The 56,118-nt window shown below is 65.0% G+C and carries 53 protein-coding genes (2 of these 53 only partly in view); 35 read left to right on the forward strand and 18 right to left on the reverse strand.

What is annotated here, in order from left to right; genetic code table 11:
* On the reverse strand, positions 1-975 hold the 5' portion of the coding sequence (locus AC1DMY_RS04975; protein WP_477163882.1) for a helicase HerA-like domain-containing protein. It extends 531 nt beyond the left edge of the window; only the first 975 of its 1,506 coding nucleotides appear in the window; it begins with the start codon at positions 973-975; its stop codon lies beyond the left edge, outside the window.
* A gap of 141 nt (positions 976-1,116) precedes the next feature.
* On the opposite strand from AC1DMY_RS04975, the gene AC1DMY_RS04980 reads away from it, so the two are divergent.
* Positions 1,117-2,634 carry a transglycosylase SLT domain-containing protein gene (locus AC1DMY_RS04980; protein WP_477163883.1) on the forward strand — a complete coding sequence of 506 codons (1,518 nt, stop codon included), beginning with the start codon at positions 1,117-1,119 and terminating at the stop codon, positions 2,632-2,634.
* Between the two features lie 264 nt (positions 2,635-2,898).
* Here the strand turns inward: AC1DMY_RS04980 and AC1DMY_RS04985 are convergent, their stop codons facing one another.
* From AC1DMY_RS04985 to AC1DMY_RS04995, 3 genes are all read right to left on the reverse strand, one after another.
* Positions 2,899-3,333 (reverse strand): hypothetical protein, encoded by a 435-nt coding sequence (locus tag AC1DMY_RS04985; RefSeq protein ID WP_477163884.1) that lies wholly within the window; start codon positions 3,331-3,333, stop codon positions 2,899-2,901.
* A 151-nt stretch (positions 3,334-3,484) separates the two neighbouring features.
* On the reverse strand, positions 3,485-4,330 hold the full coding sequence (gene asd / locus AC1DMY_RS04990) for an archaetidylserine decarboxylase (RefSeq protein ID WP_477163885.1): 846 nt from the start codon (positions 4,328-4,330) through the stop codon (positions 3,485-3,487).
* A gap of 91 nt (positions 4,331-4,421) precedes the next feature.
* Positions 4,422-5,552, reverse strand: coding sequence for an FG-GAP repeat domain-containing protein (locus tag AC1DMY_RS04995; protein WP_477163886.1), 1,131 nt, complete (start codon positions 5,550-5,552; stop codon positions 4,422-4,424).
* Positions 5,553-5,786: 234 nt separating this feature from the next.
* Between AC1DMY_RS04995 and prmB the strand changes: the two genes are divergently transcribed.
* The 10 genes from prmB (at position 5,787) to AC1DMY_RS05045 (ending at position 16,022) form a co-directional block, all read left to right on the forward strand.
* Positions 5,787-6,713: a 50S ribosomal protein L3 N(5)-glutamine methyltransferase gene (prmB, locus tag AC1DMY_RS05000; protein ID WP_477163887.1), complete on the forward strand. Its 927-nt coding sequence runs from the start codon at positions 5,787-5,789 to the stop codon at positions 6,711-6,713.
* A 6-nt stretch (positions 6,714-6,719) separates the two neighbouring features.
* Positions 6,720-7,283, forward strand: coding sequence for a GNAT family N-acetyltransferase (locus AC1DMY_RS05005; protein WP_477163888.1), 564 nt, complete (start codon positions 6,720-6,722; stop codon positions 7,281-7,283).
* A 34-nt stretch (positions 7,284-7,317) separates the two neighbouring features.
* Positions 7,318-8,406, forward strand: coding sequence for a chorismate synthase (gene aroC / locus AC1DMY_RS05010; RefSeq protein WP_477163889.1), 1,089 nt, complete (start codon positions 7,318-7,320; stop codon positions 8,404-8,406).
* Positions 8,407-8,455: 49 nt separating this feature from the next.
* Complete coding sequence (locus AC1DMY_RS05015) at positions 8,456-9,475, forward strand: 2-hydroxyacid dehydrogenase (RefSeq protein ID WP_477163890.1); 1,020 nt, start codon at positions 8,456-8,458, stop codon at positions 9,473-9,475.
* Between the two features lie 112 nt (positions 9,476-9,587).
* A complete protein-coding gene (locus tag AC1DMY_RS05020) occupies positions 9,588-10,616 on the forward strand; it encodes an aspartate-semialdehyde dehydrogenase (protein ID WP_477163891.1) in 1,029 nt (342 codons plus the stop codon).
* A complete protein-coding gene (locus AC1DMY_RS05025) occupies positions 10,616-10,906 on the forward strand; it encodes a hypothetical protein (protein ID WP_441603472.1) in 291 nt (96 codons plus the stop codon). Before AC1DMY_RS05020 ends, AC1DMY_RS05025 begins: the two co-directional genes overlap by 1 nt.
* A 181-nt stretch (positions 10,907-11,087) precedes the next feature.
* A complete protein-coding gene (locus AC1DMY_RS05030) occupies positions 11,088-13,457 on the forward strand; it encodes a motility hub landmark protein FimV (protein ID WP_477163892.1) in 2,370 nt (789 codons plus the stop codon).
* A gap of 116 nt (positions 13,458-13,573) precedes the next feature.
* Positions 13,574-14,341: a tRNA pseudouridine(38-40) synthase TruA gene (truA, locus tag AC1DMY_RS05035; protein WP_477163893.1), complete on the forward strand. Its 768-nt coding sequence runs from the start codon at positions 13,574-13,576 to the stop codon at positions 14,339-14,341.
* Complete coding sequence (locus AC1DMY_RS05040) at positions 14,338-14,967, forward strand: phosphoribosylanthranilate isomerase (protein ID WP_477163894.1); 630 nt, start codon at positions 14,338-14,340, stop codon at positions 14,965-14,967. Before truA ends, AC1DMY_RS05040 begins: the two co-directional genes overlap by 4 nt.
* Before the next feature lie 50 nt (positions 14,968-15,017).
* Positions 15,018-16,022 (forward strand): cupin-like domain-containing protein, encoded by a 1,005-nt coding sequence (locus AC1DMY_RS05045; RefSeq protein WP_477163895.1) that lies wholly within the window; start codon positions 15,018-15,020, stop codon positions 16,020-16,022.
* 333 nt (positions 16,023-16,355) lie between these two features.
* On the opposite strand, the gene AC1DMY_RS05050 is transcribed toward AC1DMY_RS05045, so the two are convergent.
* Complete coding sequence (locus AC1DMY_RS05050; RefSeq protein ID WP_477163896.1) at positions 16,356-17,252, reverse strand: LysR family transcriptional regulator; 897 nt, start codon at positions 17,250-17,252, stop codon at positions 16,356-16,358.
* A gap of 108 nt (positions 17,253-17,360) precedes the next feature.
* Between AC1DMY_RS05050 and trpB the strand changes: the two genes are divergently transcribed.
* Genes trpB through accD form a run of 3 tightly spaced genes read left to right on the forward strand, consistent with a single transcriptional unit; the run spans position 17,361 to position 20,293 of the window.
* The gene (trpB, locus tag AC1DMY_RS05055) at positions 17,361-18,569 is read left to right on the forward strand and encodes a tryptophan synthase subunit beta (RefSeq protein ID WP_477163897.1); all 1,209 of its coding nucleotides are present in this window, start codon (positions 17,361-17,363) and stop codon (positions 18,567-18,569) included.
* Positions 18,566-19,366: a tryptophan synthase subunit alpha gene (trpA, locus tag AC1DMY_RS05060; protein WP_477163898.1), complete on the forward strand. Its 801-nt coding sequence runs from the start codon at positions 18,566-18,568 to the stop codon at positions 19,364-19,366. The genes trpB and trpA overlap by 4 nt, the downstream gene beginning before the upstream one ends.
* Before the next feature lie 54 nt (positions 19,367-19,420).
* Positions 19,421-20,293 carry an acetyl-CoA carboxylase, carboxyltransferase subunit beta gene (gene accD, locus AC1DMY_RS05065; RefSeq protein WP_477163899.1) on the forward strand — a complete coding sequence of 291 codons (873 nt, stop codon included), beginning with the start codon at positions 19,421-19,423 and terminating at the stop codon, positions 20,291-20,293.
* Between the two features lie 614 nt (positions 20,294-20,907).
* Here the strand turns inward: accD and AC1DMY_RS05070 are convergent.
* Entirely contained in the window at positions 20,908-21,480 is a 573-nt protein-coding gene (locus AC1DMY_RS05070) for a phosphatase PAP2 family protein (protein WP_477163900.1), read from the reverse strand.
* The gene (locus AC1DMY_RS05075; RefSeq protein WP_477163901.1) at positions 21,449-22,609 is read right to left on the reverse strand and encodes a glycosyltransferase family 4 protein; all 1,161 of its coding nucleotides are present in this window, start codon (positions 22,607-22,609) and stop codon (positions 21,449-21,451) included. The genes AC1DMY_RS05070 and AC1DMY_RS05075 overlap by 32 nt, the downstream gene beginning before the upstream one ends.
* Positions 22,610-22,779: 170 nt before the next feature.
* Here AC1DMY_RS05075 and AC1DMY_RS05080 point away from each other — a divergent pair, with 170 nt between their 5' ends.
* Entirely contained in the window at positions 22,780-23,214 is a 435-nt protein-coding gene (locus tag AC1DMY_RS05080) for a DUF4399 domain-containing protein (RefSeq protein ID WP_477163902.1), read from the forward strand.
* On the opposite strand, the gene AC1DMY_RS05085 is transcribed toward AC1DMY_RS05080, so the two are convergent.
* Positions 23,201-23,986: a transporter gene (locus AC1DMY_RS05085; RefSeq protein WP_477163903.1), complete on the reverse strand. Its 786-nt coding sequence runs from the start codon at positions 23,984-23,986 to the stop codon at positions 23,201-23,203. The genes AC1DMY_RS05080 and AC1DMY_RS05085 overlap by 14 nt on opposite strands.
* 76 nt (positions 23,987-24,062) lie before the next feature.
* On the opposite strand from AC1DMY_RS05085, the gene gltX reads away from it, so the two are divergent.
* The 6 genes from gltX to AC1DMY_RS05115 all read left to right on the forward strand — a co-directional run bounded on the left by gltX (position 24,063) and on the right by AC1DMY_RS05115 (position 28,150).
* The gene (gene gltX, locus AC1DMY_RS05090) at positions 24,063-25,463 is read left to right on the forward strand and encodes a glutamate--tRNA ligase (protein WP_477163904.1); all 1,401 of its coding nucleotides are present in this window, start codon (positions 24,063-24,065) and stop codon (positions 25,461-25,463) included.
* A gap of 35 nt (positions 25,464-25,498) precedes the next feature.
* A complete protein-coding gene (locus AC1DMY_RS05095) occupies positions 25,499-25,783 on the forward strand; it encodes a hypothetical protein (RefSeq protein ID WP_477163905.1) in 285 nt (94 codons plus the stop codon).
* 46 nt (positions 25,784-25,829) lie between these two features.
* The gene (locus AC1DMY_RS05100) at positions 25,830-26,336 is read left to right on the forward strand and encodes a transcriptional repressor (protein ID WP_477163906.1); all 507 of its coding nucleotides are present in this window, start codon (positions 25,830-25,832) and stop codon (positions 26,334-26,336) included.
* Between the two features lie 114 nt (positions 26,337-26,450).
* On the forward strand, positions 26,451-26,876 hold the full coding sequence (locus tag AC1DMY_RS05105) for a MerC domain-containing protein (protein WP_477163907.1): 426 nt from the start codon (positions 26,451-26,453) through the stop codon (positions 26,874-26,876).
* Between the two features lie 60 nt (positions 26,877-26,936).
* Positions 26,937-27,917 carry a cation diffusion facilitator family transporter gene (locus tag AC1DMY_RS05110; RefSeq protein ID WP_477163908.1) on the forward strand — a complete coding sequence of 327 codons (981 nt, stop codon included), beginning with the start codon at positions 26,937-26,939 and terminating at the stop codon, positions 27,915-27,917.
* Positions 27,918-27,988: 71 nt separating this feature from the next.
* On the forward strand, positions 27,989-28,150 hold the full coding sequence (locus AC1DMY_RS05115) for a 30S ribosomal protein THX (RefSeq protein WP_121879330.1): 162 nt from the start codon (positions 27,989-27,991) through the stop codon (positions 28,148-28,150).
* Positions 28,151-28,210: 60 nt separating this feature from the next.
* On the opposite strand, the gene hutI is transcribed toward AC1DMY_RS05115, so the two are convergent.
* The 3 genes from hutI to AC1DMY_RS05130 are packed head-to-tail and all read right to left on the reverse strand — an operon-like array spanning position 28,211 to position 32,501.
* Entirely contained in the window at positions 28,211-29,443 is a 1,233-nt protein-coding gene (gene hutI, locus AC1DMY_RS05120; protein WP_477163909.1) for an imidazolonepropionase, read from the reverse strand.
* On the reverse strand, positions 29,440-30,930 hold the full coding sequence (locus AC1DMY_RS05125; RefSeq protein ID WP_477163910.1) for a chloride channel protein: 1,491 nt from the start codon (positions 30,928-30,930) through the stop codon (positions 29,440-29,442). The genes hutI and AC1DMY_RS05125 overlap by 4 nt, the downstream gene beginning before the upstream one ends.
* On the reverse strand, positions 30,927-32,501 hold the full coding sequence (locus AC1DMY_RS05130) for a GNAT family N-acetyltransferase (RefSeq protein WP_477163911.1): 1,575 nt from the start codon (positions 32,499-32,501) through the stop codon (positions 30,927-30,929). Before AC1DMY_RS05130 ends, AC1DMY_RS05125 begins: the two co-directional genes overlap by 4 nt.
* Before the next feature lie 81 nt (positions 32,502-32,582).
* Here AC1DMY_RS05130 and AC1DMY_RS05135 point away from each other — a divergent pair, with 81 nt between their 5' ends.
* On the forward strand, positions 32,583-33,953 hold the full coding sequence (locus AC1DMY_RS05135; protein WP_477163912.1) for a formimidoylglutamate deiminase: 1,371 nt from the start codon (positions 32,583-32,585) through the stop codon (positions 33,951-33,953).
* Positions 33,954-34,086: 133 nt separating this feature from the next.
* The gene (locus tag AC1DMY_RS05140; RefSeq protein ID WP_477163913.1) at positions 34,087-34,257 is read left to right on the forward strand and encodes a hypothetical protein; all 171 of its coding nucleotides are present in this window, start codon (positions 34,087-34,089) and stop codon (positions 34,255-34,257) included.
* Here AC1DMY_RS05140 and AC1DMY_RS05145 read toward each other — a convergent pair.
* A complete protein-coding gene (locus AC1DMY_RS05145; RefSeq protein ID WP_477163914.1) occupies positions 34,242-35,171 on the reverse strand; it encodes a LysR family transcriptional regulator in 930 nt (309 codons plus the stop codon). The genes AC1DMY_RS05140 and AC1DMY_RS05145 overlap by 16 nt on opposite strands.
* Before the next feature lie 106 nt (positions 35,172-35,277).
* Between AC1DMY_RS05145 and AC1DMY_RS05150 the strand changes: the two genes are divergently transcribed.
* Complete coding sequence (locus tag AC1DMY_RS05150; protein WP_477163915.1) at positions 35,278-36,384, forward strand: aldo/keto reductase; 1,107 nt, start codon at positions 35,278-35,280, stop codon at positions 36,382-36,384.
* Between the two features lie 193 nt (positions 36,385-36,577).
* Here AC1DMY_RS05150 and AC1DMY_RS05155 read toward each other — a convergent pair whose 3' ends face one another.
* A complete protein-coding gene (locus tag AC1DMY_RS05155) occupies positions 36,578-37,069 on the reverse strand; it encodes a Spy/CpxP family protein refolding chaperone (RefSeq protein WP_477163916.1) in 492 nt (163 codons plus the stop codon).
* A gap of 160 nt (positions 37,070-37,229) precedes the next feature.
* On the opposite strand from AC1DMY_RS05155, the gene AC1DMY_RS05160 reads away from it, so the two are divergent.
* The 4 genes from AC1DMY_RS05160 (at position 37,230) to AC1DMY_RS05175 (ending at position 41,356) form a co-directional block, all read left to right on the forward strand.
* Positions 37,230-37,916 (forward strand): response regulator, encoded by a 687-nt coding sequence (locus AC1DMY_RS05160; protein WP_477163917.1) that lies wholly within the window; start codon positions 37,230-37,232, stop codon positions 37,914-37,916.
* Positions 37,913-39,277 carry a sensor histidine kinase gene (locus AC1DMY_RS05165; RefSeq protein WP_477163918.1) on the forward strand — a complete coding sequence of 455 codons (1,365 nt, stop codon included), beginning with the start codon at positions 37,913-37,915 and terminating at the stop codon, positions 39,275-39,277. Before AC1DMY_RS05160 ends, AC1DMY_RS05165 begins: the two co-directional genes overlap by 4 nt.
* A 79-nt stretch (positions 39,278-39,356) precedes the next feature.
* Positions 39,357-40,343 carry a multidrug resistance efflux transporter family protein gene (locus AC1DMY_RS05170; protein WP_477163919.1) on the forward strand — a complete coding sequence of 329 codons (987 nt, stop codon included), beginning with the start codon at positions 39,357-39,359 and terminating at the stop codon, positions 40,341-40,343.
* Positions 40,340-41,356, forward strand: a complete 1,017-nt coding sequence (locus AC1DMY_RS05175) for an alpha/beta hydrolase (protein ID WP_477163920.1) — start codon at positions 40,340-40,342, stop codon at positions 41,354-41,356. The genes AC1DMY_RS05170 and AC1DMY_RS05175 overlap by 4 nt, the downstream gene beginning before the upstream one ends.
* 16 nt (positions 41,357-41,372) lie before the next feature.
* Here the strand turns inward: AC1DMY_RS05175 and AC1DMY_RS05180 are convergent, their stop codons facing one another.
* Positions 41,373-43,085: a sensor domain-containing diguanylate cyclase gene (locus AC1DMY_RS05180; RefSeq protein WP_477163921.1), complete on the reverse strand. Its 1,713-nt coding sequence runs from the start codon at positions 43,083-43,085 to the stop codon at positions 41,373-41,375.
* A gap of 223 nt (positions 43,086-43,308) precedes the next feature.
* Here AC1DMY_RS05180 and AC1DMY_RS05185 point away from each other — a divergent pair, with 223 nt between their 5' ends.
* Positions 43,309-44,607, forward strand: coding sequence for an MFS transporter (locus AC1DMY_RS05185; RefSeq protein ID WP_477163922.1), 1,299 nt, complete (start codon positions 43,309-43,311; stop codon positions 44,605-44,607).
* Positions 44,608-44,651: 44 nt separating this feature from the next.
* Here AC1DMY_RS05185 and AC1DMY_RS05190 read toward each other — a convergent pair whose 3' ends face one another.
* The 3 genes from AC1DMY_RS05190 to AC1DMY_RS05200 form a co-directional block, all read right to left on the reverse strand.
* The gene (locus AC1DMY_RS05190; protein ID WP_477163923.1) at positions 44,652-45,941 is read right to left on the reverse strand and encodes an alkaline phosphatase family protein; all 1,290 of its coding nucleotides are present in this window, start codon (positions 45,939-45,941) and stop codon (positions 44,652-44,654) included.
* Positions 45,942-46,342: 401 nt separating this feature from the next.
* On the reverse strand, positions 46,343-46,870 hold the full coding sequence (locus AC1DMY_RS05195) for a methylated-DNA--[protein]-cysteine S-methyltransferase (protein WP_477163924.1): 528 nt from the start codon (positions 46,868-46,870) through the stop codon (positions 46,343-46,345).
* Positions 46,870-48,360 (reverse strand): DNA-3-methyladenine glycosylase 2 family protein, encoded by a 1,491-nt coding sequence (locus AC1DMY_RS05200; RefSeq protein ID WP_477163925.1) that lies wholly within the window; start codon positions 48,358-48,360, stop codon positions 46,870-46,872. The genes AC1DMY_RS05195 and AC1DMY_RS05200 overlap by 1 nt, the downstream gene beginning before the upstream one ends.
* Positions 48,361-48,504: 144 nt before the next feature.
* On the opposite strand from AC1DMY_RS05200, the gene AC1DMY_RS05205 reads away from it, so the two are divergent.
* Complete coding sequence (locus AC1DMY_RS05205; RefSeq protein ID WP_477163926.1) at positions 48,505-50,166, forward strand: tetratricopeptide repeat protein; 1,662 nt, start codon at positions 48,505-48,507, stop codon at positions 50,164-50,166.
* Positions 50,167-50,176: 10 nt separating this feature from the next.
* On the opposite strand, the gene AC1DMY_RS05210 is transcribed toward AC1DMY_RS05205, so the two are convergent.
* On the reverse strand, positions 50,177-50,716 hold the full coding sequence (locus tag AC1DMY_RS05210) for a YybH family protein (RefSeq protein ID WP_477163927.1): 540 nt from the start codon (positions 50,714-50,716) through the stop codon (positions 50,177-50,179).
* 155 nt (positions 50,717-50,871) lie between these two features.
* Here AC1DMY_RS05210 and hutU point away from each other — a divergent pair, with 155 nt between their 5' ends.
* The 5 genes from hutU to AC1DMY_RS05235 all read left to right on the forward strand — a co-directional run.
* Positions 50,872-52,542 carry a urocanate hydratase gene (hutU, locus tag AC1DMY_RS05215; RefSeq protein WP_477163928.1) on the forward strand — a complete coding sequence of 557 codons (1,671 nt, stop codon included), beginning with the start codon at positions 50,872-50,874 and terminating at the stop codon, positions 52,540-52,542.
* A gap of 133 nt (positions 52,543-52,675) precedes the next feature.
* Positions 52,676-53,698 (forward strand): class A beta-lactamase, encoded by a 1,023-nt coding sequence (bla, locus tag AC1DMY_RS05220; protein ID WP_477163929.1) that lies wholly within the window; start codon positions 52,676-52,678, stop codon positions 53,696-53,698.
* Between the two features lie 64 nt (positions 53,699-53,762).
* Positions 53,763-54,158, forward strand: coding sequence for an MAPEG family protein (locus AC1DMY_RS05225; protein WP_477163930.1), 396 nt, complete (start codon positions 53,763-53,765; stop codon positions 54,156-54,158).
* Positions 54,159-54,514: 356 nt separating this feature from the next.
* Positions 54,515-55,288 carry a TenA family transcriptional regulator gene (locus tag AC1DMY_RS05230; RefSeq protein ID WP_477163931.1) on the forward strand — a complete coding sequence of 258 codons (774 nt, stop codon included), beginning with the start codon at positions 54,515-54,517 and terminating at the stop codon, positions 55,286-55,288.
* Positions 55,289-55,359: 71 nt separating this feature from the next.
* Positions 55,360-56,118: the 5' end (the start) of a putative bifunctional diguanylate cyclase/phosphodiesterase gene (locus AC1DMY_RS05235; RefSeq protein WP_477163932.1), read on the forward strand. The gene runs 1,992 nt beyond the window's last position; 759 of the gene's 2,751 nt are visible here — the first part of the coding sequence; it begins with the start codon at positions 55,360-55,362; its stop codon lies off the right edge, out of view.

Below are 56,118 nucleotides of genomic sequence, written 5' to 3' on the forward strand. Positions count from 1 at the left end.
CGCACGCAGCGCATGCTGCACGCGATTGCCGAGCTGACCGAGGATATTGCCGGGCACGTCATCGGGATTCTGCGAGCAGAAGTACACACCTACACCCTTGGAGCGGATCAGGCGCACCACCTGTTCCACACGCTGCATCAGCGCGGGCGGTGCGTCGTCGAACAGCAAGTGCGCCTCGTCGAAGAAGAACACCAGCTTGGGTTGATCCAGATCGCCCACCTCAGGCAGTTGTTCGAACAATTCCGACAGCAGCCACAGCAGAAACGTGGAATACAGACGCGGCTTGAGGATCAGTTGATCGGCGGCCAGCACATTGATCACGCCGCGGCCGCTCATGTCCTGGCGCATCAGATCGGCCAGTTCCAGCGCGGGCTCGCCGAAGAACTGGTCGGCGCCATCTTGTTCCAGCTTGAGCACGGCGCGCTGGATCGCGGCAATGCTCTGCGTGCTGATAAGACCGTAGTGGGTGGAGATGTCCTTGGCGTTTTCGCTGGCGAAGCCAAGCATGGCGCGCAGATCCGACAGGTCGAGCAGCAGCCAGCCCTGGTCGTCGGCCACCTTGAAAATCACTTCGAGCACGCCTTCCTGCGTGTCGTTGAGTTCCAGCACGCGACCAAGCAGGGTAGGGCCCATCTCGCTGATGGTGGCGCGCACCGGATGGCCGAGCTTGCCGTAGATGTCCCAAAAGATCACCGGATTGGCCTGCGGCTTCCAGTCGTTCAGATGGAGCTTGGCCAGCCGCGCCTTGAGCTTGTCGCCAGGTTCGCCCGCGGCCATCGACAGGCCGGCCAGGTCGCCCTTCGCATCGGCCAGAAAGCAGGGCACGCCGAGCTTGGAGAAACCCTCGGCCAGCACCATCAGCGAGACCGATTTGCCGGTGCCGGTGGCGCCCGCAATCATGCCGTGGCGATTGCCGTAGCGAGGGTCCAGGCTCACGTTGCCGCTGTCGTTGCTGCCGATCAAGATCTCAGTCATGGCGTTCCATCCATAGGGTGCACTTCGATTGTAGCCATGCATCAGCTTCTTGCGGTCGCCCGCTGAATCAGGACATTTCCGGTTGAGTCCCTGCTCCGTGCGCAGTAAGGTCGCCGCTTCGGCCTGGCAGTGAAGTCATACATGGTTTTCCCCGTCGTACACCGCTCCCTGCGCATGGCTTCTCTTGCCGTTGCCGCGACACTGATGGCCGCGTGCTCCAGTGGCGGCGGCAGCAAGCCAGTCGCGCCCACGCCACAGGCCAATCAGCTTTATGCGCAGTTGGACCAGGCCAGCAAGGGCTATGAAACGGCATTGACGCAGGCGCGCGCCGGTAACACACAGGCCTCGCAGCAGACGCTCACCGCGGCGCTCGATCAACTGCAGAGTGCGTCCGCGCATTGCCCGTCGACGCCAGGCTGCGATCCGCAGCGTTTCTTTTCCGCGTTCGATCGCCTGTTACGCCTGAAGGATGGCAACTTCGATCTGGGCGACGACATGGGCAGCATGGGCAGCATGGGCGCCGACCTGCCCGAAGGCAGCGAAGCCGGCAAGACCGGTGCGGCCAGCCTGCCCGAGGCGCAGCGCAGCGTGACCCTGCTGCGCGGCCAGCAGTTGTCCCAGTTGATCGCCATGAATGGTCCGGTCAAGGCGGCGCTGGAGATGTGGCTCACCCAGTGGCGCGGCAACCTGATGGATGCCTACGTCAACTACCAGTTCCTGCGCTACCAGATGTGGCCGGAATACCAGAAGCAGGATCTGCCCGAGGCGTTGCTGTTCGGCATCATGGCCAAGGAGTCGGGCGGCAAGGTGCATGCCGTGTCGCGCTCCGGCGCTGCCGGCCCGCTGCAGTTCATGTACGCCACCGGCCTGCGCTTTGGCCTCAATACGGAAGATGGTTTTGACTCGCGGTTCGATCCTGCCGAGTCCGCGCGTGCCAACGCGGAGTACATGGACGAGCAGCTCAAGGCGTTCAACAACAACCTCGAGCTGACGCTGGCCGCCTATAACGGCGGTGAGGGCCGCATGCGCCGCCTGGTCGGCGACAACACCACGGTGAGCCTGTACGACCCGACCATCTACAACCAGCTCTCGCAGGAGACGCGCGACTACGTGCCGTCCGTGCTGGCGGCCGCATGGCTGTTCCTGCATCCGGAGAGCTACAACCTGCGCTTTCCGCACGTGGATGGCGCGCAGGGCAGCGTCGTGCTGAAGCGTCCCGCCTCGCTGACCGAGCTCACCGTGTGCCTGGGTTCCGCTGCCGGCATGCAGGACGGCTGGTTCCGCACTTTGCGCAACCTCAATCCGCGACTGGACCCGCAGGTCAGCCAGCCCGCCGGCGTGCGCATCCTGCTGCCCAAGGTGCTGGAGAAGTCCTATGAGGCGCGTTGCACCAGTGGTCCGTGGCCGATCCTGGCGAACGATCTGCACACCGCGGTGATCCCGGTGGTGCCGTCTTCGCCGTCACCGCCGCCCGCCGCGTCGTCGCGCAACGCCAGCACCTCGCGCACCCGCAACTATACGGTCAGGCGCGGCGATACGCTCACCAGCATCGTCAGCAAGGTGAGCTGTTCCTCGGTGCAGGAGGTGTCGGAGATGAACGACCTCAAGCATCACCAGATCAAGCCGGGGCAGGTGCTGAAGTTGCCGACGTGTCGGTGACGGCTGCTGAAACGAAAACGCCGCCTCGAAGGGCGGCGTTTTTTTTGCGCGAGCTATGAGCCATTTTTAATGGCTTCGTCCTTGCCACTCGTCATGCCGGCTCAGGCCGGAATCCAGTGACCTCAGTGTCGGGTGTTCGCAAAGCGTCCGGAGGCTGTCTGACTCTCGCGACAACTCAACCTGGTCGCCGCTGGATTCCGGCCTGCGCCGGGATGACGGTGAGGAGTAGGGCGGCTATCCGAGATGTTGAACAGGCTCTAAGACTCAGGCCGCGGCGGGTGCCTGCATCCATGCCTGCATGGGATCGGCGCGATGATCTTCCTTCAGCCCGCGCAGCAGCCGCATCAGGTCGCGGTGGTGCGGTTGCAGGTTCGGGTGCGGTGTGTTCTTGGTCTCGTGGTAGGCCACGGCCAGCCACAGCGCGATGCCGCGCATGGCCACTTCGGGATTGTCCGAGCGGGCGCGGGCAAGGCCGATCTCCGTACCCTGGCCCCAGGGCAGATAGCGCTCTTCCGGGGGCGTGCCGTACAGATGCGGAAAGTCCCCGCGCGATGCCTGGCCGATTTCACGCAGCGCCATGGTGCCGAGGCGGGCGCGGCTGCGCTTGGGCAGGGCATGGATCTGGCGCTCGATTTCGCGCAACTGCCTGCCTAGCTGGCGACTGCGGTTCATCGCGATGAGTCGGGTGACGATGCGCATGGACGGTCCTCGGTCTGGCCTGGGGATGGCGCTCGCGCAGGGCGTCGCCGAGCGGGAGCATAGCCGCGCCCGGCCCGGGGAATGCGCCAAAAAGGTCACAAAACGACGAAACGCGTCACTCGTGGCGTCAAACTATTGACGCCCGGCTTGCTTAAGCCCCGACTTCCACACCCAGGCGCTGACCCACCTGCACATGCTGCTGCGGGGCCAGCTGGTCCAGTTCCGCCATGCCTTCGGGGAACAGCATGATCACGGTGGAGCCCATATTGAAGCGGGCCATCTCGGCGAAACGCTCGAGGGTGATCTGTTGGCCGACGAACGACTTGCGACGGATCGACGAGGCATACGGCGGTATCACCAGCCCGTCCCACACGGTGGCCACGCTGGACACCAGGATCGCGCCCACCATCACCACGACGAACGGGCCGTGCTCGCCGTCGAAGTGGCAGACCAGCCGCTCGTTGCGCGCGAACAGGCGCGGAATCGCCTCCACCGCAAACGGCGCCACGCTGAAGATGCGGCCGGGCACATGCACGGTTTCCCTCAGCGTCCCCTTCAGCGGCATGTGCACGCGGTGATAGTCGCGCGGCGACAGATAGATGGTCGCGAAGCGCCCATTGCGGTACGGCGTGGCGCTGGCCTCGTCGCCAAGGAGTTCGGCGGCGGTGTACTCCTGGCCTTTGGCCTGGAAGATGCGCCCATCGACGATCTTGCCCATCTGGCTGATCTTGCCGTCGGCCGGCGAGAGCAGGGCCTTGGCATCGGTATCCGCGCGGCGCGCATCCTGTCTCAGCTTGCGCGTGAAGAACGCATTGAAGTGCTGATAGGCCAGCGGATCGGGCTGCGCCGCCTCGGCCATGTTCACCTGATAATTGCGCACGATGGTGCTGATCAGGAAGTTCTTCCACGGCTTGAAGGTCCAGCGCGTGGCCCAGTAGACCACCCGCGACAGCGCGCGGTGGGGCAGGATGTATTGCAGGAGTACGTTGAAGGTCATCCCGCAAGTATGAACGATGACGGCAGCGAATGCGCCGGGGCCGTGCCGCGGGTGAAAAGGTCGGCGGCCACGCGGCCGCCGACCTCGTTCATCAGTGACCCGAACCCAACAGGGACCAGCCGGCCGGATAGCTGGCGATAGGGGTGGACTGCCAGATGTTCGCACCGGGCGTGAACGCCCCGAACGTACTTGTGTACCAGGTCAGACGTCCTGGCGCCCTCGGACTGGTGGCTGCGTTGGCGGTGTCGTTGCCCCAGATCAGTACGGCTTCGTTGGCGCCATCCATATTGCCCGTGGCACCCAGGTAGTCACCGGGGTTGATCGGGAAGCTGCGGATCGCGTTAAACGTGGTCTGTCCCACGTTGCCCTGCTGGTCGTAGTAGCGCACCCATTCGTACTGAGTGAACTGCATGGCCGCATCGTTTTGCACATAGACGTTGATGCCACCGCCGTCACCGGCGATCGCGGCGCCGATGATGTGTCCCTGCGGGTCGACGTTGCCAAGGAAGCTGGATGTGAAGCCCGCATCCGTGCCCGTCCACAGGTAGACGTCGTGCGCATCGCTGGTCCACAGCAGATCAAGGTGGTTGCTCATCATGAAGTGACCGAACGCTGCGACGTGGTAGCCGCAAGTCGCCTTCACGACCTTCTTTTCCAGCACAGTTGCACCCTGCATGCGCCAATAGCCGAACTCGCACTTGCTGTCGTTCCACCACAGCAGATCGGCATTGTTGTCGCCGTCGATGTCACCGGCCCCCAGCAATTGCCAGCCTTCCGGATACGAGCCGATGCGGGTGGAGTCGAAGCCCGTACCGTTCGATGCCCACAGGAATAGCTTGCGCTCGGCGTTGGCCAGTACCAGGTCGACCATGCGATCGCCGTTCAAATCACCCACGGCCCCCACGTAGTAACCGGCTGGCACATGGAAGGCCTTTTTAGCCCCCTGGGCGTACGGATAGGGGAAGGTGTCCGAGTCGGTATATGCCGTCAGCCAAAAGCCGACCTGATTCTTGGCGGCGTTGTACCAAAGAATGTCACTGACGCCATCGCCATCGACATCGTTCGGCGCGACATAGGAGTAGTCCGCACGAAAGACCTCGTTGGCCTCTTGGAGGAACGAGGGCCAAGGTGCCGCCGTCGTCGAACCACTGTCTTGCGCCCATGCAGGCGCAGCGAAACCCGCAGCCAATGCGGCCGCGATGACCAGCTTCCTTACGTTCATGTTTTCCCCTTGATGAGTGAATGCAACCCAGCGGACAGGTCCCCTCCCATGGCTGGTCGCGCGGGGATTCTCGCGAGCACTCTTTGAACCCCACAATTGGCCAAATGGCGTGCTAGCCGGTAATTGTGAAGTGCATCCGCTTTTGGACGGCCGGTGCCGCTTTCAGTGGCGGCGGGCGGCGCCTGGCTGGCAGCGGCTATACTGTGCGACCCCTTTCACGCCCATGAGCCCGCCGTGACTCACGAACTCGCCTCCATCATCGATTTCATCCGTTACGGCGCCAGCCGCTTTTCGGCGGCCGGGCTCACCTTTGGGCACAGCCACGACAATCCCATCGACGAGGCCACCCACCTGGTGCTGGCGAGCCTGCACCTGCCGCCGGATATCCCGCCTGCCTATGGCGCGGGCAAGCTGACTGGCGAGGAGCGCGAGCGGGTGCTGGCGCTGATCGAGCGCCGCGTCAATGAGCGTTTGCCGGTGGCTTATCTGGTGGGCGAAACCTGGTTTGCCGGCCTGAAGTTCAAGAGCGACCGCCGCGCCCTGGTGCCGCGCTCGCCGATTGCCGAGCTGATCGAATCGGGCTTCCAGCCGTGGCTCGATCATCGCCATGTCGAGCGCGCCCTGGACCTGTGCACGGGTTCGGGCTGCATCGGCATCGCCATGGCCGAGTTCAACCCGGACTGGCAGGTCGACATTGTCGACATCAGCGACGACGCGCTGTCGCTGGCGCGCGAGAACATCGCGTTCCAGCACGTGGAAGGCCGCGTCGAGGCGGTGAAGTCGGACCTGTTCAACGGCCTGAAGGGCCGTCGCTACGATCTCATCGTGTCGAACCCGCCCTATGTCACCGAAGACGAATACGCTGCATTGCCGGGCGAATACAGTCACGAGCCGAAGCTCGGCCTGACTTCGGGCGAGGACGGCCTGGACATCTGCGTGCGCATGCTCAACGAAGCGGCCGACTACCTCACTGAAGACGGCCTGCTGATCGTGGAAGTGGGCGAGAGCGAGCGTCAGCTGGGCGAGCTGCTGCCGGAAGTCCCGTTTGTGTGGATCGAGTTCAAGGTCGGTCCCATGGGCGTCTTTGCGCTGGAGCGCCGCGATCTGATCGAGCACGCCGAGGCGATTCGTGCGGCGGCCGAGGCGCGCAAGGGTCGCTGAGCGATCATGCAGCTGACCACGGCGCGGTTGCGTATCGATGCCCTGCACGAGGGCGATGCGGCCGCGCTGTTTGGGTATCGGGCCGATCCCGCTGTGTCTCGCTACCAGGGGTGGTGTCCGCAGACGCTGGCCGATGCGGATAGTTTCATCCGAACCCAAATGGCACTGGATAAGCCGCCGCAGTGCCGCTGGATGCAGCGCGCTATTCGCAGCAGCGATGACGGCGCGCTGCTCGGCGATATTGGCTTCTGCCTCTCCGCTGAGCAGGCCGAGATCGGCATAACCATCGCGCCCTTTGCGCAGGGGCAGGGCTACGCCCGTGAGGCGCTGGAGGCGCTGTTTCATGCATTGTTCGGCAGCCTGGGCGTCCATCGGGTCTATGCGTCAGTCGACCCGCGCAACACGCCGAGCATGGCCCTGCTGACGGCGGTCGGCATGCGCCAGGAAGCCCATTTCCGCGAGAGCCTGCTGTTTCGCGGCGAATGGGTGGACGACGTGGTGTTCGCCTTGCTGGCACGCGAATGGCGCGATCGCCCCGCGAACGACGCAGGATTTGCTGCATCGCGCTAAGCTGTGGCGGTTATCCCGCAGACGATCGAGCCTCGTGTCCAGCAACTCCTTCGGCAAACTGTTCACCGTCACCACGTTCGGCGAAAGCCATGGTCCGGCCATCGGCTGCGTCATCGACGGATGCCCGCCGGGCCTGTCGATTGCGGCCGAAGAATTCCGCACCGATCTTGATCGTCGCGCCACCGGCAAGAGCCGCCACACCTCGCAGCGCCGCGAGGCGGACGAGGTGGAGATTCTTTCGGGCGTCTACGAAGGCAAGACCACCGGCACGCCGATCGCCTTGCTGATCCGCAACACGGATCAACGCAGCAAAGATTACGGCAATATCACCGAGACCTTCCGTCCGGGACACGCCGATTACACCTATTGGCAGAAATACGGCATCCGCGATCCGCGTGGCGGCGGTCGTTCGTCGGCGCGTGAAACGACCATGCGCGTGGCGGCGGCGGTGATCGCGAAGAAATGGCTGGCCGAGCGCTACGGCGTGCGCGTGCGCGGCTATCTTGCGCAGATTGGCGATATCACCCCCGGTTCGTTCGACTGGAATGTGGTCGAGCAGAATCCGTTCTTCTGGCCCGATGCGCACGAAGTGTCCACGCTGGAGTCGTACATGGATGCGCTGCGCAAATCCGGCGATTCCGTCGGCGCGCGCGTGAACGTGGTGGCCGACGGCGTGCCGCCCGGCTGGGGCGAGCCGATCTACGGCAAGCTCGATGGCGATCTCGCCTCGGCGCTGATGTCGATCAACGCAGTGAAGGGCGTGGAGATCGGCGATGGCTTCGGCGTGATCGCCCAGCACGGCAGCCAGCATCGCGACGAGATGGCGATGGACGGCTTTGCGTCCAACCATGCCGGCGGCATTCTCGGCGGCATCAGCACGGGGCAGGAGGTGCTGGCCTCGATCGCGCTCAAGCCGACCTCGAGCATCCTCATTCCCGGCCACAGCGTGAATCTGGCCGGCGAGGCGGTGGACGTGGTGACGAAGGGCCGTCACGACCCCTGCGTCGGCATCCGCGCCACGCCAATTGCCGAGGCGATGATGGCGCTGGTGCTGATGGATCACGCGCTACGCCATCGCGCCCAATGCGGCGACGTGGGCGAGGTATCGCCCCGCATTCCCTGAGCTTGCCCGGTTCCTGCGCGAGCCGGGCCTGGAACGAAGAAGATCGTTGATGACTGCCAAACCGAAAGTCTGGGTATCGCGCCCTCTGTTTCCCGATGTGCTGGCCCGCCTGGCCGAATATTTCGAAGTCGACGCGGAAGCGGTGGAGCATCGCCACTCGGCCGATGAACTCAAGCACAAGCTTGCCGGCGTCGACGCAGCCATCGTTGGTCTGGCCGATCGCGTCGATGCGAGCGTGCTCGAAGGCAATACGCGTCTGAAAGTCGTGGCCAACCTTGGGGTCGGCTACAACAACCTGGATCTGGACGCCTTGACCCGCGCCGGCGTCCTCGCCAGCAACACGCCGGACGTACTGAACGAAAGCGTCGCCGACTTCGCCTGGGCGCTGATGCTCGCCGCCGCCCGTCGCGTGGGCGCCGCGGAGCGCTGGCTGCGGGCCGGGCAGTGGCCGGGCAGCAACATGCGCTTCGACGACTGGCTGGGCCTGGATGTGCATGGCCGCACGCTGGGCATCCTCGGCATGGGGCGGATCGGGCAGGGCATCGCTCGTCGCGCCGCGGGCTTCGATATGCGCGTGCTCTATCACAACCGCTCGCGCCTCCCGGAAATGATCGAGCGTGAGTGCCAGGCCACCCTGGTCAGCAAGGCCGAGCTGCTGCGTCAGGTCGACTATCTGGTGCTGGTGTTGCCGTTCACGCCGGAGAACCGCCACGCCATTGGCGCCCCTGAGCTGGCCCAGATGAAGCGCTCGGCCGTGTTGGTGAACATCGCCCGCGGCGGCATCGTCGATGACGCCGCGCTCGCAGTGGCGCTGCGGGAAGGTAAGCTGGCGGCGGCCGGGCTGGACGTGTTCGAGGGCGAGCCGGCCGTGCATGCGGACCTGCTGGCGCTCGACAACGCCGTGCTCAGCCCGCATATCGCCAGCGCCAGCGAAGAAACCCGCCGGGCCATGGCCAACCTGGCGGCGGACAATGTGATCGCAGCGCTTGGCTTGGGCGAGGCGGCGGGAAAACCGCCGACCGCGCTCAATCCGGCGGTTTTGGCGCGTGGGTCTGCCCATAAAGCGTGATGACATTCACGCCCGCGCGTGTCGCAGGTTGTTTTGCGCGCCGCCCCGGCTAGATTTCCGCTAACGCGGAGATCGGGACGGTTTTCCGATTCCTCCTACCTGATTACGGAACATGAGCAAGAAGAGCAGCTACAAGGTGGCAATGGTCGGCGCCACCGGCGCCGTGGGCGAGACCCTGCTGGCGATCCTGGCCGAGCGCGAATTTCCGATCAGCGAGCTGGTGCCGCTGGCCAGCGAGCGCTCCGCGGGCGAGAAAATCAGCTTCGACGGCAAACAGATCACCGTGCGCAACCTTGCCGACTACGATTTCGACGGCGTCGATATCGCGTTCTTCTCGGCCGGCGGTTCGGTCAGCCGCGAACACGCGCCGCGCGCGGCCGCCGCTGGCGCCGTGGTGATCGACAACACGTCCGAGTACCGCTACCAGGACGATATCCCGCTGGTGGTGAGCGAAGTGAACCCGCACGCCATCGCCGACTACACCGCGCGCGGCATCATCGCCAACCCCAACTGCTCGACCATGCAGATGCTGGTGGCGCTGGCGCCGATCCATCGCGCGGTTGGCATCGAGCGCATCAATGTGGCCACTTACCAGTCCGTCTCCGGCGCCGGTCGCAGCGGCATGGAGGAGCTGGGCAAGCAGACCTCCGCGCTGCTCAGCTTCCAGGAAGTGGAAACCAAGAAATTCCCCAAGCAGATCGCCTTCAACGTGATCCCCCACATCGACGACTTCCAGCCCAACGGCTACACCAAGGAAGAAATGAAGATGGTGTGGGAGACGCGCAAGATCCTCGAGGACCGCACCATCCAGGTGAACCCCACCGCGGTGCGCGTGCCGGTGTTCTACGGCCACGCCGAGGCGGTGCACATCGAGACGCGCGAGAAGATCAGCGCCGAGCATGCGCGTGAGCTGCTGGAACGCGCCGACGGCGTGGTGGTGATGGACGAGCGCAAGGCCGGTGGCTATCCCACCCCGGTGGGCGATGCCGCCGGGCAGGACCCGGTCTTCGTGGGCCGCATCCGCGAGGACATCTCGCACGAGCGCGGCCTGGACATGTGGATTGTCGCGGACAACATCCGCAAGGGTGCGGCGCTCAACGCCGTTCAAATCGCAGAACTTCTGATCGAGGACTATCTGTAATGAAGCATGTGCTGACCGGGTTGGTGATGTGTGCTCTGGTATCCGTGGTACCCGCTCGGGCGGCACAGCCGTCAACCTCGCCGGCCGCACAGGCCGCCGATCAGAAACAGTTGGACCAGGCCATCGAGAAGCAGCAGGCCGCGCTCAAGCAGCTGCAGGGCGACGTGGCGCGTGAAGAAAGCAAGTCTCACGACACCGATGCCAAGCTCAAGCAGCAGGATCAGACCATTGCCGAGCTCCAGGCCCAGCTGAAGGCCGCGAAGGCGGCACCCCCGTCCACCGGGCATTGAGGCAGGTGGCGACCCCCGGGTCGCCGTTTTACGAGAACAAGCACCTGCAAAGTGCTGTAAATACTGATCAACGCTATTGTTGATTGGCTTGTATCTAACTAAAGTGACGCCTCGTTGCAGGCGCTGCCGTATTTCGGCATGCGGATAAGAAAACGTCACGGGGTCGTTCGGGGGAAACACGATGAATCGTTCGTTGAAGCTGTCGATGCTGCTGGCGCTTGCCCTCGGCAGCAGCCAGGCAGCCGCGCTGGAACTGGGTCAGATCCAAGTGAAATCCGCCCTCGGGCAGCCGCTGCTGGCCGAAATTCCGCTCAATCCCGCCAACGCGGGCGAGCTGGAGAATCTCACGGCCCGGTTGGCTTCCTCCGAGGACGCCGCCCAGGCGGGCGTCGCGGCGGGTCCTACGGTTCCCCTTTCGTTCGCCGTGGTGGACGGCGCCAACGGCAAGAAGGTGATCCGGATCACCAGCGCCGCCCCCGTCAATGACCCCTATCTCGACCTGCTCGTCGAGGTGAACAACGCCTCGGGCAAGAGCCTGCGCGAGTTCACCATCTTGCTCGATCCGCCGGGCAGCGCCGTCAGCAGCGTGCCGGCGACGCGTGCGCCGACCCAGTCCAGCGGCAAGTCCTCCCGCCGCGCCGCGGCGACCCCGCCGGCCGCGACCAGCACCGAATCCACGGCGGCCGCACCGGCACCGGCGGCGGAGCCCAAGCCGGCCAAGCCCGCGCCGACGCCGCGCGTGGCCGCCAATGGCAGCTTCACGGTGGAACGCGGCCAGACGCTCTCCGCCATCGCGCACGAGACCGCGCCGCAGGGCGTGGACATGAACCAGATGCTGGTGGCCCTGAAAACGGCCAATCCGGATGCCTTCTACCGCGACAACATCAACGCCTTGAAGAGCGGCGCCGTGCTGCGCGTGCCCTCCAAGGAAGACGCCCAGTCCATGACCGCCGAGGCCGCGGTGGCCGAAGTGCGTCGCCAGAACAGCGATTGGCGCTCCGGTGCAGCTCGCACGCCGACCACCGTCGCCGATGCCGGCACTCGCGCCAACGCCTCCTCCGCGCCCACCTCCGGCGCGGCCGGTGGCGATCACCTGGCCCTGGTCCCTGCGAAGGAAGGCTCGGACAACGCGGCCGGTCGTGGCGGCAAGGCCGACAAGGCCGCCGCCGAGAAGGGCATGGCTGCGCTGCACCAGGACCTCCTGCGCAGCCAGGAAGCCCTGACCTCGCTGACCAAGCAGGGCGATGAGCTCAAGTCGCGCCTGAAGGATCTGGAAGACATCAACAGCAAGAACGAACGCTTGCTGTCGCTCAAGGACAACGAGATCGCCGAGCTGCAGCACAAGCTGGCCGACGCCCGCAAGCCGGGTAGCCAGCCGGCCGCAGCGGCCTCGGCGCTTGCCTCGGCCCCTGCCAAGGCCGCCTCGGTGAAGACGGCCGAAGCCGATACGGTGGTGAAGGCCAACGAGCCGGCCACCACGCCCGCCGCTGCAGCCACGGCTCCGTCCGTCGCTGCTGGCACGCCGGCAGCCAGCGCCAGCGCGCCGGCCCACGCCAGCACGGCGGCGCTCGCGGCTGCCAAGCCGACGCCGGCCAAGCCGGTGGCGAAGCCGGCCCCGGTGGCCGACGAAGAACCCTGGTTCATGCAGACCTGGGCCTGGGGTGCGGGCGCCGCTGTCGTCGTGCTCGGCCTGCTGGCCGCGCTGCGTGGACGCAGCCGCAAGACAGCCGCCCCGGCTGGGGCAGGCGCTTCGTCGCTGGCCGATCGCTTCGGCACCGTCCCCAACGGCGACGGCCTCAGTGCCGATCCCGATCAGGACGAGCTGCTCGACCAGCTCGCCGAGCATCCGGATGACATCGGCCTGCACCTGGAGCTGGTCAGCCTGTATTACAGCCGTCGCGACGTCGATCATTTCGAGGCCGCCGCCGAAGCCATGCACGCCCACATCTCCGACGAGCAGCAGCCGGAGTGGGTCGACGTGATGCACATGGGCGAAGACCTGGTGCCGGAGCATCCGCTGTTTGCCCATGGCGCGGTGCATGCCCACGCCCATGGCGACGACGAGCACGAGGCACTGGATCAGTTTGATCTGGGCAACTATGCCAAGGATCACGACGACATCCCGCCGATCCCGACGCCGTCGGTGCAGCATGCGCCGAAGGTCAGCGGCTATCACTTCGACTTTGACCTGACCCCGCGCCCGGCGCAGGGGCAGGCCGGCGCTGCGGCATCGTCCGCCGCGAAGGAAGAGCCGGCAGACACGAGCTGGCACTTCGAAGAGCCCGAGGGCGAGACCCTGGTCGAAGAGCACGCGCACAGCGTGAGTCACGGCCTGGATCATGATCTGGAAGCGGAAGGCGAGCACACCCTCGGCAACCAGCTCGGCGGCCATTTCACCGACGATCCGGTGGATACCAAGCTCGACCTGGCGCGCGCCTATCTCGACATGGGCGATCCGGATGGCGCACAGGCCATGCTGGACGAAGTCCTGCACGAAGGCACGCAGATGCAGAAGGATGTGGCCAAGCGACTGCTTGAGAGCATCCGGTAAGTAGTGAAGCCGGCGGCTGCGCCGCCTGTGAATGGTGAATAGAGTAGAACGGCGCCTTGGGGCGCCGTTTTGCTTTTTCCATTTACTATTCACTCTTTACCCCGCACAGCTCTCCCATGCGCATCGCTTTAGGCATCGAATACGACGGCACCGAGTTTTCCGGCTGGCAGCGGCTGACCCACGGCGAAACCGTGCAGGGCGCGCTGGAGCGGGCGCTGTCGTTCGTGGCCGCGCAGCCGGTGGAAGTGACCTGTGCCGGGCGTACCGATGCTGGCGTGCACGGCCGCTGTCAGGTGGTGCACTTCGACACCGAAGTACAGCGCGACATGCGCGGCTGGACGCTGGGCGCCTCGTCCAACCTGCCGAGCACGGTCGCCGTGCTGTGGGCGCAGCCGGTCGATCCCATGTTCCATGCGCGCTTCTCCGCGCGCAGTCGCCGCTATTGCTATCGCATCCTCAACCGTCAGGTGCGCGCCGCGCTCGACGCGCGCTACGTCACCTGGGAACGTCTGCCGCTCGACGCCGAGCGCATGCATCAGGCGGCTCAGGCACTGGTGGGCGAGCACGACTTCACCGCGTTTCGTGCGATCTCCTGCCAGGCCGCGCATGCGCGTCGCCAGGTGCACGGCGTGAGCGTGCGACGCGAGGGCGAGCAGGTCATCATCGAGATCGAAGCCAACGCCTTCCTGCATCACATGGTGCGCAATATCGTCGGCTCGCTGCTGCCGATCGGTCGCGGTGAGCAGTCGGTACGCTGGATGCGCGAGTTGCTCGAAGGCCGCAATCGCGAAGTGGCGGGCCCGACCGCGCCTGCCTCGGGACTTACCTTCATCGGTCCACGCTATGAGTCGCAATGGGGACTGCCTGCGGAGGTGACGCAATGACCCGCGTCAAATGTTGCGGCATGACCCGCGTCGAGGATGCGCTGCTCGCCGCACAGTTGGGCGCCGACGCCATCGGTGTGGTGCTGACCGCGCGCAGCAAGCGCCGCGTCACGCTCGAGCAGGCGCAGACCATCGTGCGCGCGTTGCCGCCGTTCGTGAGTTCGGTGGTGTTGTTGATGGACGACGATGCGGTCTTCGTTCGCGAGGCGATCGAAGCGATCCAGCCGGACCTGCTGCAATTCCATGGCGCCGAATCCGATAACTGGTGCGGGCAGTTCGGTCGTCGCTATCTCAAGGCCATCGCGATGGGCGAGGGCGCTGCCGCGTTGCCGAGCCTGCATCGTTACCCCGGTGCCTCGGGTCTGTTGCTGGATGGTCACGGCCTGGGTGAAGCGGGCGGCAGCGGCAAGTCGTTCGACTGGTCGCTGATGCCGCGCGAGTTGAAGCAACCCTTGATCCTCGCTGGCGGACTGACGCCTGCCAATGTCGCCGAAGCCATGCGCATCGCCACGCCATGGGGCGTCGACGTGGCCAGTGGCATCGAGTCAGCGCCGGGCATCAAGGATGCGCACAAGCTGGCGGATTTCATCTCTGCTGTTCGCCGCGCAGACGACCAGCGCATGTAAACGCCGGCCCGCTGCTAGCATGGCGGCCAGCCTTGCCGCCCAGGTTTCGCATGCCCGCATCGATCGAAACATTCCACTACGAAGGCCAGCCCGATGCGCTGGAAGCCATCGTCGGCGGCGATCGTCCGCGGGTCATTCGCGGACTGGTGAAGCACTGGCCATTGGTCGAGGCGGCGCGCGAATCGGATCGCGCGTTTGCCGCGCAGCTGATGGCGGCGGACAACGGCTCGCCAGTGGATGCGCTGTTGATGCCGCCGGAAGCGGAGGGCTTGGTCGGTTATCGCGGCGACGCCGAGGCTTTCAACTTCACCCATCACAAGGCCTCCGTCACGCAGGTGCTGCAGCGCCTGCTGCAATTTGCCGACGCCCCGGATGCACCCGGCATCGCCTTGCAGAGCGCTCCCATCGCGAGCAGTCTGCCGAGCCTGCTTGAGCATCACCGCGTGCCCCTGCTCGACGAGGCGGTGAAGCCGCGCCTGTGGATCGGCAATCGCGTCACCACGCCTGCGCACTTCGACGAGTACGAGAACATTGCCTGCGTGGTCTGCGGCGCGCGCCGTTTCACGCTGTTTCCGCCGGGGCAGGTGCGCAATCTGTACATCGGCCCGTTGGACTTCGCGCCGACCGGCGCGGCCATCAGTATGGCGCGCCTGGATCAATTGGATGACCCGCGTTATCCGCGCCTGCAGGAGGCGATGGCGCATGCGCAGGTGGCCGAGCTCGAACCGGGCGATGCGATCTATATCCCGCCGATGTGGTGGCATCACGTCGCCTCGCTGGGTAAGCTCAACGCGCTGGTGAATTACTGGTGGAAGCGCACGCATGGCAGCGCGCTGGCGCCCAACACGCGCCTCGGCGGACTCTTGCATTGCATCCTGCTGTTCAAGACGCTGCCGCCGGCGGAGCGTGCCGCCTGGCGCGAGCTGCTCGACTACTACGTGTTCGACGACGAAGATCCCGCGGCGCATATTCCCGCAGAACGTCGCGGCTGGCTGGGCGAGCTCGACGAGGAACAATCGCGCAAGCTGCTTGAGCGTATTCGCCAGTACCTTTGAGTTCGACACGCTTCAGGCAGCGCGGCTTGTTTTGCTCGTCATTCCGGCCTGCGCCGGAATGACGAGTAGGGAGGCCCGGCGTTGAAACTTCCTCACACTTTTCCACAGCCAATGTGGATGCACACAGGTAAAGCTTGTGGACAAGTGTCCTATCTCGTTGACGACAAAGACGTCGTGACGGGTTGATGCGAGTTTGCGCATGGCTTCGATCGTCGGCACGCAGGTTTTCCACAGCGCATGTGGATGCCTGCGGGAAAAGCTTGTGGATAGGTGTGCTATCTCACTGACGCAAAAGAACTCGGCACGGATTGATGCGCAAATGCACAGCGCGCGTCAGCTGCCTTGTTCGGCGAAGGCGGCCTTCAACCACTCGGCGAGCGGTGCGACTCGCGCATCGGAAACGCGGGCGGAGGTGACCAACACCCACTGAGGGCGTATCTCGTGGAAGCCCCACGGCGCCAGCAAGCGTCCCGATGCCAGGTCGCCCGCGACCAGTTGCGCCGGTGCGATGGCAAGCCCGCGTCCCGCCACCGCGGCTTCGATCATGTGATACAGGTGCGGGTAACCCTGTCCCAGCGTCAGCTGTTTTGCGGGCAGACCCATGCTCTGCGCCCAGTGATCCCAGGCCTCGGGACGCGATTGCGTATGCAGCAGCATCTGCTCCTGCACGGCCTGCGGACGATTGCGTGTGAATCGTTGCGCCTTGGCGTAGCTGGGGCTCGCCACGGGGCCGATGCGCTCGTTTGCCAGAGGAATCACCTGCCAGCCGGCCGGCCACGGCGGTTCGCCCGCCATGATCGCCGCGTCGAGTCCGGCCAGCGTTTCATCAAAGCTGGTTTCCTGCGGCCGTAGATGCAGGTCGAGTTCCGGCAGCTCCTCCATCAGGCGTTCGAGGCGGGGAATCATCCAGCGGGCCAGCAGGCTCACCGGGCAACCCAGCACGAAGGGCGCATGGGCTGTTCCGGTGCGCAGCTCGTCGCAGGTTTCGCGCAACTGGGAGAACGCCGCCGTGCTGGTTTCGCGCAGGCGCTGGCCGGCCGGGGTGAGTACGAGGCCGCGTCCCTGGCGCTGGAACAGCGATGTGCCCAGGTCTTCTTCCAGTGCGCGAATGTGCCGGCTCACCGCGCCGTGGGTGACATGCAGCTCGGCCGCGGCCCGGCTCACGCTGCCCAGGCGGGCGGCCGCCTCGAAGGCGAGCAGGGCATTCAGCGAGGGCAGGGTGCGAGACATGGTACCTGTGAGTTTTTCTGACAGATGGAGGTCATCATATCGCTTTTTGCTGCCGACGCTTTCGGGTACGTTGCGCGGTGTCTTTTGTGACTTTCCCGAGTGCCATCCATGAGCAAGATCGACTTCAGCGCCTATCCGGACGAGCACGGGCGCTTTGGCAATTACGGCGGCAGCTATGTCGCCGAAACCCTGATGGCGCCCCTGGCCGAACTCACCGAGGCCTATCTGCGCCTGCGCAAGGATCCCGAGTTCATCGCCGAGCTGGATCGTGACCTGAAGTACTACGTGGGCCGCCCCAGCCCGGTGTATTACGCCGAGCGGCTGAGCCAGCACGTGGGCGGCGCGCGCATCCTGCTCAAGCGCGAAGACCTGAACCACACCGGCGCGCACAAGATCAACAACACCATCGGCCAGGCGCTGGTGGCCAAGCGCATGGGCAAGCCGCGCATCATCGCCGAGACCGGCGCCGGCCAGCATGGCGTGGCCAGCGCCACGGTGGCGGCGCGCTTCGGCCTCAAGTGCGTGGTCTACATGGGCGCGGTGGATATCGAGCGGCAGAAGATCAACGTCTATCGCATGAAGCTGCTCGGTGCCGAAGTCGTGCCGGTGACGTCCGGTTCGAAGACGCTCAAGGACGCGCTCAACGAAGCGATGCGCGACTGGGTCACCAACGTGGCCGACACCTTCTACATCATCGGCACCGTGGCCGGCCCGCATCCGTATCCGCTGATGGTGCGCGACTTCAATGCCATCGTGGGACGCGAGGCGTGCGAGCAGGTGCTGGAGCAGTTCGGTCGCCTGCCGGACGTGCTCACGGCCTGCGTCGGCGGCGGTTCGAACGCGATCGGCTTGTTCCATGCGTTCCTCAATGACGACGGCGTGCGCATCGTCGGCGCCGAGGCGGCAGGCGAGGGCATCGCCACTGGACATCACGCCGCCTCGCTGGCGGCAGGTCGCCCCGGCGTGCTGCACGGCAATCGCACCTACTTGCTGTGCGACGACAACGGGCAGATCACCGAAACGCATTCGGTCTCCGCCGGTCTCGACTACCCGGGCGTGGGACCTGAGCACGCGTTCCTGAAAGATGCCGGCCGCGCGGAATACGTGGGCGTCACCGACGACGAAGCGCTGGAAGCCTTCCACCTGCTGGCGCGCACCGAAGGCATTCTTGCCGCGCTGGAGTCGAGCCACGCGGTGGCACAGGCCATCAAGCTCGCACGTGAATATCCGAAGGATGGCCTGGTGCTGTGCAACCTGTCCGGTCGCGGCGACAAGGACGTGCACACGATCGCCGCACGCGAAGGAGTGCAGGTATGAGCCGCATCGACCGCCGCTTCGCCCGTTTGAAAGCCGACCAGCGCACCGGACTCATCCCGTTCGTGACCGCCGGCGATCCCTCGCCGCAGCACGCCGTGGCCCTCATGCATGCGCTGGTCGAAGCCGGCGCAGACGTGATCGAGCTGGGCGTGCCGTTCTCCGATCCGATGGCCGATGGCCCGGTGATCCAGCACGCCAGCGAGCGAGCCATCGAAAAAGGCGTGGGACTGGCCGACGTGCTTGGCTGGGTCAGCGCCTTTCGCCAACGCGATGCCGATACGCCCATCGTGCTGATGGGTTATCTCAACCCGATCGAAATCCATGGCTATGCGCGCTTCGCCGCTGAGGCAGCGCAAGCCGGCGTGGACGGCGTGCTGGTGGTGGATTGCCCGCTGGAGGAATCGGCCGTGCTGGAGCCGTTGCGCCAGGCCGGCCTGCAGCAGATCCTGTTGGCCGCCCCGACCACCGCACCCGGGCGTATGGTGCGCTTGTGCGGGTCGGCCGAGGGTTTCCTGTACTATGTATCGTTCGCCGGCATCACGGGCGCGGCACGACTGAGTACTGGCGATATCGCGGCCCGCGTGGCCGATATCAGGTCGATGTCGAAGGCCCCGGTCGCTGTGGGTTTTGGCGTGCGCGACGCGCAGTCGGCCAAGGCCATTGCCGGCTTCGCGGATGCGGTGGTGATCGGCAGCGCGCTCGTGGAGCGCCTGGCCGGCGCGGAAGATGTCGCTGACATCACCGCGCGGGCGAAGGATTTCCTGGCGCCCATCCGCGCCGCGCTGGATGCGCATTGAGAACACGCTGCGTTGATGACGCGGCGTCGCGTCATGAACGTTTGAGGTGTTGCGATGAACTGGCTCCAGAAAATCATGACTCCCCGTGCTCGCACGGACGCCACCGGCAACGCCGGCAAGGGCAAGGTGCCGGAAGGCGTGTGGGAGAAGTGTGGCGGCTGCGGCACGGTGCTCTACCGTCCGGAGCTCGAGCGCAACCTGATGGTCTGCCCCAAGTGTGGTCATCACCACACCATCGAGGCGCGCCTGCGCCTGGATGCCTTGCTTGATCCGGGTTCGGCGCAGGAACACTGGGCCAGCATGGAGCCGAGCGATCCGCTCAAGTTCCGCGATACCAAGAAATACCGCGACCGCATCGTGGCGGCGCAGAAGTCCACCGGCGAGAAAGACGCGCTGATCGCCATGAGCGGCCGCCTCAAGGGCCGCCCGCTGATGGCCGTGGCCTTCGAGTTCAGCTACATGGGCGGTTCGATGGGCTCGGTGGTCGGCGAGAAGTTCACCCGTGCCGCCGAACGCGCACTGGCCGATCGCAGCGCCCTCGTGTGCTTCGCCGCCACCGGCGGTGCGCGCATGCAGGAGTCGCTGTTCTCGCTGATGCAGATGGCCAAGACCTCCGCGGCACTGGCGCGCATGCGCGATGCCGGCGTGCCGTACATCAGCGTGCTCACCCATCCCACCACCGGCGGCGTGTCGGCGAGCCTGGGCATGCTGGGTGACATCAACGTGGCCGAGCCCAAGGCACTGATCGGCTTCGCCGGCCCTCGCGTGATCGAGCAGACCGTGCGCGAGACGCTGCCGGAAGGCTTCCAGCGTTCGGAATTCCTGCTCGAGCACGGCGCCATCGACCTGATCGTCGATCGTCGCGAAATGCGCGACAAGCTGGCCGACCTGCTGGGCATCCTGATGAAGGCGCCGCGCGTCGCGTAAGCGCTGCACCGCGTTGATAGAGAAAAACGGCGCCCCATGTGGCGCCGTTTTTTTGGCGACATGCCTTCCTCCCTCTGTGGGAGCGCACCCTGTGCGCGACTGTGCAGCGCGCAGAACTCTCGCCTTCGACATTCTCCATCGAAGCCGACAGTCAGCTGGTGCTGGAAGCGCGCCTGAATAGCACCGAGGCAGCATGTGTCGCGCACAGGGTGCGCTCCCACAGTGTGGGCTTCCCACACGCTGATGTTTTCCACAGCGCACGTGGATAGCTGCTGCATAAGCCTGTGGACAACTGCGCGCCATGGCTTTGTCGACAACGACTTGCGACACCGTGCTGATCTTTTGCTCAGCAGCGCCGATGTTTTCCACAGCGATTGTGGATGTCACTCACGCAAACCTGTGGATAAGCAACGCAACTCGTTGCTGCGCAAGGCAGTCGTTACGCGATGACGAAATAGTGACCACTGACGCCGGCGCATGACATGCCGGTTTTCCACAGCTGATGTGGATGGCCGCGGGCAAAGCCTGTGGATAGATGACCTATCCCACTGACGCCAAAGCGATGGCGACGCAGTGATGGCTAAATACGCAACGCACGATGAGCAACGCGAGCTTTACGCGACCAAGATGTGCAGCGGCAGCAACCACAGCGACAACGCACCGAGCGCACTGCCGATCACCGTCGCGGCAATCACGTCGCTCGGATAGTGCAGCCCGAGGATCACACGCGATGCACCCACCAGTGCGGTGAACGTCAACAGCAGCGGCGCGAGCAGCGGATACCAGGCCAGCGCCACCACCGTGAAGCTCACCGCCTGCAGCGTGTGGCCCGAGGGGAAACTGAATTCATCAAGCGGCGGCACGTGCGCGATCACGCCGGGGCAGGCACGGAACGGGCGAGGGCGGCGCGTCCAGCGCTTGAGCAGGCGATAGAGCAGCAGCGCGGTGAGACCGGTGACGGCCATCTGCGCGGCGGCCAGCAAGCCGCGTCGACCATCGACCAGGGCCAGCACCGCCATCAGCGAATACCAGAACACGCCATCGCCGAGCCGGCTGATGATGCCGAAGAACACGCCGACCGCGCGGCGCGTACCCCAGCGGTTGGCCGCCACGCACATGCGCCGATCAATGGCGAAGCGCGGACCGGCAGGCAGTTCAGGCGTGTGCAGGGGCGGCAGGGTGCTCATGCGCATTCTCCTTAGCCAGTTCAGCCAAAAGGTGCTCGAACTCGTTGATGACCGCGTCGGGCGAGAGATTGGCGATGCTTGCGTGCGCCGCACGACCCATGTGTCGGATCAGGCTCGCATTGGAGGCAAGCATCACGGTCGATTCGATGAAGCTGCGTTCGTTGCCCGCATCGATGCGGTAACCGTTCTGACCGGTGTGCAGATGCTCGCGTGCGGCGCCTTCTTCATAGGCCACCACCGGCAGGCCCGAGGCCAGCGCTTCGAGGATCACGTTGCCAAAGGTCTCGCTCAGGCTGGGGAACGGAAACAGATCGGCGCTGGCGTAGTGCTGGGCCAGCGCTTCGCCACGCTGCATTCCCGCAAAGATGAAATCGGGATTGGCCTCCTGCAGGGCGGCGCGTGCCGGACCATCGCCGACCCATACGTACCTGGCCTTGGGCACCTGTTGCTGCACGGCGCGGAAGGCGCGCACGGCAAGGCCGAGGTTTTTCTCCGCGGCAATGCGGCCGACGTAGAGCACGACCGGCGTATTGCCATCCACGTTCCACGCCTCGCGCAACGCGGCGCTGCGATGACGCGGGTGAAACAGCTGGGTGTCGACAGCGCGTCGCAGCAGGCGCGCGGTATCCACGCCGAGCGCATTCAGTTCGTTGGCGAGCGCTTCGGTCGGCACCAGCGTGGCGGCGGCGCGACGATGGAAGTTGCGCAGGTAGTTGCGCACGATGGGCGTGAGAAACCCCACGCCGTAGTGGTCCGCATATGTGTCGAAGCGGGTGTGGAAACCGGTGGCGGTCGGAATCCCCAGGCGTTTGGCCGTGCGCACCGCAGACCAGCCGAGCGGACCTTCCGTCGCGACGTAGATGGCATCGGGGCGCAGTCGCGTCCAGCGATCACGCAGGAGGCCGCCGGCAGGCAGGCCGAAGCGCAGGCCCGGGTAGCGGGGCAGCGATGCGCCGCGTACTTCCAGTGCGACGATGCCGGGTTCGTCTTTGAACGAGGTTTGCTGCCGGGGACGAATCAGGTCGACCGTGTGTCCCTGCGACGCCAGTCCGGCGGCGAGGCTGTGCACGGTCAGTGCCACGCCATTGATTTCGGGTGGATAGGTTTCGCTGACTATGCCGATGCGCACTAGGGAGTACCGTTTGCTGGCCCGGTGCAGATTCCTCTGGTGGCGTTGCGGGGGCGTGGCGTAGGTATGACGCCCGCATGACGGCAATCGCGAGGGGCGTCGCCTGAGCACGTGCCCTTAGCGTTTTGACGGGTACACTCCAACCCTCTTGTCACGATGGAGACATGCCGATGAAACGTTTTTTGCTCGCTGTTGCGCTTGCCGGCCTCACCGGCGGTCTGTTTGCTGCCGATGCGCCGGGCCTGCCCGTGACGAAGGCGCCGGCGGGCGCCGAGGTCTACATCATTTCACCCAAGGACGGCGCGATTGTCGGCACGGAAGTGACGGTGCTGTTCGGCCTCAAGGGCATGGGCGTGGCGCCGGCGGGCGTGAAGAAGGAAGGCACCGGCCATCACCATCTGCTGGTGGATGTGAAGGATCTGCCGGCCGCCGGCCAGCCGATCCCGAAGGACGATCAGCACCTGCATTTCGGCAACGGCCAGACCGAAACCACGCTGAAGCTGGCGCCGGGCAAGCACACGCTGCAGCTTGAGCTGGCCGATGAAAACCACATCCCGTTCGAACCGGCGATTGTCTCCAAGGCCATCACCGTCACGGTGAAGTAAAGCGCCCCAGGAATACCGACACGCCCAGGCTGACCATCCACAGCTGGGCGTGTCCAGCCACGCGGGCCCGCAGGCCGCCGTCGAGCTGCACGCGCCGGTTCAGCTGCCAGGCCAGGCCCGAGCCGGCCTCCGTGCCGCTGCGCTCGCCCCGTTCGTGCACCTGGGCAAGCTCGACATAACCCACCATCGATGTGTTGAGCACATGGCTCTCGTTGAGCGCGAAGGTGCTTTGCCCATCGCTGCCGCTGACCGTCTGTTCGAGATACGCGCCGACGCCGTCGTTGTCGGTGATCTGCCGGTTGATGTCGAGCCCAAGCAGGTATTGACGGTGCTCATTGCGCACGGCGCGACTGCCATCGGTGAATTCCGCACTGCCGAGCAGGCCCCAGGTCCACTTTGCATCCGCCTTGTCGGGCGCGAATTTGAGCGCGAGGATGGTGTCGCCGCGGCCGTGGCCCCAGCTGTCGAGGCCGGGGCCAGTGGTGTGGACGGCGTTGTACGGCGAGGTGCCCAGCTGGGCCTCGAACGGGCCGCCAAGGCCGAGCCGGATCAGGCTGTCGGTGGTGGTCTGGGATTGCTTCTGGCCGTTGCCCAGGTTGTCCCGGGTCCAGGTCGGCAGGCCTTGCTCGATGGTCACGTCCCCCGCGTTGAGCGGCACCGGCGTAAAGCCCAGGCCCGGGCGGTCATAACCCGGATTGTCGTCCGCGTGGGCGGAGATGGTTGCCAGCAAGCACGCCCATGCCACCGAAAACGCGGCCGCGCGTGAGGCCACGGTGATTCGTGGTCGGTTCTTGCTGCGGTATCGGCTAAAATTTCCCACTTCCTTATCGTCCCCGTCCAAGCAGCCCATGACCGTCCGCACCCGTTTTGCCCCCAGTCCCACCGGTTTCCTGCATATCGGCGGTGCCCGCACGGCGCTGTACTGCTGGCTGGAGGCGCGCCGCCGCGGTGGTGAATTTGCGCTGCGCATCGAGGATACCGACCGCGAGCGCTCCACCGAGGAAGCCGTGCAAGCCATCCTCGACGGCATGAACTGGCTCGGGCTGACGCACGATGTAGGTCCGGTCTACCAGACGGCACGCCTGGAGCGCTACAAGCAGGTAGCCGACGAGCTGTTGAAAGCGGGTCTGGCCTACTACGCCTACGAGTCCAAGGACGAGATCGAGGCCATGCGCGAGGCTGCCTACGCCAAGGGCGAGAAGCCCCGCTACAACGGCTATTACCGCGATCGCAACGAGCCCTACCGCGACGACCCGAACCGCGTGATGCGCTTCAAGAATCCGCTGGAAGGCACGGTGGTGTTCGAGGACAAGGTGAAGGGCCGCATCGAGTGGGCCAACGCCGAGCTCGACGACCTGGTGATCTTCCGCTCCGATGGCTGGCCGACCTACAACTTCGCCGTGGTGGTCGACGATATCGACATGGGCATCACCGAAGTGATCCGTGGCGATGACCATGTCAACAACACGCCGCGCCAGATCAATATCTACAAGGCACTGGGCAAGCCCGTGCCGGAATTCGCGCATCTGCCGATGATTCTCGGCCCGGATGGCCAGAAGCTCAGCAAGCGCCACGGCGCCGTGAGCGTGATGCAGTACCGCGACGATGGCTTCCTGCCGCATGCGCTGCTCAATTACCTGGTGCGCCTAGGCTGGTCGCATGGTGACCAGGAGATCTTCTCAGAGCAGGAGATGGTGAGCCTGTTTGACATCGGCGACGTCAACAAGGCCGCTTCGCGCTTCGACGTCACCAAGTTGTCCTGGCTCAACCAGCATTACCTGAAGACGGAAGAGCCCTCGGCGATTGCCCCGGAATTCGAATGGCACCTCACCCAGGCCGGCATCGACTTCAGCAAGGGGCCGAAGCCGGCCGACGTCATCGTCGCGCTGCGCGACCGCGTGCAGACGCTGAAGGAAATGGCCGAGCGCGCAAAGATCTGGTACGGCCCGATCACCGAGTGGGACGACAAGGCGGTCGCCAAGCATCTGCAGAACGATAGTGCCGTGGCTGTGCTCACTGAGGCGAAGAGCCTGATTGCGAATGTCGAATGGAAGCCCGAGCCGATCCATGGCGTGATCGAGCAGATCGCCGCCAAGCTCGAACTCGGCATGGGCAAGATCGCCCAGCCGCTGCGTGTGGCGATGACGGGCACGCAGGTGTCGCCGTCGATCGATCACACCATCTTCCTGGCGGGTCGCGACGTGGCGATGCAGCGCATTGACGACGCCATCGCCAAGGCGAAGGGTTGATCATCCTCTCCATGCGCGGCTATCACTGAACCGGCATGGAGGAATTACTCGCCAAAGCCACGCAAGGCGTCGACGCAGATTCGCCTGACGCCTTCCTGCACATCTTCCTCAACCTGATGGGGCTGGTGCCGTGGGTGGCGCTGTTCTGGTGGAGCGTGCTGTTCGTCGTGGTCGGCGCGCTCCTGGGCTGGTGGCGCGGCCGCACCGTGGAGGGCGTCGTGCTGGCCGCCGTGCTGGGCCCGATCGGCTGGGTCGTGGTCCTGCTGAGACCGCGGCCGAAGCCCAAAGCCGTGCCGCCGCCGTTGCCGTCGCGACGCTGAGCCGGCTTGCGATGTCCTGCAACAGGCCTCACATAGACGTCGGTGTATGATGGCTTCCGAGGTGAATCCATTGAGTCATGCCGTAGACAAGCCGCACACGCATCACCATCACCACGACGACGCGCAAAGCTTCGTGCGTGCGGTGGAGCATGCCAGTGAGGAACGCGGTCTCCGGCTGACCCCGCTGCGCAAGGAAGTGCTCGAACTGGTCGCGGCAGCCGGCAAGCCGGTGAAGGCGTACGACCTGCTCGATCAGCTGCGCGAACGCCACGGCAACGCGGCGCCGCCCACGGTGTATCGCGCCCTCGATTTCCTGCTCGAGCACGGTTTCATCCACAAGCTGGAATCGATCAACGCGTTTGTCTCCTGCCATCACCCGGCAGAGGCGCACCAGGTACCGTTCCTGATCTGCGACAACTGCTCCAGCGCGCAGGAAGTGTGCGACGAGCGCGTGGCGGAGCTGATCGAGGCCCAGGCCAAGAGCTTTGGCTTTCGTCCCCAGGCGCAGACGCTGGAAGTGCACGGCCTGTGCAAGCACTGCCGCAAGAGCTGACTGCCGCCGCCTGAACGACCGGGGCCGGGCGATTTGCGTTCCCGGCGTTATAATGTAACATGGCGTCAATGGGTCACCTGACGACCCCTATGCTCCGTGCCGGTCCCCGATCCGATGGCAGCTCCCCAGCAGCACAACAATCGCTTTTGGTCCCTGGCTGACAGAGTGGGTGCGACCGCATCCTTCCTTTGCGCCATCCACTGCGCGGCGCTTCCGTTCGTGTTGGCGATACTGCCGTTCATCGGCCTGGGTTTCCTGGCCGACCACGCGTTCGAACGCGGTTTCGTGATGTTTGCCTGCGCGCTGGCGCTGATCAGCCTGGTCAGCGGTTATCGCCATCACCACCGGCCGCTGCCTCTGCTGCTCGCGCTGCCGGGCCTTGCCTTGTTGATCTTCGGGGTTACCTTCGCCGAGAAATTCGGCATTGGCGTTCACAGCGTGATGGTCACCTGCGGCGGGTTGCTGGTGGCAAGCGCGCACTTCGTGAACTTGCGCACGCAGCGTGCGCTGCACATCCATGGCCCGCAGTGTGCTCACTGAACATCACGGCAAAAGCCGCCGTGATTGTGTAACGGGGCCCGTGATTCCTAGCATTTGCGCATGAGTTCCACCCACGCACACAGCCACGATCATTCCGCTCATGACCATGCCCATGGTCATGCGCACGACCACGCTCATGACCACGCGCATGGCGGCATCAGCGGCCGTGAGAAGAAACTGATTTTCGCGTTCGTGCTCACCACCCTGATGATGGTGGTGGAAGCGGTTGGCGGCTTCTGGTCCGGCTCGCTGGCGCTGGTGGCCGACGCCGGCCACATGCTGATCGATTCGCTGGCGCTGCTGCTCGCGGTGGCGGGGGCTTGGTTTGCCCGTCGACCGGCGGACGCGCGTCGCACCTACGGTTACGGCCGCCTTGAAGTCCTCGCGGGCTTCGTCAATGCACTCACCCAGTTTGTGCTGGTGGCTTTCATCGCGTACGAGGCGGTGACGCGTCTGTTCGAACCCACCCACATCTTGTCCGGCATGATGCTGGTGGTTGCGTTGATCGGCCTGGTGGCCAACGTGCTGGTGCTGAGCACGCTGCACGGACACGCGCACGACGACGTCAATCTCGCTGGCGCAACCCTGCATGTGCTGGGCGACCTGCTCGGTTCGGTGGGCGCGGTTGCTGCGGCGCTGCTGGTTCGCTGGCTGGGCTGGAACTGGGCCGATCCGGTGCTGTCGCTGCTGGTCTCGCTGCTCATCCTCAACAGCGCGTGGCGCTTGCTGCGCCGTTCCGCCCACATCCTGCTGGAAGGCGTGCCCGAGGGCATGAATACCGGCGATGTGGAGGAGGCGCTGCGCGGCGCCGATGTGAGCATCCGCGATGTGCATCACCTGCACGTATGGCAGCTGGCCTCGGGCTCGCGCATGGCGACCTTGCACGCTCAGTTGCACGAGGGCGCGAGCAGTGCGACGGCGATCCGTTCGATCAATGGCATGCTGTCCGAACGCTTCGGGATCCAGCACGTGACGGTGCAGATCGACGTCGAGCGCTGTCCGGACGAGCTGCGCGGCTGTGCCGGGCCTGGTTGTCGCTGACTATTGCGCTTTGGGCGGTCGCTGATACGATGGTTGGCCGTATTCACCCTAACGAATCAAGGAGTTCCCTCATGGGCAAGGGCGATCGCAGAACCCGTCGTGGCAAGACCTACCGTGGCAGCTACGGCAATAGCCGCGCTCATTCGCTGCAGCCGGCCGTGGCCGGTAGCAAGACGACCGTGACCAAGCCGGCTGCCGCCAAGAAGGCCGCGCCGAAGAAGAAGTCGGCCTAAGCGCCTGGCTTCACAAGAAGGCCCCCGCTGAGCGGGGGCTTTTTCTATGCCTGAAACCGCTCAGGCGGCGGCTTGGGCCTCACCGCCGATGAATACCTTGCGCAGGGCGTGGCTGCCGCCGATCCAGTAGCACAGCTCAGCAGGCTGGTTGACGTTCCATACGGCCAGATCCGCACGCTGGCCTGGCTCGAGCGTGCCACGGTCGCTGAGACCGAGCGCTCGCGCTGCATGTACCGTGACGCCCCGCAGCGCCTCTTCGGGCGTGAGACGGAACAGCGTGCAAGCCATGCCGGCGGCGAGCCGCAGCGAGAGCAAGGGCGAGGTGCCCGGGTTGCAATCGGTGGCGACGGCCATGGCGACCCCGTGTTCGCGCAGGCCGGCGATGGGCGGCAGCTTGGTTTCGCGCAGCGCGTAGAACGCACCCGGCAGCAACACGGCCACCGTGCCCGCAGCGGCCATGGCGCGCATGCCGCTATCGCTGAGATATTCGAGATGGTCAGCTGACAAACCGTCGTAGTGCGCCACCAGCGCCGCGCCATCGAGATCGGACAGCTGTTCGGCGTGCAGCTTTACCGGCAAGCCCAGTTGCGTGGCGCGATCAAACACGCGGCGCGTTTCTTCGGGCGTGAAGCCGATGTTCTCGCAGAAAGCATCGACTGCGTCGACCAGGCCTTCGGCTGCGAGCGCAGGCAGCATCTCGTCGCACACCAGCGACACATAGGCACCGCGGTTGTCGCGATACTCGTGCGGCAATGCATGCAGGCCGAGAAAACTTGTGCGCACCGTGATGCCCAGCGCTTTGCCCAGGCGTCGCGCCACGCGCAGCATGCGGCGCTCGGTGTCCAGATCGAGCCCGTAGCCGGATTTGATCTCCAGCGTGGTGACACCATCGGCCATCAACGCATGGGCGCGCGGCAACGCCTGCGCGAACAGCTCGTCTTCGCTCGCCGCACGCGTAGCCTTCACCGTGGAGACAATGCCGCCGCCGGCGCGCGCGATTTCTTCGTAGGTGGCGCCGTTGAGGCGCAGGTCGAACTCATGCGCGCGGTTGCCGCCGAACACCAGATGCGTGTGGCAGTCGACCAGGCCGGGGGTGACCACGGCGCCGCCGAGGTCTTCCACGTGTGATGCGAGCGAGCCGGCATCACCGGGCAGCGTTTCCTGCGGTCCCACCCAGGCGATGCAGCCTTGATGCATCGCGACGGCGCCGCGTTCGATCAAGCCATAGGGCTTGTCGCTGGCAAACGTGGCCAGCGTTGCGTTGATCAACAGGGAGTCCCAGCGTGGCGTCATGATGGTCGGTGATCGGTGGGGTTATCAGGAGATGTTGATTCAGGCGGGAGCAGGGGCGTCGCGGGATCTTCCACGATTGGTGGCACATGACGGAAGGTGTTGTCGTCACCGTCGTGCGCTTCTTCAGCGGCACGCCGGGCGCGTTCCAGTTCATAGCCTTCGATCAGCTTGTCCGCCAGTGCGCGATAGACCGGCTTGCGCGACAGCAGCGACGAGGCGGCGCGCGCCAGCAAGCAGGTGGCCATGATCGGCAAGACCATCTGCTGGTTGTCGGTGAGCTCCATCGTGATCACCGTCGCGGTGAGCGGCGCCTGGGTGACGCCGGACAGGTAGGCGGCCATGGCGAGCAAGGCGACGGCGGAAGGATCCACGCCCGGCAGGATCGCGCAAAGGTTGTTGCCCAGTCCCGCACCCACGGCCAATGCCGGCGAGAAGATGCCGCCGGGAATGCCAGCCCAGTAGGAGGCGATGTTGCCGAGAAACTTCAGCACGCCAAAGCTCGATACCGTATCGGCATGGCCTTGCAGAATGTCCTTGGCCTGCGCATAGCCGGTGCCGTACAAGCCGGTATTCGTCAGCTGGCTGAGCAAGACCAGGGCAAGCCCGCAAGCTCCCGCAAAAACGACCGGCTGCCGTGCGCGCAGCCGACCGATGACGCCGCGCAAGCCGGTGTCGCTGGGAAGAATCAGGCGCGCGAACAAACCACCCGCCAGTCCACACACGATGCCCGTGGCGAGCACCGCCCACCATGCCTTGCCCAATGGCAGGCCGATGTCGAAATGGCCGAAGTAAGCGTAATTGCCGAGGATGCCCAGCGAGACGAGGCCGGCGATAAAGACCGCGGTAAGCAGAATGCCGCTCACGCGATGCTCGAACGAGCCGCTCATCTCTTCGATCGCAAACACGATGCCCGCGAGCGGCGTGTTGAACGCTGCCGCCAGACCGGCCGCTGATCCGGCAAGAATGAATCGTCCGGCAGCAGCAGGTTCGTCGAAGCCGAAGCGACGGCCCAGCGAATACAGCAAGCCCGCGCCCACGTGCACCGTCGGACCTTCGCGTCCCACCGACGCACCGCCAAGCAGGGCGGCGAGCGTGAGGCCCATCTTGCCGATGGCGATGCGCAATGAGAGCAGGCTTTGCCGAAAACCTTCGTCCTCGACTTTCAGCGCGGCAATGGCTTGGGGAATACCCGAGCCTCGCGTGGGCCTGAGCGCTCCTTCCGTCAGCCAGGCAAGCAGGGCGAACGTGACCGGTGTGATCAGGAAGGCCCAGAACCGGTTTCGCGTGACCACGCCGTGGAACGTGTTGAACGCCCAGTCGGCGGCTTGGGTGAACCCGATCGCCGCCAGGCCGACCAGCACGGCGCCGCCCCAGAACAGCACGCGACGCCGCCATTGGATCGGCGAGAACAATTCCGATCCGGCGAGCTGCTGGAGACGCCCGGCGACCGACGACGGGCGTGCAGGTTCTTTGTCGGCGTCGCTCACGTGGACGGCTCGGACTTGCGGGTCCAGCGGGTTTCGTAGAGATCGAAACGACGGTCCTTGAGGTTCTGCACGGCACCGGCATTGCGTGCACGCGCCAGGCTTTCCAGATGCAGGTCGGCGAACAGCACCGTTTCGATATTCGGCGTCGAGTCGGCGGCGATGCCGTCGCGTGCGAACGGAAAATCGCTGGGCGTCAGGATGCAGCTCTGGCCATACTGGATGTCGAAGTTGTTCACGCCGGGCAGATTGCCCACGTTGCCCGAGAGCACCACGTAGCATTGGTTTTCGATCGCGCGCGCCTGCGAGCAGTAGCGCACGCGCAGATAGCCTTCGCGCACGTCGGTGCAGAACGGCACGAACAAAATCAACGCACCCTGGTCGGTGAGATGGCGCGCCACTTCAGGAAATTCCGAGTCGTAGCAGATCATCACGCCGATCGGACCGCAGTCGGTCTGGATGGTGGCCGCGGTGTCGCCGCCGGTGATGTTCCACACGGTGCGTTCGCTGGGCGTGGGGTGGATCTTTTCCTGCTCGTGGATCGAGCCGTCCCGCAGGCAGACGTAGCAGACATTGTGGATGTCGCCGTTGGCCTGTTCGGTGGGGTGCGAACCCGCCACGATGTTGATGTTGTAGTGCACCGCCAGCCGGCTGAAGAGTTCCTTCACCTGCGGCGTGTACTGGCTGAGCATGCGGATCGAATCGACCGGCGACAGTTCCTCGTTTTCGATCGACAGCAGCTGCAGCGTGATAAGTTCGGGGAAGGTGACAAAGTCCGCGTTGTAGTCGGCGGCGATGTCGGTGAAGTATTCGACCTGGGTGGCGAATTCCTCGAACGAACGAATGCGTCGCTGCTGGTACTGCACGGAGGCGACGCGCACCATGTCGGGCAGGCGCTGCGTCGAAGGAATCGATGGGATGTCCGGGTGATCGAGCAGTTGCGGATTGCGCCACACCAGGTGCGCCGCATAACCGAGCGATTCATAGTCGGAAGGCACATAACCGCGCAGCAAGCCGACCACTTCGAATTCGTTGCTTAGCTGGAAGCTGAGCGTGAGGTCGCGTCGTTTGCCTTCGACCACGGCCTGCACATAAGCCTCGGCGCTGCCGTAGCGATGCAGATTGCGTGCGAGTCCCGGAATGCGCCCGCCGAACACGATGCCGCGCAGCTTCAGATCGGTGCACAGCCGTTTACGCGCCTGGTACAGGCGCTGGCCGATGCGCATGTTGCGGTAATCCGGATGCACCACCACTTCCATGCCGTACAGCCAGTTGCCGTCGCGGCGATGGCGCGAGGCCATGCCGCCGCCGGTGATCTGCATCCACGTATGCGGGGCGAGCGCGGTCTTCTCGTCGATGCGGAAGGTGGCGCAGTAGCCGACAATCCTGCCTTCGTATTCGACGACGAACTGACCTTCCGGGAAGTGCGTCTGCTGGGAGCGCAGCATTTCCGCGGAATGTCCCCATTCGGGCGTATAGACGCGGGCGGTGAGGTCGACCAGCGCGGGCACATCGGCGGCCTTGGCCTGCCTGACCAGCAGCTTGGGCGTGCGTTCCTGAGATTTTTTGGCCATTGCCGCATTATGCCGCAGCGATGTGAACGGCGCGGGGTGGCGAGCGGTTACACTCGAAGTCTGTCCTTACGGAGCCTGCTCATGGCAGCCACCATCCCGACCCGCTACGCCGCTGACCGACTCTGGACGCCGCAGGGCTGGAGCGCCGATGCCGCGTTGGATATCAATGATGGCGGCATGCTGGTCGAGGGTTCCGCCGGGCACGCCGAGCGCCTCGGCCGTTGGGTGCTGCCCGGCATGCCGAACCTGCATTCGCATGCGTTTCAGCGTGCCATGGCGGGTCTGGCCGAACGCAAGGGCAAAAGCGACGACAGCTTCTGGACGTGGCGCGAAACCATGTATGCGTTCGCTGCCACCATCGGCCCGGATGAATTGCAGGCCATCGCCGCGCAGCTCTACGTGGAGATGGTGAAGAGCGGTTATACCCAGGTCTGCGAATTCCACTATCTGCATCACCAGCCCGATGGCACGCCGTACGCGCAGCCCGAGGCGATGTCGCTGGCCTTGTTCGAAGCCGCCCGCGAGGCAGGCATCGCGCTGACCTTGTTGCCGGTGTTGTACATGAGTGGTGGTTTCGACGGGCGTCCGCTGGCGCCGCGTCAATGCCGCTTCGGTCACGACGTGCCGTCCTATCTGCGCCTGCTGGAAAGCCTGCGCAAGCATGAGAGCGACAAACTGCGCGTCGGCATCGCCTTGCATTCGCTGCGTGCCGTGCCGGAGGAAGCCTTGCGCGTGGTGCTTGCCGACGATGCTTCGAAGCACTGTCCCATCCACATTCATATCGCCGAGCAAATCGGCGAGGTGCAGGACTGCCTCGCTACGCGCGGCGCACGTCCGGTTGAATGGTTGTTCGATCATGCAGCGGTGGATGCGCGCTGGACGCTGATCCATGCCACTCATTTGACCGACAAGGAAACGCAGCAGATCGCGCGCAGCGGTGCCGTGGCCGGCTTGTGTCCCACCACGGAAGCCAATCTCGGCGACGGGCTGTTTCCGCTGGCGGCTTATCTCGATGCGAACGGCACGCTGGGCGTCGGTTCCGATTCGCATATCTCCGTGTCGCCGGTGGAAGAGCTGCGTTGGCTGGAATACGGCCAGCGCCTGGCGACGCGTCATCGCAATATCGCCGGTCGCCATCAGGGCGACAGCGTGGGCGAAACGCTGTGGCGTGCTGCCTTGCGCGGCGGTGCGACGGCTTCGGGATTGCCGATCGGCGAATTGCGCCCGGGCGCGCGCGCCGACTTGATCGTGCTGGACGATCGCGCGCCCTTGCTTGCCGCACGCGACGAGCGTTCGCTGATCGACAGCTTCCTGTTCGCCGGCAATGCGCCGCTGGTGCGCGACGTGATGGTGGGCGGCGAGTGGATCGTGCGTGGCTTCACCCATCGCGATGAAGACCGCATCGCCGCGCGCTATCGCACGGTGATGGAACGGCTTGCCCAGCAGCACTGACGCGCAAGGACCAGGTCAGCATGAACGGTGGCTGCGATTTCGATGAATCGCAGCCATCAAAAGCGGGTGTTCTCGTCATCGGGTTTTTCGAGGCCGGCGTTCTCCGGATCGAACCCACCCGAAGGAGAACACCATGCGTCGACTCATGCTGATCGGTCTCGGCCTCGCCGTCATGTTCAGCGCGAGCCTGTCACTCACCGGCTGCGTGGTCGTGGCGCCGCGGTCGCACTACGCGGCGCGGGTCTGGGTGCCGGCTTACTACGCGCCAGGCAGCGTCTATGTTTCCGGTCACTGGCGGTCGTGATGCGTCGCCGCGATGTGCTGGCGCAGGTGCTCGATGAACACACGTAGCTTCGGCGGCACCTGCAGCCGGCTGGGGTAGTAGAGATAGAAGCCGTCGAAGGGCGGCAGCCAGTCGTCGAGCACGCTTTCCAGCCGGCCATCGGCCAGCGCTGCACGCACCGAGGGTTCCACCATGTGCGTCAGCGCCAGGCCGTCGATGGCGGCGCGTATCGCCATGCTCGGGTCGTTGGTGGTGATGGGGCCATCCACGTCGAGTTCGAACCACTGACCCCTGGACGCGCCAGTCGGATGTGCAAATTCCCACCGGTAGATCGCGTTGCTGCTGAAGCGAAAACGCACGCAGTCGTGGGTCGCCAAGTCGCGGGGATGAGTGGGGCGACCGCGCGCTGCAAAGTACGCGGGTGACCCCACCACCACGGCACGCTGGGGGCCGCCCAACGGCAACGCGACCATGTCGCGCGCCAGGCGCTCGCCCAGGCGGATGCCTGCGTCGAATCCATCGGCGATCAAATCGGTGAGGCGATTCTCGACTTGGATATCCAGCTTCACTTGCGGCCATGCGCGCATGAACGAAGCCACGCACGGAGCGATCAGGTGATCGAGCACCATCTGCGGTACGGCGACGCGCAGCGTGCCGGCGGGCCGGTCGCCGTGCTGGCGCAAGGCGTCGATGGCGTCGTCGATTTCACTGAGGGCAGGGGCGATGCGTTCGAGGAAGGCGTGGCCCGCCTCGGTCAGCCCCACGCGGCGCGTGGTCCGGTGCAGCAGGCGCACGCCCACATGGTCTTCCAGTTGCCGCAGCGTCTGGCTGAGCGCGGAGGGCGTGACCTCGAGCTCGGCGGCGGCACGGGTGAAGCTCCCATGGCGGGCGATCAGGCGGAAGGCGCGCAGGGAGGTCGCGTGGTCTTGAGCCATTACTTAGCCTTACTTAATAACGCATGCACAAGATGCGGATTTTTCCCCGTAATGGCAAGGCGCATGCTCTGCCCATCCGCAACAGCCACCATCACGGGAGTTCGCCATGTCGCTCGATGCCTACTACACCCTCGGCCGCTCCGGCCTGCGCGTCAGCCGCCTCGCCCTGGGCACCATGACCTTCGGTGACAACTGGGGCTGGGGCGCGGCGCAGGACACCGCCCGCGCCATGTTCGACCGCTATCTGGAGGCCGGCGGCAATTTCATCGATACCGCCGACCTGTATACCGATGGCGCCAGCGAGGAACTGCTGGGCCAGTTCGTGGCCGATAGCGGCACGCGCGACCGCCTGGTGCTGTCCACCAAGTTCAGCTACAACGCCCAGCCCGGCAACCCGAACGCCGGCGGCAATGGCCGCAAAAATATCTTGCGCGCCGTGGAAGGCTCGCTGCGTCGGCTGCGCACCGACTACATCGATCTCTACCTGCTGCATACCTGGGATCGGCTGACGCCGGCCGAGGAGGTGGTGCGCACGCTCGACGACCTGGTGCGCGCCGGCAAGATTCGCTACGCGGGCTTGTCGGATGTGCCGGCGTGGTACGCCTCACGAGCGCAGACGTATGCCGAGGCGCATGCGCTGACGCCGCTGGTAAACCTGCAGCTGGAATACTCGCTGATCGAGCGCCACATGGAGCATGAGTTCGTGCCCATGGCGGGCGAACTGGGCATGGGCATCACCGCGTGGAGTCCGCTCGGCATGGGCTTGCTGTCGGGCAAGTACAAGCCTGGTGCAGCGGGCGATGGCCGCTTGTCGAAGATCTCCGGCGCACCGGGATTCGACCGCTTTACCGAACGTAACTGGGCGATCGTTGCCGCACTGGAAGAAGTCGCTGGCAAGCTGGACAAACCGATGGCGCAGGTCGCGCTCAACTGGGTGGCCACGCAACCGGGCATCGCCTCGGTGATCATCGGCGCCACCAAGCTGGCGCAGCTGGACGATAACCTTGCCGCGCTGTCGTTCGAGATCCCTGCTGACTTGCGCGCCCGCTTGAACGAAGCGAGCGCTCTGGAGCCCACCTTCCCGTACTGGTTCTTCGGCGACGTGCAGCAGTCGCGCATCCATGGCGGCGTGGCCGTGGGAAGCAAGCCGGAGGGCTATGCGCACAAGGTGTTCGTGCCGGCGGCGCAGCAGGCGGGCTTCAAGGCCGATTGATCGCCTCACCCGCCCCCTTGTGGGAGCGCACCCTGTGCGCGACTGCCTACGGAGCGAAGCGTCGTGGCGGCCCGATCGCGCACAGGGTGCGATCGGGCCCACAAAAAAACGGCGCCAGCATGCAGGCTGGCGCCGAGTTTCTTGCCTGGCGCCGAGGAGGCGCCGTTACGTTGTCACGCCGTCGTCCGAACCGTTACTGGGCCGAGGAGGAACCCGAGGTCGGGTGCGTGGCCTTGAACTGTTCCCACTGCTGGTGACGTGCTTCGCGCTGGGCCTTGAAGGTGGCCAGCTGGGCCTGCTGGGCGGGGTTGAGGATCGCGTAGACCTGGGCGCGGATCGCGGCGCGCTGCTGCACGCGGGCCGTGGTGGCGGCGCCTTCGGCCTGGGCAAGGGCGGTAGCCGCGGCCTGGTAACCGGAAGCATTCGGCGCCATCTGCTCGAACGCTTCACGCTGCTGACGCAGCGCCTGACGCTGTGCCTTACCCTGCGAGAAGGAGCTCTGCATGATCTGCTTGATGCTGGCCTTCTGGGCGTCGCTAAGGTTCAGCTTGCTATACGCCTCAAACGCGCCGTGACCATGACCGTGACCACCGTGCGGGCCACCGTCCTGGGCGGACGCGATGGCGAACGGAGCGAGAGCAACAGCCGAAGCGAGCACCAGAGCGAGAGAGATGTTCTTGCGCATGGGGATTACCTTGTCGTGGTGGAGGGGTCTTGCGTGGTGCCTATTTGACGACAGCGCTATGTGTATGTTCTTTGCGGGAAGGTAAAGAACGGTAAAGCCGGTGGAGCAAGTTCCTTCGCACCGCTTGAATGGCACTCCAGGCACCAGAAAAATCCCCGACATGCCCCGAATTCTCATCGTTGACGACGACCGCGCACTGGCTGAGCTGCTGGCTGAATACCTGCGGCGCGAGGGCTTCGTAGTGGATGTCGCGCACGACAGCGAGGCCGGCCTTGCGCAGCTGCACAACCCTGCGACGCGACCGGACCTGCTGATCCTCGACGTGATGATGCCGGGGCGCGACGGCCTGGATACGTTGCGCGAACTGCGCCTCAAGCATCGCCTGCCAGTGATCATGCTGTCGGCCAAGGGTGAGCCGGTGGATCGCGTGATCGGGCTGGAGCTGGGCGCGGACGATTACCTCACCAAGCCTTGCCTTCCACGCGAATTGCTGGCGCGCGTACGCGCCCAGCTGCGACGCAATACGCCGGCCACGGCGGGCACGTTGCAAGTGGGCTTGCTGCGGCTGGAGCCGGGCGAGCGTCGCGCCTATGTAGGCGAGCAGGAGCTGTCGCTCACCGGCGCGGAATTCCAGCTGTTGCTGGCGCTCGCACAACGCACCGGCGAACTGGTGGACAAAGCCACACTCACACGCATGGCGCTGGGACGCGAGCTTGAGCGATTTGACCGCAGCATCGACGTGCACGTGAGCCGCCTGCGACACAAGCTGGCCGAAGCTTCGCCGCAGGCGCCACGCATCGATTCCGTGCGCGGCGCCGGCTACAGCCTCGTGGCGGGTGGCGCGTGAGTCCGTTCAAGAGTTCGCTCTATTGGCGCGTGCTGATCAGCTTCTGCGCCGCCAATCTGCTGGCGCTGGCCTTGGGCATCTTTCTCACGCAGCGCTTCGTCGAATACAGCACCGCGGTGGAGATCAACTGGTCCGCCGTGGCACAGGGCGCCGACAAGGCGTTTGAAGCTGGTGGGTCGACGGCGCTGACCGAGTGGTCGTTGCAACAGCGGCGCGAAGGCATTGAGGCGACGCTCTACGAAAACGGGCAGGCGCTGTCGCCGATCCGCATGCCCGCGTCGATGCAGGAGTCGCTGCCGAGCTGGCTGGAAGAAAAGCGCGACATGGTGCTGCAGCCATGGCCGAATCTCTATCTCGCCGTGCAGCAGATACGCGGCAGCGACGGCCACGTCCGCCAACTGGTGGCGCTGAGCCGCACGCACTCGCGCTTGCGCCAGCAGACGCGGCAGACCATTTTCCTGGCTTTCCAGGGTGGCCTCTCGCTGCTCTTCATCGGCTTCGTCGGCTGGTGGGTGGCGCGCAGTGTGGCCAAGCCAGTGGAAGCGATCAGCAAGGCCACACGGCGCATGGCGGCGGGCGAGTTGTCCGCCCGCGTCGAAGGGCAGGGGCGCCGCGCGCCGGAGGAGCTCACCCAGCTCGCCAACGATTTCGATGCGATGGCCGAACGCATCGAGGCCCTGGTCGCTCACGATCGCAGTGTGCTGCAAGACCTCTCGCACGAATTGCGCTCGCCGCTCGCGCGCCTGCACTTGATCCTCGATCTCGCCCAGCGCAGCACGCCCGAAGAGGCCGCGCGTTACTTCCTGCAGGCGGAACAGGAGATTGGCCGCCTCGACCATATGACCGGCGAGATGCTGGCGCTGTCGCGGCTGGAAGGTGGTATCCCCGGCGTCAACCGCGAACCGGTGGATATGGCCGCACTGCTGCGCGAAAGCGTGCGTCGCGCCGAACTGGAAGCCGCCGCGCGCCATATCACGCTGAATTTGCTCGACGGCGCATCGGCCGTGGTATCCGGCAACGAGTTGCTGCTGGAACGTGCGTTGGACAACCTCATCGCCAATGCGATCAAGTTCAGCCCCGAAGGCGGGCGGGTCGAACTGAAGGCGCAAAAAGTGGGCGCCCATGTCGATGTTTCCGTGCGCGACAACGGACCCGGTGTCCCGGAGGCGGAGCTTGGCTCGCTGTTCCGGCCGCTGTTCCGCGGCAGCAATGCCTCGCGCGCCGATGGACACGGGCTGGGGCTGGCCATCGTCCAGCGTGTAGTGAAGGCGCATGGCGGCGACATCCACGCGGAAAACGTCGACGGCGGCGGACTGCTGGTCGCTCTGCAACTGCCATTGGCGCCCGCCACCGCCGGCTGATTCGAGATCCAAGACGCGCTCGGCCTTCGAAAAGGCCCGCGCGTCTGCGACACTCGGTGTTTTCGACCACGGCCTGCCGATGCGCTCCAACGCTATCGCCGCGGTGGGACTGGCGCTGTGCGCGGCGCTGTTCTTCACCATGACCTATGTACTCAACCGCAGCCTGGTCGCAGGCGGCGGTCACTGGGCGTGGGCGGTGATCCTGCGTTACCTGATCACCTTGCCGTTGCTCGCCATTGCCTTGCCCTGGCAGGGCGGCCTGGGCGAATTGCCGAACGAGTTGAAGCGCTATCCGCGCGCCTGGCTGCTATGGAGCGCGGTGGGCTTTGTGCTGTTCGGCCTGCCGCTGACCTGGGCCGCCAACAGCGGTCCGTCCTGGCTGGTGGCGGGCAGTTTTCAGACCACCGTGCTGGCGGGTCCTTTGCTTGCGCCGTTGATCTATCGCGACGCACGCAGGCATCTTGCATGGGGAAGCGTGGCGATCGGCGTGTTGATCGTGGCCGGCGTGTTCGCGCTGCAATGGGGGCACGCGCAAGGCCAGCTGCGGGCGAGTGATTGGCTGGCGATGGCGGCCGTGGTGTTCTCGGCCTTCATGTATCCGCTGGGCAACCGCATGGTGCTGCTGCATCTGGAACACAGCGGTGCGCAGATCGGCGCCACCCAGCGCGTGTTCGGCATGACGCTGTGCAGCTGGCCGCTGTGGTTGATCCTCGCCGTGGTGACATGGGTCGCGGTTGGTCCGCCGGGCTGGCGCGAAATCCTGCTGGCGGGTGGCGTGGCCTTGTCGTCGGGCGTGATTGCCACGGTGTTGTTCTTCCAGGCCACCGCGATGGTACGTTCGGAGCCCACGGCGCTTGCCGCGGTAGAAGCGATGCAGGCGGCCGAGCTGTTGTTTGCCACGGTGATTGGTGCGTGTTTCTTGGGCGAAGCGTGGCCGCATGGTTACTCCGCCTTTGGAGCGGTGATGATCATCTTGGGCATTGCGCTGTTCGGTTGGGTGAGTGGCCGATCGGCGGCCGGGCACCGGGACGAGGTGCGCACATTGGAAACGGATCGTGGTGCATGAGTGCTGAGGGCGGCGGAGTGATGGTGATGCGTGCAGTTTGGAAAGGTGTGGCGATCTGCCTGCTCGTTGGCGCACTGGTGAAGCCGCTGCCTGTGCAGGCCGAGGAGCAAGCGTTGCCGCCGCCGGTAAAACTCGTGCTGGACGCCAAGGCATTTGCGCCCGAGCAGATCAAGGTGACGGTCTACCTACCTCCTGGCTATACGAGCTCCGATGCTCGTTATCCCGTGTTGTATGCGAACGACGGCCAGGACATGGACGCCGTGGGTTTGCAGCAAACGCTTGCAACGCTCTACGCGCAACGCACGATCCATCCGGTGATCGTGGTAGCGGTGGACATGCTCAAGGACCGCGCGTCGGGCTATGGGCTGTTCGATCGCGCACGCCGGCAGAGCATCGTGGGCGGCTCGCGCATCGGCCCGATCGGAGCGCGTGCGTACGATTACTCGGCATGGGTCGCCAGCACGCTGGTGCCCTACGTGGATACGCACTACCGCACGCAGGCCTCTGCGCAGGGTCGCACCATGCTCGGCTGGTCGTTGGGTGCGCTCAATGCGTTTTGCGTCGGCTGGGAATATCCGGACGTGTTCGGGCAAGTGGGCGCGTTCTCGCCGTCGTTCTGGCTGGCCGCTGATCGCAGCGATGCGCAGGCGGTTGAAAGTACACGGCTGGCGCAAGCCATGGTGGATCGGGCGGGGCAGCGCAAGCCGCTGCGTTTCTGGTTTGCGGTGGGCGGCCGTGAGGAAACCAATGACCGCAACCACAACGGCACCATCGACGCCGTCGAAGATCTGCAGGACGTGATCAACGGTTTCGCGGCGCCCGATGGCAGCCATCGCCGCGGACTGCGCGACCTCGGTTATCGCATCGACACGGATCACCCCGACCAGCCATCGCAAACGGGCGAGGTTGTCTACGATCTCTTCCCGGACGGCGAGCACAACCAGGCCACCTGGAAACGCATGTTGCCGGTGTTCCTGCGTTGGGCGTATGGCGTCGCGCCGTCCGCGCCGTGAAACGTGAGCGGGCGAATCATCCCGCCACGGCCGTCAACGGCGAGTGCGCGACTACGCAGTTGCGGCCCAGGGTTTTGGCGCGGTACAGCGCCGCATCCGCGCGGGCGATCAGATCGTCGGCCGTATCGGCGGGACCGGTAAGGCTGGCCACACCCATGCTGATGGTGGTCTGCAGCGAGTTGCCGCGCGCATGCACATGCAGCGATTCGATGCTGCGGCGAATGCGCTCGCCCACCGCCATGGCCTGCTCGTGCGTGGTGGCCGGCAGCAAGGCCACGAATTCTTCGCCGCCGTAGCGACCCAGGCTGTCCAATGGGCGCAATTCATCGGCGATCGCGGCGGCGACCGCGCGCAGGCAGGCATCGCCGGTTTGGTGCCCGTAGCGATCGTTCACCGATTTGAAGTGATCCAAGTCCAGGAAGATCAGCGCGAGCGGCTGGTGCTGCGGTCTCGCCTGAGTGACTGCCTCATGCAGCCGCGTCACCAGAGCTCGCCGGTTGAGCAGGCCGGTGAGTGCGTCGTGGTCGGCCAGGTGATGCGCCACGTCGCGTTCGCGGCGCGCACGCAAGGACAGGTCGGCCAAGCCGATAGTGACCACGATGCTGCAGAACGCGGTGGCGAACGGCAGGCCATATTCCAGCCAGCGAGGCTGGTCCAGCGACAGCAATATCTGGCCCAGTCGCACTACGGTCAGCAGCACTTGGGGCAACCACGCCACCAGGAAAAAACGGGCCTGCCGCCCATGCCGCGAGGCCGCGAGCACAATCGTGCCCAAGGCCCACAACGAGGTGACGATGAACCACAGGTTGTACGCGCTGGCCAGCAGGTGCATGCGTTCGGCGAACGGGAAACACAGCAGGGTGGCGATCAGTAGATAGGGCCAGCGCATATGGCCCAGCGCGCGCGCAGGGCGCGGCGTGATCTGGCGCAGCTCGCAGAATTCCAGGATGAACGAGAACAGCAGCGGTGCACTGAGCGCCACGAACAGCCATGGCGCGTGCGTACCCAGCGGCACCAGCAGCGAACCGCCGGGCAGTTCGTACATTTCGCCGCTCATCAGCAGCTGATTCATCAGTTGGCAACCGGTGTAGCCGATGAAATACAGCAGCACGCGATCGCGCAACACCAGCCACAGGCATAGCGCCGCCAGAATCATGGTGAACTGCACGCTGGAGAACAGCGTGGTCAGGCGAACGTGGGTCAGATCCTGCGCCTGGTACGTGGCCATGTCGGTGATGTCGGCGCGGATCTGCCGGGTGAAGTTGTCGGCGGCGATCTGCACATAGATCGGCTGGCCGGCGCGCAAGTCATGCGGCAATTCCAGCGCCAGGTGATGACGCGAGTAACGCGCCAGCTGATCGGTCTGGGCGAACCATAGTTCGTGCGGTTGATAGTCCGGCGGCGCATACACGTTGATGCGTATATAGGTAGCGCCGGTGAAGTTGAGCACGGGCGAACTTGCCTCATGCCAGTCGCGGTCGATGGTCAGGCGATACCAGCGCTGCGTCTCCACCGCATTGGGCGTATGGGTCGAGCGACTGGGCAGGAAACGGTCGTCCATGCCGCCATGGATGACCTGCGCCGGCGTTGGCGCAGGCTTGAGCGGCGCCAACGAGGCTACCTGCAGGGTCGGGACAGCGGATCGCGCAGGCGTCGCCTGTGCAGCCAGTGCAAAGCACATGGCGCACATCCAGGTGAATAACACCACGATGGGCTCGCGTATCGACATATCCCCCCTTGCTGCCGGTCCCCTGTTACCGGCGTGCGGGGCGGGTCCTTCCTTCGGACAGCTGCCCCGGCGTCTTTATGTATCACGTTCCACGCGCGATATGGACTTTTTGGCCGGCCCCGGCGGCGAGGTCTTGACGCTCCGGGACAGCCAAGAGCGGCGGTCGAACACGATCACGGCAAGTCTTATGCTTATCACCTCGGCAATTTTTGGCGGTGGTGGCATGGCAAGGCGGGAAGGCGTGAAACCGGTCTCTCAGGCAGAACATCGGCCTGGGGCTGGCGAACTTGAGTCGCACGATTTCATCCGCCACGGCACACCGGCGTTTCGACGGACCAATCTGGCGCTGTTCGCCGCCGGTCTGGCCACGTTCGGCCTGCTGTACTGCACCCAGCCGCTGATGCCCGAGTTCAGCAAGGACTATGGGGTCAGCGCAGCGGCCGCGGCGCTCTCGCTTTCGCTGACTACCGGCGTGCTGGCGTTCGCCATGTTGTTTGCCGGCGGCCTGTCCGATGCCTGGGGGCGCAAGACGATCATGACGGCGTCGCTGCTGTCTTCCTCCGTGCTGGTGGTCCTTACCGCGTTGGTGCCCGACTGGCACATGCTGCTGATCCTGCGCGCGCTGTTGGGATTGACGCTGAGCGGGCTGCCCGCGGTGGCGATGACGTATCTCGGCGAGGAAATGCACACCGACTCCATCGGCCTGGGCATGGGCCTGTACATCAGCGGCAATGCCATCGGAGGCATGGGCGGACGCCTGGTGGCCGGCGTACTGGCCGAGTTTTTCGGATGGCGCGTGGGTGTGGCTACGGTGGGCGTGATCGGGCTGATCGCCGGCATCGTGTTCTGGCGAAGTCTGCCGCCGTCCCGCCATCACGTGCACCGGCCCTTTCATGTGGGGGCGCTGATGGGACGCTTCGCCTCGACGTTTCGCGACGCTGGCCTGCCGTGGCTGTACGCCGAAGGCTTCCTGCTGCTGGGCGCGTTTGTCACGCTGTACAACTACATCGGCTATCGCTTGCTGGCGCCGCCGTATGGGCTCAATCAGGCCGTGGTGGGCGCCATCTTCAGCGTGTACCTGATCGGCACGTTCAGTTCGGCCTGGATGGGACATCTCGCCGGCAAGCTCGGGCGACGCAAGGTGTTGTGGACGGCGTTCGCACTGATGCTCGTGGGCCTGGCACTCACGGCCACCCAGCCACTATGGCTGATCGTGCTTGGCATCGTCGCGGTGACGTTCGGCTTCTTCGGTGGCCATTCCATCGCCAGCAGCTGGGTGGGTCGCCGCGCCGGCGACAACAAGGCGCAGGCGTCGTCGCTTTATCTGTTTTCCTATTACATGGGTTCCAGTCTGGCAGGCGCCAGTGGCGGCCTGTTCTACGCGTCACACGGTTGGAATGGGGTGGCTGTGTTTGTCGGCGCGCTGGTCGTCGCCGGACTATTGATTGCGTGGCGTCTGTATCGACTGCCGCCGCTGGTCAGCCCATCCAGCCCGGAAACAGAGCCGCCGATTCCGCAGTAAGGCTGCGGAAGCGCGTTGCACGCTCCCGCAGTGCGAGTCGCAGCTTACTGCGCGTCCGGCTTCAGCATGCCCTTCACCGCGTCGTAGTCGCCATCGTTGGCGGCGGCCGGCAGGTCGAGCAGATGGGTCATCAGCGGATAGACGTCCACGTTCGGAAACGATGGAACCTCGGCGCCTGCGCGGAAAGCCGGTCCGTGCGCCACGAACAGCGCTTGCATCTGCGGCGCGGCGTTGTCGTAACCGTGGTCGCCGCGCATCGGCTCTTTCTTCTTCGCCAGGTACTCACGCGTCGAGATGCGCCAGCCGACATCGGCGAGGCATAGCAGCTGCGGTACGCGCGGATTGCTGCCATAGGCGAGTCGCTCGGGTACGCGCGTCTTGTCCCAGCACGTCATATGCTGCTGGGGCTGCTCCATTTTGGCTTCGATCTTGGCGAAGTCGAAGCCCGGCTTGGGGTTGAAGCCGGCCAGCACGCCCACGCTCACCAGCTCCACCTGCTTGAGCGGAATGAATTTGTCGATCACCACGACGTTGGCCTTCGGCGAACTCGCCATGCCATGGTCGGCCACGATGATCAGGTTGATGCGATCGAGCAGGCCGCGTTGCTGCAGGCCTTTGACAAGTCGATCCAGCGCCGCATCGGTATGCGCGATCGCTTCGTTGACCTGCGGCGAATCGGGTCCGGAATGGTGGCCGGCATGGTCGACTTCATCGAAGTACAACGTAAGGAAGGTCGGGCGCTCGCCGGCGGGGAGATCCAGCCAGGCCAGTACCTGATCCACGCGCTGGTCGGGTGTGACGTCGCCGTCGTACGGTTTCCAGAGATTCGGGTGCGCGCCGTGGATATCCGCTTCCGAACCCGGCCAGAACATGGTGGCCGTCTTCATGCCGTGCTGCTGCGCGGTTTCCCACAGCGGCGTGCCTTGCGCCCACCATTGGCCATTGCTCACGGCTTCGCGATTGCTCAGCGAAAATTTGCCAAGCGCCGGGTCGGTCATCGTGTTGTTGACGATGCCGTGGTGGTCCGGACGCAGGCCGGTGACGATGGTGTAGTGATTGGGAAATGTCAGCGAGGGGAACGACGGCTGCATGCCGCTGGCGGCGCGCACGCCTTGCTTGGCCAGCGATGCGAGCGTGGGGCTGAGTCCGCGTTCGATGTAATCGGTGCGATAGCCGTCGATCGAGATCAGCAGCAGCGGTACAGGTGCAGGGGCGGGCTTCGCTATGGCGGCAGCTTGCGGCGCGGGCGTGGAAACCGGTTGCGGGTGAGGCGTGGCACAAGCTGTTCCGAGCGCGACTAGCGAACAGAGCAGCGGGCGAAACAGGATCTTCATGCGCAAGGACTTATCATGGGTACAAAGTCCGTATGATCGCCCAGGCGTATGACCATTACACGTCTTTTTCTTTGCGCAACTTTCGTCACTTGCCCGTTATGGCCTGGTGTGGCAGCGGCGCATCCGGAAATGGGTGGTGCACCTGCGAGCGCCTCCACCATAGCGGCGCCAGCGGCAGCGACGGCGCGCAAGCCGGCATCGCAGGCGAATGCGAAAACATCGCATGTTGATGCGAACGCGACACCCATGCCTAAGGCCAGCAAAACCAAGCCGACGCCGGTGCCGTCAACGACGGATACGTATCATCTATCGCACCGGCCGCATCAACTCGATTCCTACCAGAACGCGTTGACGCCACCGCCGGCGGCGAACGAACGCTGATCGATCGGGTGTCGCTGCGCCTAGTGCGCGGCGAGGTGAAGCTGGGCGCCGAACAGGTCGCCCTCGGCAATGCGGCTTTCCATCGACAACAGAAACTGCTTCGTCGGCAGTCCTCCGCCGAACCCCGTGAGACTGCCATTCGCACCGATCACCCGATGGCATGGCAGCACGATCGGCAGCGGATTGCGTCCGTTCGCGGCGCCCACGGCACGCACGGCCTGAGGATGCTTGATGCGACGCGCGAGTTCGCCGTAGCTGATGGTCGCGCCGTAAGGAATGCGCGCCAGCTCCCACCACACTTCCTGTTGGAATGGCGTGCCGAGTGGGTGCAGTCTTAGATCGAATTGCTGGCGGACACCGGCGAAGTATTCGTCGAGTTGCTGCCTTGCCTGCGCGAGAGGCTCGTGTGCACGTATCCATGCCGGGTGTGGCTCGCGCTGGTGGCGGCCAGTGGAAAACCAGATTTCGCGCAAGCCCGCTTCGTCAGCGACCAAGCGCAGCAGGCCGATCGGTGTGTCCATCTCGTCGTGAAAGATGAGGTCGCTCATCAGGCCACCTTCTTGCTCGATGCGGCGGCGTCGCTGGCGCTGCGCCACAGATGCATGACGGAGTACGCGCGCCACGGTCGCCAGCCTTCGGCGAGTGCCGTCAACGCCTTCGTCGACAGCTCGGGACCGTCCCCGGCGGCAGCGCGACGAAGAATGAGGTCTGCCGCGGGGAACGCATCCGGGTGGCTGAGCGCACGCATCGCCATGTAGTGTGCCGTCCATTCGCCGATGCCCGGCAAGGCGACCCAGCGCTCCACGAATTCGTCCAGCGGTTGCTCGCTGCGAAAATCGATGCGCCCGTCCAGCAGCGCCTGGGCAACGCCGCGCACGGTCGCCGCGCGGGCGGTGGTGAGACCGATCGAGCGAAGATCCGCTTCGACCAGCAGCTCCGGACCGGGAAACAGGCGCTGCAGTTCGGCCACTGGCGACACGACGGGCGTACCGAAATGCTGCACGATGCGCGTCGCCAAGGTACGTGCCGCCGCCACGCTGACTTGTTGGCCTAGGATCGCGCGCACCGCGATTTCGAAGCCGTCCCAGCCGCCGGGCAGGCGCAGACCGGGACGCTTGCGCAACAGCGGTCGCAGCACCGGGCTTTCCTTTAGCGCATCACTGATCGATTGCGGGCTCGCATCCAGGTCGAACATGCGACGTAGCTTGTTCACCACGCCGAGCATCTGCGCCGGTTGCGGGCAATGCAGTTCCAGCCGCAGCGCGTGATCGTGGCCGGGCCATGCGCTCAATCGCAGCCAGCCCGGCGCATCCGGCGTGCCAAATACACGCGCGTAGCTGTGATCGTCCACATGCTCGACGCCGGGCAGCGCGCGTCCGCGCAGGAACGCGAGGATCGCCTCGAAATCGTAAGGCGGCCGATACGCGAGCCGCAGCGAGATCGCATCGCCGGTCGCGACGCCCGGGTGGCGACGCAGGTCGCGTGGCGCCATGCGGTTCGCTTGGAGGAACGCCGCGTTGAAGCGGCGCAGGCTGCCGAAGCCGGACGCGAGCGCGACTTCCGTAACGGGCATCGTCGTTTCGGTGAGCAACTGCTTCGCGAACAATAAACGTCGCGTCGTATGCACGCTGATCGGCGGCGCTCCAAGACGTTCCACAAACAACCGGCGCAACTGCCGCGCGCCGACGCCGACGCGTTCGGCCATCGCGTCCACGGATAATTCGTCGAACGCGCCGCTGTCCATCAATTTCAGCGTGCGCGCGATCACATGGTCGCCGCGTTGCCACGCATCGTTGCCGGGCGACAGTTCAGGCCGGCAACGCAGGCACGGCCGAAAGCCGGCCGCTTCCGCCGCCGCGGCGCTCGCGTAATAGCGCACGTTCTGCGGTTTCGGCGATGGGGCAGGGCACACCGGGCGGCAGTAGATGCGCGTGCTGGTGACCGCGGTGAAGAACAGTCCGTCGAAGCGCGCGTCGCGGCTGAGGCGGGCCTGCTCGCAGGTGCGGTCGTCGGGCAACGGGGCGGTTTGGGTAGCCATGCGGCGAGATTAGCACCGGGGTTGGCTTCGAACTGGCCGTTTTCGGACATCAATATCAGCCGGTTCAGCCTGCGCGGCTGCCTCGTGATTGGCGAACATCGGCGTCGATGCTAGGGTTCTGCGCAATCACTGGGGGGCCAGGGAATGAACGTCGGAAACAAGTGGTGGCTCGCCGCGGCGGCCGGACTCGGTTTGGCCGTCGGTGGCGGTTTCTGGGCATTGGGCGCGAGCTGGCAGCATGCGATGATCGCTCGCCTCAATCGGCCGGCGCCCAAGGCGCCGCCAACGGTCGCTCTGCCGAACGGCGCCAAGGCGCATTTGTTCGACCGCAACAGCGTCTACAGCTTCCTCGCCGCGGCAAAACGGGCCGAAGCCATCAAGGATCCGCTGCAGCGCTGTCTCGCGTATCCGGATCCGCCCGGCAGCCATTGGTCGCCCGCCGCCGTCGCGGCGTATTGCCACTATCGAACCTATCCGTCGATGTCGTTCGAACAAGTGCGCGGACTGCTCGAGCAGGGCCAGTACGCTGAGCTCGACCGGCGCATGGCAGGCATGCTCGACGACAAGCTGCACAAGCCTGACGTCGCAGGCGTGATGGATCACGCGTTTGAAACATGGTTCAACCGTAGCGATTTGGATCTGCGTCCCTTGCTGGATCATTGGAAGCAGGCCTCGCCGCGCAGCGCGTTTGCATACACCGCCAGTGGCGTCTCCTATGTCGCCATGGCATGGCATGCGCGCGGAACGAAATACATGCAGGACACGCCGCGCAGTAATGTCGAGGCGATGGATCGCTTGCTGGCGCTTGCCGATGCGGACCTGCGCCATGCAGTGGCACTCGATCCCCACGTGACGCCTGCCTACGTCGCCATGATCGATGCAGGACAGCTCAGCCTGGGCACGGACTATGTAAGGCGCGCCGCCGATGCGGGTTTGCGCACCGACCCGGCAAATTTTGCAATCTACAATGAGCTGATGCGGGCCATGCAGCCGAAATGGGGCGGTTCGATCCAGCAAATGAAGCAGAACGGTCAGGCCGCGGTGGCGCACGCGTCTGTCAATCCCATGCTCTTGCTGCTTCCGGAAAAGGCCGTCGCCGAAGACGTGGACCTTGACGGCGATGACTGCAACGTACCGGGCCGCTTCGAACAGTTCAGTCTCGTGTTCGACCAGGTCGCCGTCGCCTCGCAGTTGTCCACCGCTGCCGAGTCCGCCGAATCATGCAACCACCTGGAACTGTCGACGGTTTACTACTCCGAGGATTTGCGTTTCTATCCCGAGGACCTCAAGGCTCGGGCACAGCGGGCATACAACCTCAACGAGTTCGATGAGTCGGCATGGGCCGTGGCGGAAGCGAGCCAGTTGATGCATGAGGAACCTGGCAACGCCGATTATGTCGTTGCGCGCGGCAACGCCTACGAGATGCTGAACGACTATCCGCATGCCGAGCAGGACTATCTGGCTACCCTCGCCTTGTCGCCAAACCACCGGCAGGCGGTTGCCGCGCTTGCAAATCTCTATATGAACCAGATGCACGACTGGGACAAGGCCTGGGCGCTGGACGAGCGCCTCGTGCAGGCAACGCCCGGCGAGCCTTACGGTTGGTGGTTGCGCGCCGAGATCCAGATACGGCAACCAAGGAAGGGCTTGAAGGAGACTGCGGACTATTTCGCCGCCCACTTCGACACCACGCCGGAGATGCATCGCTCGCTGTTGCGAATGAGGGCGGAGCAGGCACTGCAAGACGGCGCCGCCAAGGCTTCCGCAAAATCGGCGCCATCGCCGCGCCACGCGTCATTGCAATGACGCGTGGCCTTCAGTGAACGATAGCAAGCGACACGAGATCGGGCGCGCACTCGGCGCGGCGCCCTGACTCGAAATTCGCGACGTCCTGGGCGCTCGCAGTGCGACCTTCGTCGCCGCCGTCGTACATCACGCGCCACACGCCGTCGTTGCCGCGATGCCATACCGTGCTGAACGCGATGAGCGTGTAGCGTGGATTAGCGTTCGGCGCCAGGTTTTCAAGCAGGGCTGGTCCGCTCGACAGCACGATCGAAGGATCGCCTGCTTGTACCACCCATGCGGGATACCAGCGCACGCGCATGCTCTTGCCTTCGAGCAGCGTCTTCCACTGCTTGGCGATCGCCGCCCGACCGCGCTGCGGGTGGGCCGTGTTCGCCGCGAAAACGGCATCGCTGTCGATGTGCTCGGCGAATGCCTTCTCGTCGTGACGATCCACCGACGCCGCGAACGACAGTTCTCTTTGCCACACCGCGCACCGCGATGTTTCAGCAGCCTGCGCATGACCAGCGGAGGCGGCCATGGCAAACAGGGCCAGAATCAGGAAACGCTGCATGGGCGCAACCTCAGGGGGAGTGCGGCAAGCATGATTTCGCCTTGCACCGTGCGAAAGTGCCGAAAGGTGGATGGGCGGGACTTTGCCGCAATGCGGTTTGCGGGCGCCGGCTAGCCTCGTCACAATGGCACTTTCCCCTGGCTGTGACGCTTCCCATGAACGCTCCCACCCGCATCGACACGACCCGCACCATCCGCGCGCCGCGCGGCACCGACTTGACCTGCAAAAGCTGGCTCACCGAGGCGCCGTTCCGCATGCTGCAGAACAACCTCGATCCGGAAGTGGCGGAAAATCCGGCCGAACTGGTTGTCTATGGCGGCATTGGGCGGGCGGCGCGCAACTGGGAGTGCTTCGATGCGATCCTGCGCGCCCTGCGCGAGCTCAACGACAACGAGACGCTGCTGATCCAGTCCGGCAAGCCGGTCGGCGTGTTTCCGAGCCATCCGGATGCACCGCGCGTGCTGCTCGCCAATTCCAACCTGGTGCCGGCGTGGGCGAACTGGGAGCATTTCAACGAGCTCGATAAGAAGGGCTTGATGATGTACGGCCAGATGACGGCCGGCTCGTGGATCTATATCGGCTCGCAAGGCATCGTGCAGGGCACTTATGAGACCTTCGTGGAAATGGGTCGCCAGCATTACGGTGGCAGCCTGAAGGGTAAGTGGATCCTCACCGCCGGTCTCGGCGGCATGGGCGGTGCGCAACCGCTGGCCGCATCGCTGGCCGGTGCGAGCTCGCTCAACATCGAATGCCAACAGAGCCGCATCGATTTCCGCCTGAAGACGCGCTACGTCGACGAGCAGGCGACGGATCTGGACGATGCGCTCGCACGCATCGCGAAGTACACCGCGGCCGGCGAAGCAAAGTCGATCGCGCTGCTCGGCAACGCGGCCGACGTGCTGCTGGAGCTGGTGCGACGCGGCGTGCGTCCGGATGCCGTCACCGACCAGACCAGCGCGCACGATCCGGTCAACGGCTACCTGCCGCAGGGTTGGACCGTCGAGCAGTGGTTCGAGCGCCGCAAGAGCGATCCGAGCGGCACTGCCAAGGCAGCCAAGCAGTCGATGAAGACGCATGTGGAAGCGATGCTCGCCTTCCACCAGCAGGGCGTGCCCACCTTCGATTACGGCAACAACATACGTCAGATGGCGAAGGACGAAGGCTGCGCGGACGCGTTTGCGTTCCCTGGTTTCGTGCCGGCCTTCGTGCGTCCGCTGTTCTGTCGCGGCGTGGGCCCGTTCCGCTGGGTGGCGCTGTCCGGCGATCCGGAAGACATCTACAAGACCGATCAGAAAGTGAAGGAGCTGATCCCCGATGATCCGCACCTGCATCGCTGGTTGGACATGGCGAAGGAACGCATCAACTTCCAGGGCCTGCCGGCGCGCATCTGCTGGGTGGGTCTGGGTGTGCGTCACAAGCTGGGGCTTGCGTTCAACGAGATGGTGCGCAATGGCGAACTGAAAGCGCCGGTGGTGATCGGCCGCGATCATCTCGATTCGGGTTCGGTGGCCAGCCCCAATCGCGAAACCGAAGCGATGCGCGATGGTTCGGACGCGGTGAGCGATTGGCCGCTGCTCAACGCCATGCTCAACGTGGCCGGTGGCGCGACCTGGGTGTCGCTGCACCATGGCGGCGGCGTGGGTATGGGTTATTCCCAGCACTCGGGCGTGGTGATCGTATGCGATGGCAGCGAAGCGGCTGACCAGCGCCTTGCGCGCGTGCTGTGGAACGACCCGGGCACGGGCGTGATGCGTCATGCGGATGCGGGTTACGAGATCGCCATCGAATGCGCGAAAGAGCAGGGCCTGAACCTGCCGATGATCTGACGACCCGTCGGCGCCTTGCGCGATGCGCAGGGCGCCGCTGGCATCGTGTCGGAGCAAGGCCAGTTCATCGCCCGCAGATTGCCATCGTTGGCTGCGAAAGTGGTCGGACATCCCGATACGGAAAGGATCCTCCATGACATTTTCGACTGCCCGCCGCGCATGGTTCACGGCGATGTTTGCGATCGCATGCACGGCTGCCTCAAGCGTGTCGCTCGCGGCCAGTCCGCAGCCGGCAGCTTCGCCGAATGAGCCGCTTCAGCATGCGTTGGATGCCTTTGCGCAACGCGCACGTCCTGGCACGCTGGGTGTGGCCGTGCTCGACTTGAAGTCGGGTATGACGGCTGGCGTCGATGCGGACCGTGCGTTCCCGATGATGAGCGTGTTCAAGGCGCCGGTGGCCGCGGCCGTGCTGTCTCGGATCGACGATGGCTCGCTGTCGCTGCAGCAGAAGGTCATGGTGACACGCGAGCAGGTGATGGGTGGCTCTGCCATACCCTCCATCGGCGCGCACTTCCACGGCGAGCGCATGAGCTTCACCCTCGAGCAGCTGTTGAAGGCCGCGGTGAGCGAGAGCGACAACACGGCCGTCAACGCCTTGATACGCACCGTCGGTGGTCCTGGCGTGGTGACGACGTACCTGCACGAGCACGGCATCGATGGCATGCGCGTGGATGTCGACGAGGCAGGCATCGCACAAGTGTTCCATGGCCTGCGTCCGGGCGAACAGCCGCCAGCGCACGAAAGCGACGCGGCCGCTGATCAGCGTTACCAGTCGGGCTATCAGGCCTTTCTCGCCGACCCTCGCAATCGCAGCACGCCGGATGCGGCGATCGCGTTCCTTGGAAAGTTGGTCCACGGCGAGCTGCTGTCGCCGGTATCGACCCAGCGCCTGCTCGGGCTGATGGAAGCGCAAACCATCCCGAACCGTCTCCGCGCGGGCTTGCCGGCAGGCCTGTATTTCGCCGACAAGACCGGCACGTCCGGGGCGCTGGGCAAGCGCACGGCTGCCTTCAACGATATCGGCATCATCCGCTGGCCCGATGGCCACACCGTGCTGGTGGCGGCGTTCCTGATGGACTCCTCGGCGACCGATCAGCAGCGCGCCGCCTTGTTTGCCGATATCGCGCGCAGCGTGGTTTCCTCCACACGCCCCTAGAGCCCGGTGGTGCAGGGTCGCGCCCGGGCGCATGATGTCGCCACATCCAACGAGGAGTGGCGACATGCCGGTCGAACTGAAGATGTTGGCGTGGTCGATAGTGCTGGGACTGGTCTACGTGGTGTTTGCAGTCACGCTCGCCACCATGCAGCGAGGCATGGCCTGGAATGCAGGCAACCGTTCCGGCGAAGCTCCGCTGACCGGCGCCGCCGATCGGGCCAGCCGCGCCAGCCGCAATTTCCTCGAGACTTTCGCGTTCTTCGCGGCCGCCGTGCTGGTGGTCGTGGTGGGGCAGTGCACGAGCAGTACGACCGCGCTTGGTGCTCAGGTCTACTTCTGGGCGCGCGTGCTCTACCTGCCGATTTATGCAGCCGGCATTCCCTATCTGCGCACCCTGGTCTGGGCGGTGTCGATCGTCGGCCTGCTGATGGTCTTGTCAGGCGCGTTCGGTTCGCACTGACGCAATAAGCACCCCGGTTCACCGCTTGATGCCCTGGCCCACCTCACGGCGGGGCACAGGTATGCGCGTTTGTCTGTCGGGGCGCAAAGCTCAGTGCTTTGGCGTAAACGTCAAAAGCTTGGCGTTGCGCTGGAATTTTGACGTCAGTTTTCCGCCGGTGCGGCGTCCGGGTTCGCTTGGCTTATTTGTGCTTTTTCTCTATTAGTCAATTACTTGCGTACGTTTTGCCAGATTGCTTCGCGAACCGACGTTCGCAAGCCATTCGAGGCGTGACCACACTGGTGGTCCGGCACGGCTTGTGTCGGGCCGCCGGGCAGGGTCCGGCGGTTTCCTTGATTGACGACTGGAGAAACTGCATGAACACCAACACTGTACGCACCGGCTCGCTGACCGAACTGTCGAGCTACCCGAAATGGGCGCGCGAGATGATCGAAGCCTGCGAACCCGCCCGCCGGAGCGTCCGCGACCACGTGATGTGGGACATGATGAGCGAAGGTAGTATCGACTTGGCTACCGTGCGCAACTTCATGGTCGGCACCTGGTCGCTGATTGAGCGCTTCCCGGGCTTCATGGCCTTGAGCCTGCTCAAGACGCGTTATGGACGCAGTGCCGGCGACAACATGGCCCGACGCTGGCTGGTCCGCAACATCCGAGTGGAGCAGAACCATGCCGAGTACTGGCTGGATTGGGCCGAGGGCTCGGGCGTGTCGCGCGAGGCGGTGCTGGACGGCATGCCCCCGCGCGGAACGCAGACAGCGGCGGAGTGGTGCCACGACGTCTGCGCCCGCGACACGCTGGCCGCCGGCATTGCCGCCACCAACTACGCCATTGAAGGCGTCACCGGCGAATGGTCGCAGAAGGTGTTTGACAGCGTGGCCTACGCCAACAGCTTGCCGGCGGCCGGTCGCAAGTCCACCCTGCGTTGGCTTCAGCTACACGCCGCTTATGACGATACTCATCCGTGGGAGGCGCTGGAGATCGTTTGCACCCTGATGGGCAGCCAGCCCGCAGAGGAGGAAGTGGAGCATCTGCGCGAGTGCATCGAGCGTAGCTACGTGAGCCTGCACTACGGTCTCGAGCGTTGTTTGGTCCAGCACGCGGTGAACGAAGTGGCAGAGCAAGCGGCGTAACGGGGATCTCGTCGTCGACAGCGTGACGGGACGAGATGTAGCTTTATGGAGTGGTCGTGTAAAAGGACGCCATGGATTTGATCCGTAGCACCTCTCCAAGACCGCTGTCCCGGCGCTTGAGGCCACTGGCCTATGGGCTGGTGGCCGTCATCGGCCTGATTCTCATGCTTACCTGGGGAGCCCTCCAGGTCCAGGTCACTCTCGCCGGTTTCCTCAACGGCGAGAGTGTCTGGAGCAAGGCGCAGAAGCAGGCGGTGGTGGACCTGCTCGGTTATGCCCAGTCCGGTGATGCCGCCCGGCTGGCGGCATTTCGCCGAAACTACGGATTATTGTCGTCCGATGGCTGGGCGCGCGACGCCATCGCCTCGGGCCACTACGACCGCAAGCTGATCCATGAGGCTTTCCAGCGCGGCAAGATCCTGCCGCAGGCCGAGCCCGGCATGATCTTCATGCTGCGTTGCTGCACCGACGTGCAGCACATGCACGAGGCCGTGTCGCTTTGGCGCGCCGCCGATGGTCCGCTGGGCCAACTTGACGGCGTGGCCAAGGAATTGAACGAAGCCTACGCGCGCGGCCAGCCCGAGCCGGCATGGCTGCAGTGGCAGCTCGATCGCATCAACGGGCTGAACAACGATCTGGAGCCGCTTACCAACGGTTTCTCGCTGGAGGTGGCGCAGGGCGCGATCTGGCTTGGCAAGGTGTTGTTCGCGGCGGTGTTCCTCACTGCCTGCATCGCCTCCTTGCTGTGGCTGCGCATGGCCCAGCGCATCCTCTCGCGCATCCGCGGCACCGAAGAGCGCTACAGCATGCTGTTCAACAGCGCCGCCGAC

The organism is Dyella sp. 01L423, assembly GCF_056399945.1.

Coding starts and splice junctions, on each gene's coding strand:
- AC1DMY_RS04980 (WP_477163883.1), top strand. CDS start 1,117: ATGGTTTTCCCCGTCGTACACCGCTCCCTGCGCATGGCTTCTCTTGCC.
- AC1DMY_RS04985 (WP_477163884.1), bottom strand. CDS start 3,333: ATGCGCATCGTCACCCGACTCATCGCGATGAACCGCAGTCGCCAGCTA.
- asd (WP_477163885.1), bottom strand. CDS start 4,330: ATGACCTTCAACGTACTCCTGCAATACATCCTGCCCCACCGCGCGCTG.
- AC1DMY_RS04995 (WP_477163886.1), bottom strand. CDS start 5,552: ATGAACGTAAGGAAGCTGGTCATCGCGGCCGCATTGGCTGCGGGTTTC.
- AC1DMY_RS05005 (WP_477163888.1), top strand. CDS start 6,720: ATGCAGCTGACCACGGCGCGGTTGCGTATCGATGCCCTGCACGAGGGC.
- AC1DMY_RS05015 (WP_477163890.1), top strand. CDS start 8,456: ATGACTGCCAAACCGAAAGTCTGGGTATCGCGCCCTCTGTTTCCCGAT.
- AC1DMY_RS05020 (WP_477163891.1), top strand. CDS start 9,588: ATGAGCAAGAAGAGCAGCTACAAGGTGGCAATGGTCGGCGCCACCGGC.
- AC1DMY_RS05025 (WP_441603472.1), top strand. CDS start 10,616: ATGAAGCATGTGCTGACCGGGTTGGTGATGTGTGCTCTGGTATCCGTG.
- AC1DMY_RS05030 (WP_477163892.1), top strand. CDS start 11,088: ATGAATCGTTCGTTGAAGCTGTCGATGCTGCTGGCGCTTGCCCTCGGC.
- truA (WP_477163893.1), top strand. CDS start 13,574: ATGCGCATCGCTTTAGGCATCGAATACGACGGCACCGAGTTTTCCGGC.
- AC1DMY_RS05040 (WP_477163894.1), top strand. CDS start 14,338: ATGACCCGCGTCAAATGTTGCGGCATGACCCGCGTCGAGGATGCGCTG.
- AC1DMY_RS05045 (WP_477163895.1), top strand. CDS start 15,018: ATGCCCGCATCGATCGAAACATTCCACTACGAAGGCCAGCCCGATGCG.
- AC1DMY_RS05050 (WP_477163896.1), bottom strand. CDS start 17,252: ATGTCTCGCACCCTGCCCTCGCTGAATGCCCTGCTCGCCTTCGAGGCG.
- trpB (WP_477163897.1), top strand. CDS start 17,361: ATGAGCAAGATCGACTTCAGCGCCTATCCGGACGAGCACGGGCGCTTT.
- trpA (WP_477163898.1), top strand. CDS start 18,566: ATGAGCCGCATCGACCGCCGCTTCGCCCGTTTGAAAGCCGACCAGCGC.
- accD (WP_477163899.1), top strand. CDS start 19,421: ATGAACTGGCTCCAGAAAATCATGACTCCCCGTGCTCGCACGGACGCC.
- AC1DMY_RS05070 (WP_477163900.1), bottom strand. CDS start 21,480: ATGAGCACCCTGCCGCCCCTGCACACGCCTGAACTGCCTGCCGGTCCG.
- AC1DMY_RS05080 (WP_477163902.1), top strand. CDS start 22,780: ATGAAACGTTTTTTGCTCGCTGTTGCGCTTGCCGGCCTCACCGGCGGT.
- gltX (WP_477163904.1), top strand. CDS start 24,063: ATGACCGTCCGCACCCGTTTTGCCCCCAGTCCCACCGGTTTCCTGCAT.
- AC1DMY_RS05095 (WP_477163905.1), top strand. CDS start 25,499: ATGGAGGAATTACTCGCCAAAGCCACGCAAGGCGTCGACGCAGATTCG.
- AC1DMY_RS05100 (WP_477163906.1), top strand. CDS start 25,830: ATGATGGCTTCCGAGGTGAATCCATTGAGTCATGCCGTAGACAAGCCG.
- AC1DMY_RS05105 (WP_477163907.1), top strand. CDS start 26,451: ATGGCAGCTCCCCAGCAGCACAACAATCGCTTTTGGTCCCTGGCTGAC.
- AC1DMY_RS05110 (WP_477163908.1), top strand. CDS start 26,937: ATGAGTTCCACCCACGCACACAGCCACGATCATTCCGCTCATGACCAT.
- AC1DMY_RS05115 (WP_121879330.1), top strand. CDS start 27,989: ATGGGCAAGGGCGATCGCAGAACCCGTCGTGGCAAGACCTACCGTGGC.
- hutI (WP_477163909.1), bottom strand. CDS start 29,443: ATGACGCCACGCTGGGACTCCCTGTTGATCAACGCAACGCTGGCCACG.
- AC1DMY_RS05130 (WP_477163911.1), bottom strand. CDS start 32,501: ATGGCCAAAAAATCTCAGGAACGCACGCCCAAGCTGCTGGTCAGGCAG.
- AC1DMY_RS05135 (WP_477163912.1), top strand. CDS start 32,583: ATGGCAGCCACCATCCCGACCCGCTACGCCGCTGACCGACTCTGGACG.
- AC1DMY_RS05140 (WP_477163913.1), top strand. CDS start 34,087: ATGCGTCGACTCATGCTGATCGGTCTCGGCCTCGCCGTCATGTTCAGC.
- AC1DMY_RS05145 (WP_477163914.1), bottom strand. CDS start 35,171: ATGGCTCAAGACCACGCGACCTCCCTGCGCGCCTTCCGCCTGATCGCC.
- AC1DMY_RS05150 (WP_477163915.1), top strand. CDS start 35,278: ATGTCGCTCGATGCCTACTACACCCTCGGCCGCTCCGGCCTGCGCGTC.
- AC1DMY_RS05155 (WP_477163916.1), bottom strand. CDS start 37,069: ATGCGCAAGAACATCTCTCTCGCTCTGGTGCTCGCTTCGGCTGTTGCT.
- AC1DMY_RS05160 (WP_477163917.1), top strand. CDS start 37,230: ATGCCCCGAATTCTCATCGTTGACGACGACCGCGCACTGGCTGAGCTG.
- AC1DMY_RS05170 (WP_477163919.1), top strand. CDS start 39,357: ATGCGCTCCAACGCTATCGCCGCGGTGGGACTGGCGCTGTGCGCGGCG.
- AC1DMY_RS05175 (WP_477163920.1), top strand. CDS start 40,340: ATGAGTGCTGAGGGCGGCGGAGTGATGGTGATGCGTGCAGTTTGGAAA.
- AC1DMY_RS05180 (WP_477163921.1), bottom strand. CDS start 43,085: ATGTCGATACGCGAGCCCATCGTGGTGTTATTCACCTGGATGTGCGCC.
- AC1DMY_RS05185 (WP_477163922.1), top strand. CDS start 43,309: ATGGCAAGGCGGGAAGGCGTGAAACCGGTCTCTCAGGCAGAACATCGG.
- AC1DMY_RS05190 (WP_477163923.1), bottom strand. CDS start 45,941: ATGAAGATCCTGTTTCGCCCGCTGCTCTGTTCGCTAGTCGCGCTCGGA.
- AC1DMY_RS05195 (WP_477163924.1), bottom strand. CDS start 46,870: ATGAGCGACCTCATCTTTCACGACGAGATGGACACACCGATCGGCCTG.
- AC1DMY_RS05200 (WP_477163925.1), bottom strand. CDS start 48,360: ATGGCTACCCAAACCGCCCCGTTGCCCGACGACCGCACCTGCGAGCAG.
- AC1DMY_RS05205 (WP_477163926.1), top strand. CDS start 48,505: ATGAACGTCGGAAACAAGTGGTGGCTCGCCGCGGCGGCCGGACTCGGT.
- AC1DMY_RS05210 (WP_477163927.1), bottom strand. CDS start 50,716: ATGCAGCGTTTCCTGATTCTGGCCCTGTTTGCCATGGCCGCCTCCGCT.
- hutU (WP_477163928.1), top strand. CDS start 50,872: ATGAACGCTCCCACCCGCATCGACACGACCCGCACCATCCGCGCGCCG.
- bla (WP_477163929.1), top strand. CDS start 52,676: ATGACATTTTCGACTGCCCGCCGCGCATGGTTCACGGCGATGTTTGCG.
- AC1DMY_RS05225 (WP_477163930.1), top strand. CDS start 53,763: ATGCCGGTCGAACTGAAGATGTTGGCGTGGTCGATAGTGCTGGGACTG.
- AC1DMY_RS05230 (WP_477163931.1), top strand. CDS start 54,515: ATGAACACCAACACTGTACGCACCGGCTCGCTGACCGAACTGTCGAGC.